48 protein-coding genes and 1 riboswitch (1 of these 49 running past the window's edge) are annotated in these 57,671 nt (G+C 39.5%); of the genes, 22 read left to right on the top strand and 26 right to left on the bottom strand.

The features are described 5' to 3' along the window. The 3 genes from CBE70_RS00260 to cpxR all read right to left on the bottom strand — a co-directional run. A protein-coding gene (locus CBE70_RS00260; RefSeq protein WP_100157738.1) for a glycosyltransferase family 2 protein crosses the window boundary here: on the bottom strand, positions 1-30 show its beginning. 921 nt of this gene lie to the left of the window's left edge; 30 of the gene's 951 nt are visible here — the first part of the coding sequence; it begins with the start codon at positions 28-30; its stop codon lies off the left edge, out of view. 343 nt (positions 31-373) lie between these two features. After that, positions 374-1,765 carry an envelope stress sensor histidine kinase CpxA gene (cpxA, locus tag CBE70_RS00255; protein ID WP_100157737.1) on the bottom strand — a complete coding sequence of 464 codons (1,392 nt, stop codon included), beginning with the start codon at positions 1,763-1,765 and terminating at the stop codon, positions 374-376. Between the two features lie 12 nt (positions 1,766-1,777). Further along, positions 1,778-2,476 (bottom strand): envelope stress response regulator transcription factor CpxR, encoded by a 699-nt coding sequence (cpxR, locus tag CBE70_RS00250; protein ID WP_023583423.1) that lies wholly within the window; start codon positions 2,474-2,476, stop codon positions 1,778-1,780. 198 nt (positions 2,477-2,674) lie between these two features. Between cpxR and cpxP the strand changes: the two genes are divergently transcribed. Beyond that, positions 2,675-3,241: a cell-envelope stress modulator CpxP gene (gene cpxP / locus CBE70_RS00245; protein WP_100157736.1), complete on the top strand. Its 567-nt coding sequence runs from the start codon at positions 2,675-2,677 to the stop codon at positions 3,239-3,241. A gap of 230 nt (positions 3,242-3,471) precedes the next feature. On the opposite strand, the gene CBE70_RS00240 is transcribed toward cpxP, so the two are convergent. Further along, on the bottom strand, positions 3,472-4,596 hold the full coding sequence (locus tag CBE70_RS00240) for a glycosyltransferase family 9 protein (protein ID WP_157925982.1): 1,125 nt from the start codon (positions 4,594-4,596) through the stop codon (positions 3,472-3,474). A gap of 217 nt (positions 4,597-4,813) precedes the next feature. Next, complete coding sequence (fabG, locus tag CBE70_RS00235) at positions 4,814-5,569, bottom strand: 3-oxoacyl-ACP reductase FabG (protein ID WP_100157734.1); 756 nt, start codon at positions 5,567-5,569, stop codon at positions 4,814-4,816. Positions 5,570-6,100: 531 nt separating this feature from the next. Here fabG and pfkA point away from each other — a divergent pair. Both pfkA and CBE70_RS00225 read left to right on the top strand, forming a co-directional pair. Further along, positions 6,101-7,078 carry a 6-phosphofructokinase gene (gene pfkA, locus CBE70_RS00230; RefSeq protein WP_100157733.1) on the top strand — a complete coding sequence of 326 codons (978 nt, stop codon included), beginning with the start codon at positions 6,101-6,103 and terminating at the stop codon, positions 7,076-7,078. A 261-nt stretch (positions 7,079-7,339) separates the two neighbouring features. Beyond that, positions 7,340-8,341 carry a sulfate ABC transporter substrate-binding protein gene (locus CBE70_RS00225; RefSeq protein ID WP_100157732.1) on the top strand — a complete coding sequence of 334 codons (1,002 nt, stop codon included), beginning with the start codon at positions 7,340-7,342 and terminating at the stop codon, positions 8,339-8,341. Between the two features lie 106 nt (positions 8,342-8,447). On the opposite strand, the gene tpiA is transcribed toward CBE70_RS00225, so the two are convergent. Next, complete coding sequence (tpiA, locus tag CBE70_RS00220) at positions 8,448-9,218, bottom strand: triose-phosphate isomerase (RefSeq protein ID WP_069366847.1); 771 nt, start codon at positions 9,216-9,218, stop codon at positions 8,448-8,450. A 106-nt stretch (positions 9,219-9,324) separates the two neighbouring features. Next, the gene (locus CBE70_RS00215; RefSeq protein ID WP_100157731.1) at positions 9,325-9,960 is read right to left on the bottom strand and encodes a DUF1454 family protein; all 636 of its coding nucleotides are present in this window, start codon (positions 9,958-9,960) and stop codon (positions 9,325-9,327) included. Between the two features lie 97 nt (positions 9,961-10,057). Between CBE70_RS00215 and CBE70_RS00210 the strand changes: the two genes are divergently transcribed. Then, a complete protein-coding gene (locus CBE70_RS00210; protein ID WP_100157730.1) occupies positions 10,058-10,489 on the top strand; it encodes a DUF805 domain-containing protein in 432 nt (143 codons plus the stop codon). A 64-nt stretch (positions 10,490-10,553) separates the two neighbouring features. Here the strand turns inward: CBE70_RS00210 and fpr are convergent, their stop codons facing one another. After that, the gene (gene fpr / locus CBE70_RS00205) at positions 10,554-11,300 is read right to left on the bottom strand and encodes a ferredoxin--NADP(+) reductase (RefSeq protein ID WP_100157729.1); all 747 of its coding nucleotides are present in this window, start codon (positions 11,298-11,300) and stop codon (positions 10,554-10,556) included. 337 nt (positions 11,301-11,637) lie between these two features. Between fpr and emrD the strand changes: the two genes are divergently transcribed. Beyond that, entirely contained in the window at positions 11,638-12,822 is a 1,185-nt protein-coding gene (gene emrD, locus CBE70_RS00200) for a multidrug efflux MFS transporter EmrD (RefSeq protein ID WP_100157728.1), read from the top strand. A gap of 115 nt (positions 12,823-12,937) precedes the next feature. Here the strand turns inward: emrD and glpK are convergent, their stop codons facing one another. Together glpK and CBE70_RS00190 are read right to left on the bottom strand one after the other, a co-directional pair. Continuing rightward, a complete protein-coding gene (glpK, locus tag CBE70_RS00195) occupies positions 12,938-14,470 on the bottom strand; it encodes a glycerol kinase GlpK (protein WP_100157727.1) in 1,533 nt (510 codons plus the stop codon). A 42-nt stretch (positions 14,471-14,512) separates the two neighbouring features. Continuing rightward, positions 14,513-15,328, bottom strand: coding sequence for an MIP/aquaporin family protein (locus CBE70_RS00190; RefSeq protein WP_100157726.1), 816 nt, complete (start codon positions 15,326-15,328; stop codon positions 14,513-14,515). Between the two features lie 294 nt (positions 15,329-15,622). Between CBE70_RS00190 and zapB the strand changes: the two genes are divergently transcribed. Then, complete coding sequence (gene zapB, locus CBE70_RS00185; protein WP_036933299.1) at positions 15,623-15,865, top strand: cell division protein ZapB; 243 nt, start codon at positions 15,623-15,625, stop codon at positions 15,863-15,865. 93 nt (positions 15,866-15,958) lie between these two features. On the opposite strand, the gene rraA is transcribed toward zapB, so the two are convergent. The 7 genes from rraA to priA all read right to left on the bottom strand — a co-directional run bounded on the left by rraA (position 15,959) and on the right by priA (position 23,988). Continuing rightward, a complete protein-coding gene (gene rraA, locus CBE70_RS00180; RefSeq protein ID WP_100157725.1) occupies positions 15,959-16,462 on the bottom strand; it encodes a ribonuclease E activity regulator RraA in 504 nt (167 codons plus the stop codon). A 109-nt stretch (positions 16,463-16,571) separates the two neighbouring features. Beyond that, positions 16,572-17,489: a 1,4-dihydroxy-2-naphthoate polyprenyltransferase gene (locus CBE70_RS00175; protein WP_100157724.1), complete on the bottom strand. Its 918-nt coding sequence runs from the start codon at positions 17,487-17,489 to the stop codon at positions 16,572-16,574. Between the two features lie 97 nt (positions 17,490-17,586). Beyond that, a complete protein-coding gene (gene hslU, locus CBE70_RS00170) occupies positions 17,587-18,921 on the bottom strand; it encodes an HslU--HslV peptidase ATPase subunit (protein WP_100157723.1) in 1,335 nt (444 codons plus the stop codon). A gap of 12 nt (positions 18,922-18,933) precedes the next feature. After that, positions 18,934-19,464 carry an ATP-dependent protease subunit HslV gene (hslV, locus tag CBE70_RS00165; protein WP_006534149.1) on the bottom strand — a complete coding sequence of 177 codons (531 nt, stop codon included), beginning with the start codon at positions 19,462-19,464 and terminating at the stop codon, positions 18,934-18,936. A 114-nt stretch (positions 19,465-19,578) separates the two neighbouring features. Beyond that, a complete protein-coding gene (gene ftsN / locus CBE70_RS00160; protein WP_100157722.1) occupies positions 19,579-20,379 on the bottom strand; it encodes a cell division protein FtsN in 801 nt (266 codons plus the stop codon). A 70-nt stretch (positions 20,380-20,449) separates the two neighbouring features. Next, positions 20,450-21,481, bottom strand: a complete 1,032-nt coding sequence (gene cytR, locus CBE70_RS00155; protein WP_100157721.1) for a DNA-binding transcriptional regulator CytR — start codon at positions 21,479-21,481, stop codon at positions 20,450-20,452. Between the two features lie 305 nt (positions 21,482-21,786). Continuing rightward, complete coding sequence (gene priA / locus CBE70_RS00150; RefSeq protein WP_100157720.1) at positions 21,787-23,988, bottom strand: primosomal protein N'; 2,202 nt, start codon at positions 23,986-23,988, stop codon at positions 21,787-21,789. 203 nt (positions 23,989-24,191) lie between these two features. On the opposite strand from priA, the gene rpmE reads away from it, so the two are divergent. After that, positions 24,192-24,404 (top strand): 50S ribosomal protein L31, encoded by a 213-nt coding sequence (rpmE, locus tag CBE70_RS00145; protein WP_006534140.1) that lies wholly within the window; start codon positions 24,192-24,194, stop codon positions 24,402-24,404. Between the two features lie 214 nt (positions 24,405-24,618). Beyond that, positions 24,619-25,923 (top strand): type II toxin-antitoxin system HipA family toxin YjjJ, encoded by a 1,305-nt coding sequence (gene yjjJ / locus CBE70_RS00140; protein ID WP_100157719.1) that lies wholly within the window; start codon positions 24,619-24,621, stop codon positions 25,921-25,923. Between the two features lie 227 nt (positions 25,924-26,150). On the opposite strand, the gene metJ is transcribed toward yjjJ, so the two are convergent. Further along, positions 26,151-26,468, bottom strand: coding sequence for a met regulon transcriptional regulator MetJ (gene metJ / locus CBE70_RS00135; RefSeq protein WP_006534139.1), 318 nt, complete (start codon positions 26,466-26,468; stop codon positions 26,151-26,153). Positions 26,469-26,750: 282 nt separating this feature from the next. On the opposite strand from metJ, the gene metB reads away from it, so the two are divergent. From metB to ppc, 3 genes are all read left to right on the top strand, one after another. Next, entirely contained in the window at positions 26,751-27,911 is a 1,161-nt protein-coding gene (gene metB / locus CBE70_RS00130; RefSeq protein WP_100157718.1) for a cystathionine gamma-synthase, read from the top strand. Between the two features lie 9 nt (positions 27,912-27,920). Further along, complete coding sequence (locus CBE70_RS00125) at positions 27,921-30,359, top strand: bifunctional aspartate kinase/homoserine dehydrogenase II (protein ID WP_100157717.1); 2,439 nt, start codon at positions 27,921-27,923, stop codon at positions 30,357-30,359. Between the two features lie 919 nt (positions 30,360-31,278). Then, complete coding sequence (ppc, locus tag CBE70_RS00120; protein WP_100157716.1) at positions 31,279-33,915, top strand: phosphoenolpyruvate carboxylase; 2,637 nt, start codon at positions 31,279-31,281, stop codon at positions 33,913-33,915. Positions 33,916-33,998: 83 nt separating this feature from the next. On the opposite strand, the gene phrB is transcribed toward ppc, so the two are convergent. Then, entirely contained in the window at positions 33,999-35,426 is a 1,428-nt protein-coding gene (phrB, locus tag CBE70_RS00115) for a deoxyribodipyrimidine photo-lyase (RefSeq protein ID WP_100157715.1), read from the bottom strand. Between the two features lie 10 nt (positions 35,427-35,436). Then, positions 35,437-36,939: a glycine betaine/L-proline transporter ProP gene (proP, locus tag CBE70_RS00110; RefSeq protein WP_100157714.1), complete on the bottom strand. Its 1,503-nt coding sequence runs from the start codon at positions 36,937-36,939 to the stop codon at positions 35,437-35,439. Positions 36,940-37,646: 707 nt separating this feature from the next. Here proP and CBE70_RS00105 point away from each other — a divergent pair. Then, complete coding sequence (locus tag CBE70_RS00105; RefSeq protein WP_100157713.1) at positions 37,647-38,660, top strand: LysR substrate-binding domain-containing protein; 1,014 nt, start codon at positions 37,647-37,649, stop codon at positions 38,658-38,660. 66 nt (positions 38,661-38,726) lie between these two features. Here CBE70_RS00105 and CBE70_RS00100 read toward each other — a convergent pair whose 3' ends face one another. The 3 genes from CBE70_RS00100 to CBE70_RS00090 are packed head-to-tail and all read right to left on the bottom strand — an operon-like array spanning position 38,727 to position 41,172. After that, positions 38,727-39,905: a M20 metallopeptidase family protein gene (locus CBE70_RS00100; protein WP_100157712.1), complete on the bottom strand. Its 1,179-nt coding sequence runs from the start codon at positions 39,903-39,905 to the stop codon at positions 38,727-38,729. Next, entirely contained in the window at positions 39,905-40,354 is a 450-nt protein-coding gene (locus CBE70_RS00095) for a hypothetical protein (RefSeq protein WP_006534124.1), read from the bottom strand. Before CBE70_RS00095 ends, CBE70_RS00100 begins: the two co-directional genes overlap by 1 nt. Beyond that, positions 40,351-41,172, bottom strand: coding sequence for a DUF3100 domain-containing protein (locus CBE70_RS00090; RefSeq protein WP_023583450.1), 822 nt, complete (start codon positions 41,170-41,172; stop codon positions 40,351-40,353). Before CBE70_RS00090 ends, CBE70_RS00095 begins: the two co-directional genes overlap by 4 nt. A gap of 567 nt (positions 41,173-41,739) precedes the next feature. On the opposite strand from CBE70_RS00090, the gene poxB reads away from it, so the two are divergent. Further along, entirely contained in the window at positions 41,740-43,464 is a 1,725-nt protein-coding gene (poxB, locus tag CBE70_RS00085; protein WP_100157711.1) for a ubiquinone-dependent pyruvate dehydrogenase, read from the top strand. Positions 43,465-43,526: 62 nt separating this feature from the next. On the opposite strand, the gene argE is transcribed toward poxB, so the two are convergent. Then, positions 43,527-44,690: an acetylornithine deacetylase gene (gene argE / locus CBE70_RS00080; RefSeq protein ID WP_100157710.1), complete on the bottom strand. Its 1,164-nt coding sequence runs from the start codon at positions 44,688-44,690 to the stop codon at positions 43,527-43,529. A 100-nt stretch (positions 44,691-44,790) separates the two neighbouring features. Between argE and argC the strand changes: the two genes are divergently transcribed. The 5 genes from argC (at position 44,791) to oxyR (ending at position 50,513) form a co-directional block, all read left to right on the top strand. Then, positions 44,791-45,795, top strand: coding sequence for an N-acetyl-gamma-glutamyl-phosphate reductase (argC, locus tag CBE70_RS00075; RefSeq protein WP_075672976.1), 1,005 nt, complete (start codon positions 44,791-44,793; stop codon positions 45,793-45,795). A 20-nt stretch (positions 45,796-45,815) separates the two neighbouring features. Further along, complete coding sequence (gene argB, locus CBE70_RS00070; protein ID WP_100157709.1) at positions 45,816-46,589, top strand: acetylglutamate kinase; 774 nt, start codon at positions 45,816-45,818, stop codon at positions 46,587-46,589. Positions 46,590-46,664: 75 nt separating this feature from the next. Further along, on the top strand, positions 46,665-47,873 hold the full coding sequence (locus CBE70_RS00065; protein WP_100157708.1) for an argininosuccinate synthase: 1,209 nt from the start codon (positions 46,665-46,667) through the stop codon (positions 47,871-47,873). An 81-nt stretch (positions 47,874-47,954) separates the two neighbouring features. After that, a complete protein-coding gene (argH, locus tag CBE70_RS00060) occupies positions 47,955-49,337 on the top strand; it encodes an argininosuccinate lyase (protein WP_100157707.1) in 1,383 nt (460 codons plus the stop codon). A gap of 258 nt (positions 49,338-49,595) precedes the next feature. Next, the gene (gene oxyR, locus CBE70_RS00055; RefSeq protein ID WP_100157706.1) at positions 49,596-50,513 is read left to right on the top strand and encodes a DNA-binding transcriptional regulator OxyR; all 918 of its coding nucleotides are present in this window, start codon (positions 49,596-49,598) and stop codon (positions 50,511-50,513) included. Here oxyR and sthA read toward each other — a convergent pair. Continuing rightward, positions 50,505-51,902, bottom strand: a complete 1,398-nt coding sequence (gene sthA, locus CBE70_RS00050; RefSeq protein ID WP_100157705.1) for a Si-specific NAD(P)(+) transhydrogenase — start codon at positions 51,900-51,902, stop codon at positions 50,505-50,507. The two genes, oxyR and sthA, sit on opposite strands and share 9 nt — an antisense overlap. Positions 51,903-52,101: 199 nt before the next feature. Here sthA and fabR point away from each other — a divergent pair, with 199 nt between their 5' ends. Both fabR and CBE70_RS00040 read left to right on the top strand, forming a co-directional pair. Further along, positions 52,102-52,788: an HTH-type transcriptional repressor FabR gene (gene fabR, locus CBE70_RS00045; RefSeq protein WP_100157704.1), complete on the top strand. Its 687-nt coding sequence runs from the start codon at positions 52,102-52,104 to the stop codon at positions 52,786-52,788. Further along, positions 52,788-53,189, top strand: a complete 402-nt coding sequence (locus CBE70_RS00040) for a YijD family membrane protein (RefSeq protein ID WP_036914589.1) — start codon at positions 52,788-52,790, stop codon at positions 53,187-53,189. Before fabR ends, CBE70_RS00040 begins: the two co-directional genes overlap by 1 nt. Positions 53,190-53,312: 123 nt before the next feature. Here the strand turns inward: CBE70_RS00040 and trmA are convergent, their stop codons facing one another. Further along, positions 53,313-54,410 carry a tRNA (uridine(54)-C5)-methyltransferase TrmA gene (trmA, locus tag CBE70_RS00035; RefSeq protein WP_100157703.1) on the bottom strand — a complete coding sequence of 366 codons (1,098 nt, stop codon included), beginning with the start codon at positions 54,408-54,410 and terminating at the stop codon, positions 53,313-53,315. Between the two features lie 112 nt (positions 54,411-54,522). Beyond that, a riboswitch (cobalamin riboswitch) is annotated at positions 54,523-54,730 on the top strand. A gap of 70 nt (positions 54,731-54,800) precedes the next feature. On the opposite strand from trmA, the gene btuB reads away from it, so the two are divergent. Together btuB and murI are read left to right on the top strand one after the other, a co-directional pair. Beyond that, entirely contained in the window at positions 54,801-56,657 is a 1,857-nt protein-coding gene (gene btuB, locus CBE70_RS00030; RefSeq protein WP_100157702.1) for a TonB-dependent vitamin B12 receptor BtuB, read from the top strand. Further along, complete coding sequence (gene murI / locus CBE70_RS00025; protein ID WP_100157701.1) at positions 56,602-57,468, top strand: glutamate racemase; 867 nt, start codon at positions 56,602-56,604, stop codon at positions 57,466-57,468. Before btuB ends, murI begins: the two co-directional genes overlap by 56 nt. Positions 57,469-57,671: the final 203 nt, after the last annotated feature.

Here is a 57,671-nt window from a genome sequence, read left to right as displayed (position 1 = left end):
TATTATGGATACTGAAGTTTGATTTTTCACTTCGGATTCTCGTAATTAAACAAAGCTACCGCACTGGGTTTACGGCCCCCAGAGCGCCAAAATTTATCTCGAAAAGCTCCTATCTGATTGTAATATAAGAGCTTTATTATATAAGCATATTTTAACAATATGCAAAAAACCGCCCTGAGAGTAGACTCTTCAAACCAGACGGTCAAGTAATAGCTGGGTATTTTAGCATTGATTGAGGATATATAAATACTGGAATAGCCGTCGATTCAGCCAGATCATTCTGAATTGCATCAACAAACGTTAATGAAAAGAATATGCCACCTATTCTTCAATAGGTGGCAGGATATTTTGATACAACAATTTAATTACTCTATTAAGCGGTTGGTGATTTATTACCCGCACCCGCTCTCGGCAACCAAATCTCAACCCTTAATCCACCTAATGGGCTGTCATCGGCTTTAACATGACCTCTATGTTGGCTTACAGCAGTTTCAACAATTGCTAATCCCAAGCCAGTACCACCTGATTCGCGATCTCTTGCTTCATCTGTTCGGTAGAAAGGTCGGAAGATATGCTCTCTGTCTTCTGGGCTAACACCTGGGCCATCATCATCAACAATAATCGTGATACCTTGGTTCTGTTCAGTAAAGGCAACTTCAATACGAGAATTTGAATAACGCAGAGCATTACGAACTATATTTTCAAATGCACTAGCCAGAGAATATGGATTGCAGTAAATAGGCCATGATCCCGGAGGTGTTGTCACTTGTAGTGTTTTATTACTTTGTTCGGCCTCAAATTTAGCGTTATCTAAAATATCATCCCACAATTCATTGGCTTTTACTGTCTCGCGTAATAACTCGTTTTTATGTTGATTACGAGAAAGAACCAGTAAGTCATTAATCATGCCATCAAGGCGCTGAGTTTCAGTTTCAATACGCTCTAGCTCCTTACTTTCCCCACTACGACGACGTAATAATGCGCTTGCTAATTGTAAGCGTGTTAATGGGGTACGTAGTTCATGAGAAATATCAGAGATCAGACGTTGTTGTGCTTCAACCATACGTTCAAGAGCACTTATCATCTGATTAAAACTCGTACCCGCTGCTAAAAACTCTTGAGGCCCAGTCTCTAGCTCGGGGTGAGGGCGTAGGTTACCTTTAGCTACATCGTCAGCTGCATTTTTAAGCTGTCTTGCGGGTTTAGCCAAACTCCAAGAAAGCCATACTAATAACGGTGTACTGATAAGCATGGTGAATATGAGTAGCAATAAAGGTTTATCAAATAATAAGTTTATAAAGTCAGATTGGGGGCTACTTGATGGGCGCACAAGATAAAGCTGGTAGTGATCTTCACCATCTCTTACAGAAAAGGGCCCTAACATCTCAGAACGACCATACTTTTTCTTTTTAGGGTGATCGGCGTTATCAGATTGGCCAATAAAGTTTCTGACAACCTGCATCTCATTGCGTTGAGCGCCAATAATACGCCCCTCACTGGTGACGATAATTAAACGTTGACCAGGAGGCGCCCATTTATCAATAGCACGAATTAATCGACGCCACCAAAGGAGATCGTTGGCGGGATCTTGCGCTAATTCCGCTTCGATATGTTGTTCTAGCATAACGCCTTGACGGTATTCACTCTCCAAAAGAGGGGTAAGCTGGCGCGAGTCCAGCTTTGGAACCATCATAACTAGCACGAGAACTAAGGCTAGCGTCAGCCAGAAAATTGCGAAAATGCGCGCTGACAGACTATTTATCATAAAGAATATTTATCAAGTTATTGAAACCATCAGATAACCGCGGCCACGTAAAGTTTTAAACCAAGGTTGTCCATCTGTTCTTTCTGGTAATTTACGGCGTAAATTAGAAATATGCATATCAATCGCTCTGTCAAACGGTGTTAAGCGCTTGCCAAGTACTTCTTGGCTTAGATGTTCACGAGATACGACTTGTCCTAAATGCTGAGCAAGTAAATAAAGCAAAGTAAACTCAGTTCCTGTTAACTCTAGCGGCTCATTATCAAAACTTGCTTCTTGTCGGCCAGGATTAAGTTGTAATTTATCAACCTGTAATGTTGGAGATGTATTGCTATCAGTCTGTTTTTGTTCGCTCCAGTTAGAACGACGTAAAATAGCTCTGATACGAGCAACTAGCTCTCTATCATTAAATGGTTTTGGTAAATAATCATCAGCACCTAGCTCTAGGCCAAGTACTCGGTCAAGATCACTGCCTCTTGCCGTTAACATAATGACAGGGGTCTGGAAATTTTGGCGTAACTCTTTGAGTGTCTCAATCCCGTTTTTACGTGGCATCATAATATCCAGTAATAACAAGTCGATAGAAGCATCCAAAAGTTTAAGTGCTTGTTCGCCATCAGAGGCGATTACAACATTAAAGCCTTCCATTTCAAGCAGTTCTTTCAATAGCGATGTTAATTCGCGATCGTCATCCACTAATAAGATTTTATGCATTCGTCAATTCCTCCAAGAGAAAAATACGATAATAAATAGCGCGAATCTATGACTTTACGTTCTTTTACACGCTCTGACGCTAGTTTGCAGCCGCAACGGTATAGTAATCCACATAGCAAAGAATTACACATATGAATTATACACATTGAAGTCATATTAATTAGGTCGGTATTAATTTACCGAATTAGGAGTGAAGCAATGCGTAAAGTAGCAGTAGTTGCACTAGCATCAATGTTTTTAGCAGCTCCGACGATGGTATTAGCTGAAACCACAAATACCAATCCGCCTACTGAGCAACAGTATTCCAATGGTAATTATCACTGTGATTATGGCTATGGTATGCATGGTGACCGTGATTATCGAGGCCACCGCGGACAACGTGGTCACATGATGAATAACGGTGGACATATGATGGATCGTGGTTATGCCGAATCACGTATGTTTAACGGTATCACATTAACAGAGCAACAACGTACACAAATGCGCGATTTAATGCGCCAGCATCATCAAGACAGATATAACGGAGATTTCCGTCAGCGTCATGAGAATATGCATAAATTAGTCACAGCTGAGAAATTTGATGAAGCAGCTGTAAGAGCACAAATGCAAGATATGGATAAACAAGCAATTGAGCGCCACGTTGAAATGGCGAAAGTCCATAATCAAATGTATCAGCTGTTAACCCCTGAACAGAAAGCGCAGTTGGAAAAGAATTACCAACAGCAAATGTCATCTTTTGACCAACAAGGTCAACAGAATCAGTAATGAAGTAAGAGTGTAGTAAAGTAGTACCTAGTTAGAGAGTAAGTAGCAACAACGAAGTTTTTTCCTTGCCATAGACACCATCCCTGTCTTTTGCAGCCCCTCTGGAGAGGGGCTTTTTTTTATTGAGTAACTCTATTTAAAATTACAAGATAAGAAATTTCAAAAGTGCCTTATATTTTATCTGAGTATTTTTCATTATTTTAGTAGTTCTTTTATAAAGAGAGTTACTGCTATTTGGGGGCTAAATATTTCTCTGATGCAGCTATTATTTGTTCAACAATATTATTGTCTTCATATGTTTTCGCATTAGAAACGAAAATCTGTTGAGAATTTTCATAGCCGGGTCCCCACAATTTATTGTTGTGGATAGCATCTTTATATATTGCTACTAGAGGGCGTCGGAATGTTGCAGAAATATGCACAATAGAGGTATCGGGTGATATAACAAGATCTGCTTTTGAGATCAATGCAATAGTGTGTTGTAGTGATTTTGGTATATATATTTTTGCATGGTTAAAAGCATTATCTGGTATTACTTTTTTATGATCTAAAATAATAATATTAATCTCATTATAGAGGGAATTTAATTTTTCATCTATTTCTTTTGCCTGAGCTAAAGATAAACAACGGTCATCACTACCAGCAAATATGTTTACTATAATATTTTTGGCATTTTTAGGTAGTGTAAATAAATAACTCTCTATTTCTTCATCTACATTATTGGGATAGCAAATATCATAGTCTATGCTTTCCTCATTAATATTGAATTCTGATAATAATAATTCATATGATTTTTTTATATGATCTAAATTATAATCAAAATAAATTGATTTACTATAATGTTTTAACCAACTTTTCTTATTAAAACTAATAACATTTTTTGCTGAAATTTCTTTTAAAAGCCGAGGTCTATGTATAGGAACATTAAACATAGATGGATCTATGATTAGATCATAATTATTTTCATTTAGTTTTCTCACAACATCTTTACTAACATTGTGATTATGTTTCTTCATAAAATCATTCAGAGTTATATTATTGGCAATATATATTTTTCTTATATTCTTATTGTAATTTAATATTGAGTCATTTGTTGATGTAACTAAAATATCAATTATATAGCCGTATTGAGATAGTATCTTTATTATTGCAGTATCTACAATAACATCACCTATTTTTCCTTCATTACGCAAAATTAGTATTGTTTTTACTGACTTGAAATCAATAGTTGTTTTTTTAGGTTTATCCCAAAGGATTTTTTCTATGAACAGGTTGAAATAATAGCGAATATCTTTCATCACATAATTTCGTTTTCTATTCCAAGCTCTTAATGTTGCAAATTTTTTTTTCTTCATAAAAATACAGCTAATAATAGATATTGTTAATGTATATAGACATGGTTGCATGCAACGGTAACACATAACAATAAATGATTGTATAGTATTTTAATATGTAGCTTTAATTCTCATTTAATATATTGATTTAATTGAATTAAATTGGTTGCGTTAGTTGGGGGATAATTAGGATAGTATAGAGATATCATAAAAATAATATTTCTATACTATATGTAAGCTACAACAATGCCTCTGGGGATTCAGGTAAAATCTGTCCACCATCAACGATAATTGTCTGGCCTGTAATATATTTTGCTTCATTCGATGCAAAAAATGCGGCGGCGTAGCCGATATCTTCTGGCTCACCTAAAGTATGCGTTGGGATAGACGCTTTCATTTGATTTAAATATGCTTCACCTTGCGCCTGTAAGCCTTCAGTGAGGATATTTCCCGGCATTACGGCGTTAATTGTAATACCGTGACGTGCATATTCTAGTGCTGCACTACGCATAAAGCCCAATTGTCCTGCTTTACTTGCACCATAATGGCTCCAGCCTGGGTAACCTGTAATAGCGCCCGTAATGGATGACGTAATAATCACGCGACCTTGTTTTTGTTTTTCCATCACACGAAGTGCAGCTTTCACTAAGAAAAACATGCCTTTGAGATTAACGGTGTGCATTTTATCCCAGTCAGCTTCTGTCATCTCTTTAATTGTCGCTTGAGGGAAAATACCAGTATTGGAACAAAGAATATCGAGTTTGCCATACTCTTTTACAACATCATCAATCACTTTTTCACAGGCGGATTGATGAGTGACATCAAGGTGCATAAACTCAACATCTAATTCTTGCTTTGTTTTATTACCTGCAACATCATCAATATCCGCAATGATAACCTTAGCACCACTATTTTTCAGGGCAATGACAATACCTTTACCAATGCCTTTTGCGCCACCTGAAACCAAAGCGATTTTACCCGTTAAGTCGAACATAAAACCTCCTATTAAGTGTGAGTTCCACTGTATCAGCCTAGATTGAAAAGCGGTAAATCAACCAGAGAACTTTGTTGTTGGTCACAAATGTACCCTAGATCATTTTTTTTGTTGAAAGAATGACATCACAAAATAGAGAGATAAACGGTAGATAGAATATCACACCAGAGAAAACTGAATATTTATCAAAATATGCCGATGCTATTTTTAGCATAAATAGCGTTTTTTTGAGATGAATGCAAAAAGGCAGTAAAGTGTCTGTATAAAAAGTGTTAACTTATTAGTGAAACATATTTGAGATAGGCTAGTCTAAACTTTATACAAGCTATCTGATTAGTTTAATGCGCATCAAGTTTATGAAAAAAAATGTACGATAATGATGAACTGGTAAAAAATATGCGTACAATGGTATTGTTGAATCAATTCAGCATTTGCAATGTCGGAAAATTACACCAGATAAGCCGGTATTGAAATAAAAAGTTATTCCAACAATTTTGCAATAATTACATCGAATAAGAATCAGAGGTAATCATGGTCAATAGGATCAAAAGAATTGGGGTTTTAACAAGTGGTGGTGATGCACCAGGTATGAATGCCGCGATCCGTGGTGTTGTTCGTGCCGCACTAAGCGAAGGTTTAGAGGTTTATGGGATTATGGATGGCTATATGGGGCTATACGAAAATCGCATGAAAAAACTCGACCGTTTTAGCGTGTCAGACATGATCAACCGTGGTGGTACATTCCTTGGTTCTGCTCGTTTCCCTGAATTCCGTGAAGACAATGTGCGTGCTGTTGCCATCGAAAACATGAAACAAAATGAGCTTGATGCCTTAGTCGTTATTGGTGGTGATGGTTCTTATCTAGGTGCAAAAAAATTAACGGAAGCAGGTTTTCCATGTATCGGTTTACCGGGCACAATCGATAATGATGTTGCTGGTACTGACTACACCATTGGTTATTTCACTGCATTAGAAACGGCTGTTGAAGCAATTGACCGATTACGTGATACCTCAACTTCTCACAAACGTATCTCTATCGTAGAAGTGATGGGGCGTTACTGTGGTGACTTAACACTGTCTGCGGCAATCGCTGGGGGCTGTGAATTTGTTGTTCTGCCTGAAGCTGAATTACCATTTAACCGTGATGAACTACTGGCAGAAATCAAAGCAGGTATTGAACGTGGTAAACGCCATGCAATCGTCGCAATTACAGAACACGTTTGTGATGTACATGAATTAGCTCGTTTTATTGAAGCTGAAACTAAACATGAAACGCGCGCAACGGTATTAGGTCATATTCAACGTGGTGGTTCTCCAGTCGCTTACGACCGTATTCTTGCTTCTCGCATGGGTGCTTATTCTGTACAACTGCTATTAGAAGGTTATGGCGGTCGTTGTGTCGGTATTCAAAACGAAAAACTGGTTCACCATGATATTATTGATGCGGTTATGAATATGAAACGTGTCTTTAAAGCTGACTGGTATGAAACAGCGAAAAAACTGTATTAATTAATAGATTTCCGTAATACCAGAGCCTTTCTGAGTTCTATCCTTATTCGTGAACTGCTCTGATACATTTTCCTTGTGTCAGAGTAGCTTCTCGAGTGAAAACATTTCATTTAGCGATTTCTATCCTCCTTTATTTCTTCTTATCCCCTTTATATTGATAGCTATATTCCTGTTGTGTATATCCATCGGCTTTTTGTTATTTCATCGTTATAAAACTTTCTGTCAGCCTAGTTAAATACTTAACGATAGGGGTGGATAGATATGTTTAAACAATGGGGCTTATTATCAACGGCTTTAGCGACATTACTTTTTTCCAATATTTTATGGGCTAAAGATATTCAATTATTGAATGTCTCTTATGATCCAACGAGAGAACTTTATCAACAGTATAATCAAGCATTTAGTCAATATTGGGAGCGGAAAACGGGAGATAAAGTCACCATTCGCCAATCACATGGTGGTTCAGGAAAGCAAGCGACATCAGTTATCAATGGTATTGAGGCAGATGTTGTCACATTGGCACTTGCCTATGATATTGATGCAATCGCACAGCGTGGAAGTATCAATAAGCAATGGATAACACGATTACCTGATAACTCAGCCCCTTATACTTCAACAATTGTTTTTCTGGTGAGAAAAGGAAATCCTAAGCAAATAGACGATTGGGATTCATTAATCAAACCTGGTGTTTCAATTATTACACCTAATCCCAAAACTTCTGGAGGTGCAAGATGGAACTATCTTGCGGCATGGGGCTATGGATTAAAAGCTAATCATCAAGATAGTGAAAAAGCTAAAGCCTTCGTTAAAGCACTTTATCAGCAAGTTGAAGTATTAGATTCAGGTGCGAGAGGTGCAACAAATACATTTGTTGAGCGAGGTATTGGCGATGTGTTGATTGCATGGGAAAACGAAGCTTTACTAGCGATTAATGAATTAGGAACAGATAAATTTGAGATAGTCACACCATCAGTATCTATTCTTGCAGAGCCTACTGTGTCGGTAGTCGATAAGGTTGTCGATAAACGAGGAACCCGAGAAATTGCCACAGCATACTTAGACTATCTTTACTCGCCTGAGGGACAAGAGATCGCTGCAAAAAATTATTATCGCCCCAGAGATAAAGCAATAGCAGAAAAATACCAAAGCAGTTTTCCAAAACTAGAACTATTTACACTTAATGATGTTTTTGGTGATTGGCAATCTGCTCAGAAAATACATTTTGCGACAGGGGGGATATTTGATGAAATTAGTCGTCGTTAATTAAGTAAAGGTGAGAAAAACAAAAAAATCACCTTCTGCTTTATATTCAGTAAGGTGATTTTCTCTATTTTTTATCGATTAACGGCATAGGCCAGAAAGATAAAAATTATTTTTTCGCTTTAGCTTGTGCTGCTGCTTTAACGATAACGGCAAATGCGTCAGCTTTCAGTGAAGCGCCACCCACTAATGCACCATCGATGTCTGGTTGGCCAAACAGTTCTGCTGCATTTTTATCGTTAACAGAGCCACCGTATTGAATAATAACTTGTTCAGCGATAGCCGCATCTTTCTTCGCAATATGATCACGAATAAATTTATGAACAGCTTGAGCTTGTGCTGGAGTTGCAGATTTACCTGTACCGATAGCCCAGATTGGTTCATAAGCGATAACAGCATCTTTAAATGCAGCTGCACCGTGTGCATTTAACACAGCATCGATTTGGCGAGCACATACTTCTTGTGTTTTGCCAGCTTCGTTTTCTGCTTCAGTTTCACCAATACATAATACTGGTGTTAAACCTAACTCTTTTAACACGCCGAATTTTTGAGCGATAAACTCGTCAGATTCTTTATGATAAGTACGACGTTCAGAGTGACCAATGATAACGTATTTAACATCAACGTTTTTCAGCATTTCTGCTGAAGTTTCACCAGTGAAAGCACCTGATAAGTTAACACCTGTATCTTGAGCACCTAATGCAATACGGCTTCCACCAATTTCATGGCGTGCTTGGCATAGGTAAACTGCTGGTGGTGCGATAGCAACATCACAACCCGCAACACCGCTAACTTCTTTACGTAATGCAGCAATTAATTCATGAACCATATGAATGCTGCCGTTGAGTTTCCAGTTACCCATGACTAATGGATGGCGCATAACTTTTCCTCCAACCGAGTGGTTTAAATTTAGTTTGCTAATAAACATGAATTCTGTTGATACACAACAGTATAGAGAACTCTGAATAGAATAGCTTTGTTTTTTATCACGGAATAGCTGAAACGATCTTGCTGTTTAAAGAAAGCTTAATCGGTTCAATAGCAAAGGTCGTTAATTGTTCACCTTCATGGGCAATAATATAGCGAATAGCACCCACATCGTGGCTAATATAATCAGAAGTTTGATTTTTAAATGCGAATAAGTTGAGAGCCTCTTGAATTTGCTCTTGGGTTATTGATGAGTCAAATTGAGCGACCAAAGTGATAATGTATTGCGTTGTGATCTCGCGATTTATCTTTTCTAATTCAGGTGAATCAGGGGAGTGGATCAGCGTAAGTTGCAAACTTTTTATTTTTTCGCTACCACGTTCTAATATTGCAGATGAATAGAGATAAGGCGTGATACGCGTTGCGGCTCTGACAAGAGGGATCGCAATATCGTGATTAGTGATAATTTTATATTCATTAAGCGATAATAACGGATTTTGTTGATTGAATTTCGCTCTTAGCTGCGGAATAGTTATCTCAAAAACAGGGGCATCTTGTTTAAGATAGGCAATTTCATCTTTAACGGGCTGTTTTTGTGCGACAGACATCTCTGTTGCAAAAACAGAAGTTGGCAAACAAAGAGCAATACTTATGATTATCAGGTATAACGTAGAAAGTGTGTTTGCTTTTATCATCTGTCCTCCGTTTGTCTGTGCTGTTATTGGCTAGTCTGTATTATTTGATACCAAATGGACAGTGTAATTCACAAATTAAGTAAATTATTGAGAATTTATGACCTTACAACATTGGGCATTTTCATTCAAAGGGCGAATTGGACGTCGTGATTTCTGGGCTGGTTTAGGTGCTTGTTTTGCTCTTTTTTTAGGCCTGTTTATTATCAATGATATAATTTATCCATTACCCGCCATTGTGACGTGGATATTGATTTTCTTTATTTTTTATCCATTGTGCGCAGTTTTTACCAAAAGACTTCATGACAGAAATAAAAGAGGAATATGGCTTTTATTACTCTTACTCGCCGTGATGTTAGGATTAGCCGATACCAGTAGTTTAGAACCCTTTTGGCAATGGGCGATAGGTCGTTTTCTTCCTTCTTTTATTGGAATGATTATGTTGCTTGATTGCGGCGTATTTGTCGGTAATGACGGTGAAAACTATTTTGGTAAACAGACTGAGCAAGTGGACTATCGTCGCTGGCGTTAATTCATATTATTAAAATCAAATAAATAAGGGTGAGATAAATAAGCTCACCCTTATTTTTGCCTGATTACCAATATTGCTCACTGGTGATATGTCCGGGTTTTCGTCGTAAGTGCTTACGCATTTCCCGTTGTTCTTTTAAGAGTTGTTGAGTGTCTCTGACCATTTGAGGATTACCACACAACATAATATGACTCTCTTCTGGGCCGATGGTTAAGCCAACCGTTTTTTCTAAAGCACCACTTTCAATGAGTGCAGGAATACGTCCTGTTAATGAGCCAATATGATTTTCACGGCTGACAACGGTTTGAATGCGTAATTTCCCTTGATAACGTTCAACGAGTTTTTCCATTAAAGGTAAATAGCTTAAGTCATTAGCATATCGAACAGCGTGGACAAGAACGATATTTTCAAATCGAGAAAGATCTTCACCTAATTGTAAAATAGAGAGGAAAGGGCCAATTGCAGTGCCTGTCGAAAGCATCCAAAGTGTATTCGCGGTGGGTACTTCTTCTAATACAAAAAAGCCACTGGCTTGCTCAGTGACTAGTACTTCATCACCGACTTCTAGTGCGCTTAATTTAGAGCTTAATTTTCCATCGGGCACCGTCACCAAATAGAACTCTAAATTGGGATCATCTGGTGCGTTTACATAAGAGTAGGCTCGTTGTACTCGCTCGCCATCAATATCTAGCGCTAATTTTGCAAATTGCCCGGCTGTAAACTTATCAATAGGAGCATTGACGACGAGACTCATTAACGCATCAGTCCAGTGATGAACTTGAGTAACTTTTCCATTCACCCAATTAGCCATAGAGATTATCTCCTTTTGATAAATATGCTTATGTTGCTTATTTATTCTAAATAGGAAGCGGTTTTTTATTTATCAAGATGGTGTGGTGATGTGATTCATCTAAGATTTTGTCAATAAATGACACAATATGTACATTTATATTGACAGCTATGGTGTATTTCTCTGACATTAATCTTTATACAAAAATTGCTGGCTATCTCGCAAATTTCTCCAAATTTGTTAACTTAGTCTCATTCTGAAAAGGCATGCATTTTGCGGAGTTTATTTTTATAAATTCTCTGTAGTGTGCGCCTGTCCGTTAATTTATTTATCTGAAATTCTTGAGCAAAGAAAAGAAATGAGAAAGTTAGAGCATGCAAATCTATTATTATTGATAATTGCACTGGTTGCTGTGGGTCAAATGACTCAAACGATTTATGTTCCTGTTATTGCTGATATGGCCGTTTATTTTGGTGAACCAACTGGGGCGGTACAGCAAGTAATGGGTGCTTATCTTTTTTCTTATGGTTTTTCACAGCTAATTTATGGACCCATTTCCGACAAAGTAGGGCGCCGTCCTGTTATTTTAGTCGGCATGACGATTTTTTGTTTATCAACACTGGTGGCGATTTTCTCGCAAAATTTAACCACACTGGTTATTGCAAGTACCTTACAGGGGATGGGAACGGGTGTTGCAGGTGTAATGACACGTACTCAACCTCGTGATTTATATACAGGAACGGCATTACGTTACGCCAATAGTTTGTTAAATATGGGGGTTTTAGTTAGCCCATTATTAGCGCCGATGATTGGTGGTGTTGTCGCTCACTTCTTTGGCTGGCATGCGTGTTATATCTTCTTATTATTATTGGGAAGTAGCGTTCTTTTTTGTATGTATCGTTGGATGCCAGAAACGCGACCCGTACAAGTTGAAAAACGTAAAATGTTGTCATCATTTTATTTATTGCTTTCAAATAGTACCTTCAGTGCATTTCTGATTATGCTGATTTGTGCATTATCCGGTATTGCTGTTTTTGAAGCATCAAGCGGTGTGTTAATGGGTGGAGTATTAGGATTAAATAGTATTACCATCAGTATATTATTTATTTTACCAATCCCTGCTGCATTCTTTGGGGCTTGGTATGCTGGCCGTGAAGGTAAAACCTTTGTACAACTGATGTGGCACTCTGTTTTTTGTTGTTTATCTGCGGGTATCTTAATGTGGCTTCCCGGTTGGCTAAATATTATTAATATCTGGACATTACTGGTACCGGCGGCACTGTTTTTCTTTGGTGCGGGTATGCTATTTCCGTTGGCAACGACAGGTGCAATGGAACCATTCCCTTATTTAGCCGGCTCAGCAGGTGCGCTGGTGGGTGGTTTACAAAATGTAGGATCTGGTGTGGCAACATGGTTTTCTGCTTTACTGCCACAGCATAACCAATTTAGTTTAGGTATGATTATGTTTGCTATGTCAGTAGTAATTATGCTTTGTTGGCTTCCTTTGGCGCATCGTTTTAGTCATGAAGAACATACTATTTAGTTGACTGATGCAGTGACTGAAACAGCAGTGACTGAAATAAAAAATGCCGAGATAAAAATCTCGGCATTTGGTTTTGTAGCCTAGGCTACTTCTCTCTCAAACTGTTTTACTGTAATTAACCGCGATCTTCCCACTCTTGAGCACGAGCGACAGCTTTTTTCCAGCCATTGTAGCGATAGTTACGCTCAGTGGTTTCGATGCCAGGGCGGAATTCCTTATCAATAGCGGCTTTGTTTTTCACTTCTTCTAAATCATTCCAGAAACCGATAGCAAGACCTGCAAGGAATGCTGCACCTAATGCGGTACTTTCACGAACAACAGGGCGTTCTACGCGAGTACCCAAAATATCGGATTGGAACTGCATTAAGAAGTTGTTGGCAACAGCACCACCATCAACACGCAGTGATTGTAAACGCGCACCTGAATCGGCTTGCATTGCATCTAGCACATCGCGTGTTTGATAAGCGATAGATTCTAAGGTTGCACGAATAATGTGATTACGGTTAGCACCTCGGGTTAAGCCAAAAATAGCACCACGGGCATACGGATCCCAATATGGCGCGCCTAAACCTGTAAATGCAGGAACAACATAGACGCCATTAGTATCATTAACTTTAGTTGCGAAGTATTCAGAGTCAGTAGCTTCATCAATGAGTTTTAGCTCATCACGTAGCCATTGAATGGAAGCACCACCAACGAATACCGCTCCTTCTAGGGCGTAGTTTACTTCACCACGAGGGCCACAACAGATTGTTGTTAACAAACCATGATTAGAACGAACCGCTTCTTCACCTGTGTTCATCAGTAAGAAGCAACCAGTACCATAGGTATTTTTCGCCATACCGCTTTGTACACAAAGTTGACCATAAAGTGCAGCTTGTTGGTCACCCGCCATACCTGCGATAGGAATACGTGTACCCCCTTTACCACCAATGTTTGTTTGGCCATAAACTTCTGAAGATGGCACCACTTTTGGTAGCATATTGCGAGGAATATCCAGCAGATCGAGGATTTTTTGATCCCAATCTAAAGAGTGGATATTAAATAACATGGTACGCGAGGCGTTAGTGAAGTCGGTAACGTGAACGCGACCTTGTGTCATTTTCCAAACTAACCAAGTATCAACAGTACCGAATAATAATTCGCCTTTTTCTGCTTTTTCACGAGCACCTTCGACGTTGTCGAGGATCCATTTTAATTTTGTACCAGAGAAATAAGGGTCAACCATTAAACCCGTGTTTTGACGGATATATTCTTCAACACCTTCTTTATCTTTTAAGCGAGTACAGAAATCCGCAGTACGACGGCATTGCCATACAATTGCGTTATAAACAGGTTTACCCGTTTCTTTATCCCATACAATGGTGGTTTCACGTTGGTTTGTGATACCAATACCTGCAACGTGGTCAGATGGAATATCTGCTTTTGCTAATACTTCAACTAAGGTTGCACTTTGTGTTGCCCAAATTTCCATTGGATCGTGCTCAACCCAGCCTGGCTTAGGATAGATTTGGGTGAATTCACGTTGTGAAATACTGACGATATTGGCATCGTGGTCAATGACTACGGCGCGTGAACTGGTTGTACCCTGATCCAGCGCAACAATGTATTTTTTCTCGGTATTCGATGTATTTGTTTCTGTTGTCATGTTAGTAACCTGTTCTGATAATCAACAATATTGCTCTTAATTTTACTTATCATCTTCAATTTTGCAGGTATCGCAAGGTAAGTGACGGCCAATTAATTTACGGTAAGCCAATGCACCTAAGATACCACCGATAAATGGAGCAATCATTGGAACTAAGAAATAAGGGATATCACGTCCACCAGTCAGTGCAATATCACCCCAGCCAGCAAAGTACGCAACCAGTTTTGGACCAAAGTCACGAGCTGGGTTTAAGGCGAATCCGGTTAATGGGCCAAATGCACCACCGATTACGGCAATTAAGATACCAATTAATAAAGGTGCTAATGGGCCTTTAGGTACACCGTTACCATCATCAGTTAAGGCTAAGATTAAGCCAACAAGAATAACGGCAATGATAACTTCGACAACAAAGGCATGTGCAACGGAAATTTGAGCTGCGGGATAAGTAGAAAATACACCGGCAGTGAAGAGACTTTCTTGTGAGCCTCTGACAATGCCATTAACTTGTTCGTAATCGATAAAAACACTGTAGTACATAAAGTACACAATGGCCGCGGCAAAGAAGCCACCTAACATTTGTGCAATAATATAAGGAACGACTTTTCTGCGTTCAAAGCAAGCAAATAGCCAAAACGCAACGGTAACAGCAGGGTTCAGGTGAGCACCAGAGGTGCCAGCGGTAAGATAAACGGCTAAGGCAACACCCAGCCCCCAGATAATACTTATCTCCCACAATCCTAGCTCTGCACCTGCAATACGTACCGCAGCAACACAACCAAGACCAAAGAAGACTAGCAACGCAGTTCCGATAAATTCAGAAATGCATTGACCCATAAGAGAGGTTTTCGTCTGGCTCATATATTCTATCCTGAAAGAGGGTTATTTATTGTTAGTATTCTTTTCGAATTGAAAAGATAACTGTAAATTTATCGTTAATGAGCGTAAACGAGAATAAGCGAAATTGAAATTTGTGTGTCTCATCAAGAAAATGAGTGAAAACGCTCTTAATTAGTGACTTGATCGACATTTGTAATGTGATCTGACCAGTGTTTTTGATAAATTGAAAAAAGAATGTAATTCCTCGGAAGATGCTAGACAGTTGTTGATAGGCTACTTACAATCGGAAGTATCGATTATATGGGGGATTACAGTATGTCATTTGAAGTTTTCGAGAAGTTAGAATCAAAAGTACAACAAGCAATTGATACCATCACGTTATTACAGATGGAAATCGAAGAGCTAAAAGAAAAAAATGATGCGCTGAACCAAGAAGTTCAAGAAGCGAAAGGATCACGCGAAGCTCTTGTTCGTGAAAATGAAGAATTGAAACAAGAGCAATCAAGCTGGCAAGAGCGTTTACGCGCGCTGTTAGGCAAAATGGAAGACGTTCAATAATTGTCTTTTTTTGCTTAAAGCCTAAAAAACAAAAGCCACCGTTAGGTGGCTTTTAAGTATTGAAATAGTAAGAACGCAGATAAAAAGTAACAATTACTCTTCAATCAAATCTTCATCTAAGCCTAATGGCTCTTCAGATAAAATGATCCCAGTGTTATCAGCATAAAGATAATCACCAGAGAAGAAGGTAACACCACCGAAGTTAACACGGATATCACTCTCACCAATGCCTTCACTTTGGCAACCCGCAGGAATAGCAGCCATTGCTTGAATACCTAAATCAAGCTCTGATAATGCATCAACTTGACGTACGGCGCCGTAAACGACAATGCCTTCCCATTCATTAGAAACAGCAAGTCGTGCTAGTTCAGCATCAACTAAGGCTTTTCGTACAGAGCCACCGCCATCGACCAAAAGAATACGGCCTTTGCCATTTTCTTCGAGTAAGTCATAAAGCAGGCCATTATCTTCAAAACATTTAACGGTGATGATTTGCCCGTTAAAGGCACTTTGACCACCAAAGTTTGAGAAAAGCGGTTCTACGACATTGATATCTTCTTGATAGATATCACAGAGTTCAGAAGTATCATATTTCATAGGAGATTACGTCAGGTTGCCACAGGAAAGTCCAGTATATCCCTTAACAGGGGCGGTTGGCAAAAGACTCACTGAAAATTCAGTGAGTCAAATCAACAATCGAGTGAAATTATTCTAAAACTAAACCTAAAGAGAAAAGAACGTTAGTTAACAATGCTGCTTTTACCATGTGCTCGAGTAGTGGACGCATCGCCTCACCTGAGTGATCGGCATTCACACGTTTGATATGCAGTAAAAGCATAGGGGTGGCGAGTAAAAATAACCACGCTGTCCAGCGATGCATATAAAGTAGAGTGAAGATAATGAAGCAGGCAATAGAAAGAAAAATAACACATGTATGGTAAGTTCGTGAGCCAGCAGGGCCTAAGCGAACAGCTAATGTATTTTTACCTGCCTGAATATCACTTTCTAAATCGCGCATATTATTAATGTTTAGAACAGCGACAGAAAGTAAACCACAGGCTGTGGCAGGAAGGAGGGTAACAATATCAAAAGTGTTGGATTGTAAGTAATAAGTTCCGATGACACTTAACCAGCCAAAGAAAATTAAAACAGAGATATCGCCCAGTCCCATATAACCATAAGGGCGCTTACCCACGGTATAAGTAATCGCGGCAACAATAGCGAGTAAACCCATCACTAAGAAGCCAATAGCGTCTTCTGGCTTTTTACAGGCGACAATAATCAGTGCAATACCACAGATACAGGAAATAATAACATTTAGGATCAGCGCTTTTTTCATTTGAGCGGCTGTTATTATGCCTTTTTGCATTCCACGAAGTGGCCCTAAACGCTCTTCAGTATCTGTTCCTTTTACGGCATCACCATAGTCATTGGCAAGGTTTGATAGGATCTGTAATGTTCCCGCTGTCAATATAGCAAGCAGTGCAATAGGTAGCTCAAAATGCCCCATCCAATACGCTAATGCGGAACCAGTCACAATGGCAATTAACCCTAAAGGCAGTGTTTTGGGTCGTAAACTTTCAAGCCAGGCTTGAGTCCGGCTAGTGGAATTTAGAGAGCTCATGCTGAAATTCGATACTCATGTTCGTTGTTATTATAAAAATAAGAATGGGAGGCAAGCCTCCCACGTAAATATTGCTGATAAGGATCGCACAAGTTGATTATAAAATAAATCGACTCAGATCTTCATCTGCGACAAGCTCATCCAGATGCTGTTTCACATATTCTGCATCAATCAATACTGATTGACCTTGACGTTCACTTGCATCGTAGGAAATTTCTTCCATTAAACGCTCTAAAACAGTATGCAAACGACGTGCACCAATATTTTCAGTGGTTTCGTTTACGCGCCATGCTGATTCAGCAATTTTGCGAATACCGTCTTCGGTGAAGCTAATAGACACACCTTCGGTTGCCATTAATGCTTCATACTGTTTTGTTAACGATGCATTAGGTTCAGTTAGAATACGCTCAAAATCTTCTGCTGTCAGCGCTTGAAGTTCAACACGAATTGGCAGACGTCCTTGTAATTCAGGAATTAAATCAGAAGGACTTGAAACTTGGAAAGCACCTGATGCAATAAACAGAATATGGTCTGTTTTTACCATACCGTGTTTTGTTGAAACTGTACAACCTTCAACCAGTGGTAGGAGGTCACGTTGTACACCTTCGCGAGAAACGTCAGGACCAGAACTTTGTCCACCACGTTTACAGATTTTATCTACTTCATCAATAAAGACGATACCGTGTTGTTCTACCGCATCAATAGCTTGCTGTTTAAGCTCTTCAGGATTAACTAATTTAGCGGCTTCTTCTTCAACAATAAGTTTAAACGCATCTTTGATTTTCATCTTGCGTGCTTTTTGTTTCTGACCCGCTAAATTTTGGAACATAGATTGTAATTGATTAGTCATCTCTTCCATTCCTGGAGGAGCCATAATTTCAACACCCATTGGTGTTGCAGATAACTCAATTTCAATCTCTTTATCGTCTAATTGACCTTCACGTAATTTTTTACGGAAAGATTGACGTGCTGCTGAAGGTTCTGCTGCTTGCTCTGTTACGCCCCAGTTATTTTTTGCTGGTGGAATAAGTACATCAAGGATACGTTCTTCAGCCATTTCCTCAGCACGGAAACGATTTTTATCGATAGCTTGGCTACGTACCATTTTGACCGCAGAGTCGGTTAAGTCACGGATAATAGAATCGACTTCTTTACCCACATAACCCACTTCGGTGAATTTAGTTGCTTCAACTTTGATGAAAGGTGCATTTGCCAATTTTGCTAAACGGCGTGCAATTTCAGTTTTACCGACACCTGTCGGTCCAATCATCAGAATATTTTTAGGTGTTACTTCATGACGCAGCGCTTCATCAAGCTGCATACGACGCCAGCGGTTACGTAGGGCAATCGCCACAGCACGTTTCGCTTTATCTTGACCAATAATAAATCTATCGAGTTCGCTGGCAATTTCGCGAGGAGTCATTTCAGACATGCTCTCTAATCCTTACTCTTTTGAAGAGAGTTCTTCAAAGTTGACATTATGGTTAGTGTAAATACAGATATCTCCAGCGATGCTAAGTGCTTTTTCAGCAATTTCTCGTGCAGAAAGTTCAGTATTTTCTAGCATAGCTCTAGCCGCTGCTTGTGCATAAGGGCCACCAGAACCGATAGCAATTAAATCGTTTTCTGGTTGAACCACATCGCCATTACCTGTGATGATAAGAGATGTATTTTCATCTGCAACAGCAAGCAACGCTTCTAATTTGCGTAGCATTCTGTCTGTGCGCCAATCTTTAGCAAGTTCTACCGCAGCTTTAGTTAAATGCCCTTGGTGAAGTTCTAATTTGCGTTCAAACAGTTCAAAAAGAGTAAAAGCATCAGCAGTGCCGCCAGCAAATCCCGCAATGACTTTGTCGTTATAAAGACGGCGTACTTTGCGAACATTGCCTTTCATGACGGTATTACCCATCGTCGCCTGTCCATCACCACCGATTACAACTTGGCCCTTACGGCGAACACTTACGATTGTAGTCATGAGTCAGCCCCTGGTTTAATCAATAAAAAAATGAGACGGGAAGTGCCTTTATTTAAGATAAAGCACGGCCCGTTGTGTGAATTAGAATTATAGGTGGGGGAGAAAATTTATTTTTCAACCCCCAGAAGAGCGAAGAATACAACCTGATACGCCAGCTCCAGCCGCTTGTCTACTCACGGAGTTAGCTTGTTCTTTACTGTAAGGACCTGATAAGACGCGGATCCAACCATCATTCCCTTTCGTTACTCGGCTTTCAACACCAGAAAAAGCTAGTGTTGCTCTTACTGATTCAGCTTGTTCGGTATTTTTAAATGAGCCGCATTGCACTAAAAAGTTTGCTTCAGTAACAGCAGGTTTAGGCGGTGTAACAATTGCAGGTGTAGGTGCTTGCGGTTGCTGAGTTTGTATAGGCTGTTGTACAACAGAAGGCGTTGTTGTTGCAGGCGGTGGTGTTACAACCACTTGTGAGCGCGGTACTTCACCATTGTAAGGCACTTCTGGCAGTTGAACGGCAGGCTGACGCTTATCCGCTTCAATTTGTTGTAAAAAACGTAACTGCTCAGGCGAAAGTGTTGCTTTCGGATTAATCTGGCTACCCGATGAAGGATATTCAGGCTGTAAAGGTGTACCTACCTGACGATTTTCCAATTCTTTAATATATTGCCAACGCTCTTGCGGTTTTGGCGGTAGGCTATTCGCTGGATGTTGCCCAGTGACGGTTGGCGTTGTTTCTACGGCTTCTTTTTTATTATGTGTAATAAAATAGAGGCCGCCGATAAACAGCGCCACAATAGCGATTGCCGCGATAAGCGTCGTTAAAGGCAGCCCTTTAGCAGCCTTTTTGCTTTTACTTTTCGTTGTCTTTTTACGACGAGCAGATGTCTGCCCTCGTCCCACATAGTCTCGTTGTGCCACAGTTCGATTCGCTGATAATTAAAGGAATAGGTATCACAAACGATATGTTACTTAACATAGTGTGTTTTGCCTAGCTTTTAAGCCGACATACACTCTCTCTTATAATTAGCTCACAATCTAATAAGCGAGAGCCGGGTGCAACAGGTCTACCTTGTAGTTGGTCAAGTAATAACAACATAGATTCACGACCAATTTGATAACGAGGTTGTTCCATTGTTGTCAGAGCAGGTTCGCTATAACGTGTGATATCAAGATTATCAAAACCAATCACAGAGAGATCTTTAGGTAGCTCTAATCCTAATTTTTTCGCCTGCCACATAACGCCGATTGCCATAATATCACTATGACAGAACACGGCTGTCGGTGGCTCAGGTAAAGAAATCAGCTTTTTCAGACTTTCTGCACCGCTTTCATGGGTAAAATCACCACGAATAATATAATCTTCACGCAAAGGTACGCCTGTTCTACGCATAGCTTGAATATAACCTTGTAAGCGATAACGACATAAAGGCATATCTTCAGGGCCTGTAATACACGCAATCCGCTTATGACCCATTTGCTGTAAATAGTGTGTTGCTCTAAAAGATGCTGTGAGATTATCAATATGCACGGTAGGTAATTCGAGTTCAGGCGCAAACTCATTTGCCATGATCATCGGCGGTAAATTTTTCTGTTCTTCTTTGGAAACATCAAAAGGGATGTGTGAGCCAAGAAGTAACATACCGTCAATTTGTTTGGTGATAATGAGATTAATAAAGGCATTTTCATGTTTTTGCTGATGCTTACAATCACCAATTAACACGAGATAACCATGTTGTGCAGCGGTTTCTTCGATGCCACACACAACATCAGTAAAAAACGGATCGCTGATGTTAGGTACGATCACAAGGATCGTTTTTGACTCGTTACGCTTAAGGTTTTTTGACAGGTTATGTGGGTAATAGCCCACATCAAGAACAGCCTGTTCAACTTTCTGACGGGTTTGTGAGGATACTTTTTCCGGATTCATTAAAGTACGTGACACAGTCGCTGTGGACACGCCGGCTGCAAGGGCAACATCTTTCATTGTTGCTTGCGTATTATCTTTATTATTCTGTTGCAAACCCCATACCTCCCTTTTGGATGGTTTAGTTAAACGATTGCTTTTTTATTGCAAAAAAACCGCCAATATTCAAAAAAGGATTTTATCGACGGTTTTTAATTCAAGAAATATTCTAAATTGTTATTCTACCCGCTTTTTAAATAGATACTGTTACCTAGTTTGCATAAAAAGTGTGATACCAATCGTTTTTATGAGGTAGTTCGCAAATTTGATAAATAGTCTTGGGTTGTAACGAGTCTCTGTACGATATTGTATCTTCAACAGAAGGCTGACCAAAATATATTCAATTGAGGTAGAAAAGATCCTTAACAATCTGTTGGGTCAACATCAATATTCCATTTCACCTTTTTACTCTCAGGCAAAGCGATAATCTGAGGATAAGTGATAGACATTAATTTTTGTAAATAACCCCGCGAAGGATGTTGGAGCAATAATTGCCAGCGATAATTTCCACCCCGTTTAGCTTGAATAGCAGGAACTGGCCCCATTACCCATAAGTTAGCATCTCGCATTGGGTGTTGTTCAAAAAACTGTTTGAGCTGTCGTAAGAACTGAGGCGCACGCTGATTATTGTGATCTTCAGAGCGGACCATAATATGGCTAGAATAAGGCGGTAAAAAAGTCGCTTGTCGCTCCTGCAAAGCTTCTTTAGTGAAAGCGTCATAACCTTTTTCTAATAGTGTCAGCAACAGAGGGTGATCAGGCTGGTGAGTTTGTAAATACACTGCGCCTTGTTTACCCGCACGACCCGCACGACCTGATACTTGTATATAAAGCTGAGCAAAGCGTTCGGCTGCACGAAAGTCGCTGGAGAACAGAGCGCCATCCACATCAAGTAAAGCCACTAAGGTGACATCAGGAAAGTGATGCCCTTTGGCTAACATCTGTGTACCGATGAGAATACGTGAGCCACCTTGATAAATATCTTCCAGTTGTTGCTCTAAAGCCCCTTTGCGACTTGTTGTATCTTTATCAATTCGCGTCACTGGTGTATCAGGAAATAATTCACCAATACCTTGCTCAAGTTGTTCGGTTCCTAATCCTACGGGCATTAAATTCGTTGAGCCACATTGTGGGCATTGTGCTGGAATTCGTCGCTGACTATCACATTGATGGCAACGTAACATGCCATGTTTTTGGTGGATCGTATAATAGTGATCACAGCGAGGGCATTCTGCTATCCAACCACATTCATGACATAACAATGCCGGCGAAAATCCTCGGCGATTTAAAAAGAGCATCACTTGGTTACCCGCATTAAGGTGCTCTTTTATTGCTTTAATCAGAATTGGAGACAGCCCTGTTGTCAGCGGTTGTCCTTTTAAATCAATTAAATGTTCTGTTGCGGGTTTTGCATTACCCGCACGTTGAGTCAGGGTGAGTTGCTGATATTTCTTTTGCTCAACATTAAAACTGGTTTCAATTGATGGGGTTGCGGTTCCCATCACGATAGGAATATTTTCTTGTTTTGCACGGAAAACGGCGAGATCACGAGCATGATAACGCCAACCATCTTGCTGTTTATAAGAGCCATCATGCTCTTCATCAATAATGATAATACCAAGATGCTGAAAAGGGGTTAGAAGTGCCGATCGTGTACCGATAATAATGGCATTATCACCTCGTTTTGCTCGTAACCAAACGGCTAAGCGTTCAGTATCATTTAATCCTGAATGAAGTACATCTACAGGAGCATTAAAGCGAGCTTTAAAACGACGAATTGTTTGAGGTGTTAAGCCAATTTCAGGCACCAGTACGAGTGCTTGTTTACCTTGTGCGAGAATTTTTTCTAAAACACTCAAATAAACTTCAGTTTTACCTGAACCTGTAATGCCCAATAATAACCAAGGTGAGAATTGATCGGCCTGTGCTGTGATTGCACCGACTGCAATAGCCTGTTCTGTGTTTAATTTAAAACGTTCGCCTTGAACCGCAAGATCATTATGCCAGTGTATAGGAGCTGGTTGAATAGGGCGAAGATCTGCAAACTCTTTCTTTTTTAAGTTATTGAGTGTCGCAGTCGTTATCTCAAATTCATCAAGTTGATGGCGATATAAAGGTGTACGGCGAAGGGCTGCTAATGCTTGTTGCTGTTTTTTCGCACCTTTTAAACTATTGAGGTCGAGATTAACCCCCTCTTTAGTGGCATACCATTGCCATAATGGTGTGAATTCTGCGGGTTTTCCTTGTCGTAATAAAATCGGCATAGCATGAAATAGCACTTCTCCTAAAGGATAGTGATAATAAGCCGATGCCCAATTTAACATATCCCACAAAACGCCCGGAAAGAGTGTTTCGCTATCAAGGATCTCATCAATTGGCTTTAGCTTTTCGATAGGAAACTCACTGTGTGTACTGAGCCCTTTGACAATACCAAGAGAACGGCGTTTATTACCAAAAGGCACGATCACCCGGCTACCGATAACAGGCGCATTGATCCCTTCTGGTAACAGATAATCAAAAGAGGAGAATAGTGGTACAGGTAAAATCACCTGAACTATGGTCATATCAGGGTTTCCGAGATTTTTAGCGAAAAGATGACGTTAAGAATATCACAAAAAGTGTGCAGATTTCATTGCGCGTTTAGTGGATATTCTGTATGATCCGCCCCCTTTGGTAGATAAATTACCAAACACTTAATTTCAATCAACACGACGTGTGGTGTTCGGCTGTGGGCTGAATGGCGACACGGCCTTAGTAGAGGTTTTCCATGCAAAAAGATATCCATCCTAAATACGAAGAAATTACTGCATCTTGTTCTTGCGGTAACGTTATGAAAATCAACTCCACTGCAGGTCATAACCTGAATCTGGACGTTTGTGACAAATGCCACCCATTCTATACTGGTAAACAACGTGATGTTGCTACTGGTGGTCGTGTTGATCTGTTCAACAAACGCTTCAAAATTCCAGGCAGCAAATAAGATATTTGTTGTCACAAGATGTCAGCCTAGTCTGGCATCTTGCAGACAGTTCGGAATTGAAAAAAAGCCCAAAGTTTTTTGCTTTGGGCTTTTTTTATGGGCAACGTTTTCTCTTTTTAGATAATAGCTGTTGATAGTGACAAGCCAAATCACAACTGTTAGATTATCTATTCATCTGTCTATTCATCTATCTATTCATAAAGTAATTAAGGTCATGACAATGCGCTCTGAAGTGATACGAAAAATACTACGCCATGGCCCTGAGTCTGCAAGGCAACTTACTGATATTATGAATATTAGCCAGCCAACTTTGTCACGGGCATTACATGCATTGGGTGATGATATTGTTCGAATTGGCTCAGGCTCTTCTATTCAATATGCTTTACGTGATGGTTTCCGTGGGTTTAATTCTGTACCCATTTATCGCATAAATGAAGAAGGTAAAGTTAAGCCACTAGGTAAATTGACTCCAGTTTATCCTGAAGGCTTTGTTATGGAGCGAATAGATAATGCAAGTCTGTATAGTGAAGGTTTGCCGTGGTGGTTATTGGATATGCGCCCCCAAGGATATCTAGGGAGAGCTTATGCTTGCGCTTATTCGGCTGAACTTGGTTTACCCGACAATCCAGAGCATTGGTCTGATACCGATATAATTAGAGCCCTACTTGCTCATGGGCATGATGCAGTGGGAAATCTTCTAATAGGGGAACAAGCAAGAAACCAATTTTTGAGTATGCAGACACCGAAACCAGTTGATCGCGCTAAAACTTATCCCACACTAGCACGAGCCGTGAGTTCGGGAGAGGATCCTGGTTCATCCGCTGGTGGGGAGCAACCCAAATTCTGCACCTATACAGAGAAAGGTCATGTTATCGTAAAATTTACGGCACCTGACGATAACACTGTTAGTGAGCGTTGGCGTGATCTGCTTCAAGCTGAGCATCTGGCATTAAAAGTACTTGGAGTTGAAACAGAGGTATTTGATTTTGAAGGGCAACGCTTCCTCGAAATCCCACGATTTGATCGTGTAGGCCCACTAGGCCGTATAGGGCTTTTCTCTTTACAAGCACTAGATGCTGAGTTTATAGGACGGGCAAGAGAGCCTTGGCCCGTGTTAGTTAATGAGCTAATTAAGCAAAAACATGTTCATCCTGATACTGCGATTAGCACAGCACGCCGCTGGGCATTTGGTATGTTAATTGGAAATACTGACATGCATCATGGCAACTTATCGTTTATCAGTAGCCATGGTCGTCCATATGCGCTTTCACCTGCCTACGATATTTTACCAATGGGGTTTGCACCTAAGTCTGGGGGGGAAATAGTCAATACGCTGCGCCCAGTAATATTACTTGATGGGATCAGTGGTGAAATTTGGCGGGAATGCTTAGAGTTAGCTGAACAGTTTTATACTTTAGTTGATAGCTGTAATTATTTTTCCGATAATTTTTCTCCATGCCTTAAAGCGTTACGTAGTCATCTTGATGAAGCAAGTTCGCGTATATCTCGCCTAGAGTAATGGTAAATAGACTTAATTTAGACGTGACAGACTCAAATGAATTTAATCTAAGAGGATGTATTGCTGAGTTTTATGCCTGTAGTTGATGGGAAAATCTTTGATATATATTTAAAGAACCCCCCTCTCGTTAAAATCAAGGGGGTTGTCATTAATCTGAAGCCCAAAGTTTTTGCTTTGGGCTTTTTTTGTTCGTGTTAATCAAGCAATAAGTCAAAAACTGACGCTGATTAATACTCCCAAGTATCGGGATCAACCCCGCGCTGGCGCATTATTTCTTTTGCCTCTTCAGGGATTTCATCGTTACGTTCTTTACGTAAGTCTTCATCATTTGGGAGAGGCTGTCCGGTAAATGCGTGCAAAAATGCTTCACACAATAATTCACTATTGGTTGCATGTTTTAGGTTATTAACCTGACGGCGAGTGCGTTCATCAGTCAAAATTTTTAGCACTTTCAATGGAATTGAAACTGTAATTTTTTTAACTTGCTCACTCTTTTTGCCATGCTCAGCGTAAGGGCTGATATATTCACCGTTCCATTCAGCCATGGATTACCTTAATTAATATCATTTAGTTGAAGTCAGAATAGGGTTAACCCACATTCTGATGGGCAATACCAGTTTATCATGACTTTTCTAAAACCACCGACTCTTCTGGCTGAAGGTGAGAGAAAAAGTAACAGTCACTGGCGATATTCTCAATTTGGGTATTATTCCATTACTTAATCTATCCGTAAAGGAGTTTAGATGTCTAGATGTGTTGACGTCTTGGTGTCTAATTGGATATGCTGTTGTAAACTTCTCCACTTATCGCTGTGACAAGGTGCCTGTATGACGAAGAAAACAGCAACAATTGCTATCCATAATGGGCTAAATGAAGACACTCAATTTGGTTGTGTCGTACCGCCTATCTATCTTTCTAGTACCTATAATTTTTTAGAATTTAATCAGCCCCGTGATCATGATTATTCTCGTCGAGGCAATCCAACACGCGATATGGTGCAAAAGGCATTAGCCGAGCTAGAAGGTGGAGTGGGGGCAGTTGTCACTAGCAGCGGAATGTCAGCCATTCATTTAATTTGTACGGTTTTTCTAAAACCTGGCGATGTGATTGTTGCGCCTCATGATTGCTATGGGGGAAGCTATCGTCTTTTTAACAGCCAACAAGAGCGTGGTGCTTACAGTGTGATTTTTGTTGATCAAAATGATGATATTGCACTTCAGCAGGCTTTGGCGCATCAGCCTAAAATTGTTTTTATCGAAACACCAAGTAATCCTCTTTTAAGAATAACGGATATTCAAAAAATCAGTGAACTTGCTCATCAACAAGGTGCTTTAGTGGTTGCTGATAACACCTTTATGAGCCCTGTCTTGCAAAAGCCGTTAGCATTAGGCGCTGATATTGTTGTGCATTCATGCACAAAATATCTCAATGGACATTCAGATATTGTTGCTGGTGTTGTTATCTGTCAGTGTCAGAAACAACTTGAGGAGCTAAGCTGGTGGGCGAATAATATTGGCGTCACATCTGGCGCATTTGATAGCTATTTATTATTACGAGGTATAAGAACATTAGTACCTCGAATTCGACTTCAGCAAGAAAATGCACAGGCATTAGTGGCGTTTTTACAAGCACAGCCATTAGTCGAAAAACTGTATTACCCCGCACTGGAAAATCATGTTGGTCATAAAATAGCCAAAAAACAGCAACAAGGTTTCGGTGCAATGTTAAGTTTTGAGTTAAAAGGAGGATTGGATGTGATTAAACTCTTTTTATCTCAATTAACACTCTTTACACTGGCAGAATCTTTAGGTGGAGTAGAAACCTTAATCTGTCATCCTGCCACCATGACACATGCAGGTATGTCAGAAGAAGCGAAAAAAACAGCAGGGATCAGCCCCTCATTACTTCGTATCTCAGTGGGTATTGAAGATAGCCAGGATTTAATCAATGATTTGCAAAGTGCGTTTGATGCAGCAACTAAAAGGTAACCATGGATCATGAGCGTAGTGGCGATTAAACAACAGGCGGAGCCGATTTGCCGGCAGTTACATAAATTCGGTGGTAGCAGTCTTGCGGACATAAAATGTTATCAACGTGTCGTGAATATCATGACGAACTATAGCCAACCTAATGACCTAATGGTGGTTTCTGCGGCAGGCTCTACAACGAATCAGTTGATTAGTTGGCTAAAACTTAGCCAAAGTGATCGTATTTCGGCCCATCAAGTTCAGCAAACTTTGCGCCGCTACCAGTTATCTTTAATAGAAGGGCTGCTTTCAAAAGAGAATGCAGAATTACTTTCTCAAGCTTTTATTGCTGATCTTGAACGCTTAAGTTATTTGTTGGATAAACCAATTACAGACGCAACTTATGCAGAAGTTGTCGGCCACGGTGAAATTTGGTCTGCAAGGTTAATGGCGAATTTGCTTACAGAGCAAGGTTTACCAAGTGTGTGGTTAGATGCGCGTGAGTTCTTGTGTGCTGAAAGAGCGGCTCAGCCACAAGTAAACGAAACGTTATCTCGCCCATTACTACAATCACTATTAGCAAAACATCCTGAAAGCCGTTTTGTTGTCACTGGTTTTATTAGTCGCAATCAACAAGGTGAAACGGTTTTATTAGGTCGTAACGGTAGTGACTACTCTGCAACACAAGTGGGTGCTTTAGCTGATGTCGGAAAAGTCACAATTTGGAGTGATGTTGCGGGTGTTTATAGTGCAGATCCTCGTAAAGTAAAAGATGCTTGTTTATTACCCTTATTGCGTTTAGATGAAGCGAGTGAATTGGCTCGATTAGCTGCCCCAGTTTTACATACGCGTACACTTCAACCCGTTTCAGGCAGTAATATTGATTTACAACTTCGTTGTAGCTATCAACCCGAACAGGGTTCAACTCGTATAGAACGTGTTTTGGCATCAGGAACGGGTGCTAAAATCGTTACTAGTCATGATGATGTTTGTTTGATTGAGCTCCAACTCTCATCTCATCAAAATTTTGAACAAGTAGCGAAAGAAGTTGATGAGTTACTTAAACGTGCTCAAATACGTCCTTTAGCAACAGGTGTAGACAGTGATAGTCAACTTTTACAACTTTGCTATACCAGTGAAGTAGCTAACAGTGCATTAGATGTATTACAAGATGCAGTTTTACCGGGTAAATTACATTTACGAGAAGGCTTCTCATTAGTGGCTTTAGTGGGAGCAGGTGTCTGTAAAAATCCATTACATTGTCATCGTTTTTATCAACAACTTAAAGACCAACCAGTTGAATTTATTTGGCATGCTGAAGATAACATCAGTTTAGTTGCGGTGTTACGTAATTATACTGAGCACTTACTGCAAGGTTTGCATCAAACATTATTTAGAGCTGAAAAACAGATTGGCTTAGTGCTGTTTGGTAAAGGGAATATTGGTTCACGTTGGTTAGAATTGTTTGCTCGTGAACAAGAGCCTTTATCAGCGCGTAGTGATTTTGAGTTTATTTTAGCGGGTGTTGTTGATAGCCGTCGTAGTTTACTTGATTATCAAGGTATTAATCCAAGTCGTGCATTGGCTTTCTTTGATGAAGAAGCCACAGAACATAATGAAGAGTCTCTTTATCTTTGGATGAGAGCTCATCCTTATGATGATTTAGTGGTTGTTGATATTACTGCCAATGAGTCTCTTGCTGCTTCTTATGAAGATTTTGCAAGCTACGGTTTTCATGTTATCAGTGCAAATAAAATTGCTGGTTCGGCTTCAAGTTTACGCTATCGTGCCACAAGAGATGCTTTTTCTAAAACAGGTCGCCATTGGTTATATAACGCCACTGTGGGTGCGGGTTTACCAATTAATCATACGGTGCGTGATCTGCGTGAAAGTGGTGACACTATTTTATCAATTAGCGGTATTTTCTCTGGCACGCTTTCTTGGTTATTCTTGCAATTTGATGGCACAGTTCCTTTCAGTGAGTTGGTGGAACAAGCTTGGCAACAAGGATTAACAGAGCCTGATCCGCGAATTGATTTATCAGGGCAAGATGTGATGCGTAAACTGGTTATTCTTGCTCGTGAAGCAGGTTATGACATTGAGCCGGAGCAGGTTCGCGTTGAATCTTTAGTGCCAGTGCAAGCTGAAACGGGATCCTTAGAAGAATTTTTTGATAACAGTGCGCTGATTAATGAACAAATGGCACAGCGATTAGCCGCCGCAAATGAGATGGACATGGTATTACGTTATATCGCTCGTTTTGATGCTAATGGTAAAGCAAAAGTTGGGGTTGAAGCAGTGAGAAAAGAACATCCTCTTGCTTCACTGTTACCGGGGGATAATTTATTTGCGATTGAAAGCCGTTGGTATCGTGATAATCCGCTTGTGATCAGAGGGCCGGGCGCTGGCAGAGATGTGACCGCAGGCGCAATTCAGTCAGATTTAAACCGCCTTTCTCAGTTACTGTAATTTAATTTTTTCTCTTTTATAAAGATTATCAGCAGGTTATTTTTTGCTGATAATCTTTTGTCATATTTGTGTCATATCACCCAATTTTTTTAATTTCTTTGGCTATACTTAACTTATCTCTAGTCACAAAGGAGCGATTGATGTCAAAAGTAGTAAGACAGATTGTCCCACTAAGAAATGAAATGACGGAGGTGAACCATCAAGCTAAAGAGAACTTTTGTCAGTAGCTCATGATGTGAAATTTAAGCGTCTTGAGTGGAAGTTGAAGTACAGTTACAACGTGTTTAAACGTTATTAAGAGTACAATTCGATTTACCACCTGTTTTATAACAGACAACTTAACTTACTGAAAAAACAATTCGTTATTCTTAATTTAAAGCGCTGATATTCAGCGCTTTATTCGTTTTTATCTTATGAAAATTTTAATCGGAAATTTTAATCTAGTAAAAATGTAAAAAAGAAGAAAAATAAGGAGTGAAATAGAAACGGAAGTTATAGCCCATCGATAAAATAAGTTAAAAATCAAAAAACAGACCAGACAATTTATCAATATTAAAAAAATCATCTAAATTTCTCGCCAGATAAATTTTCACGTATCCCTCCCTTTTTAGTAAAAAACTCTTCACTGTAGATAAGAAACGAAAAAATGTCCTTATTCTCGATAAAATTGAGCTAGAACAGCATGAATATTAGCCATTCTAATAAGACTAAAGCCGTAATTAAATTTCAGAAAAATCCCCCAAACCGATTATTTTCTGATATGAATAGTAGGCTAAGTAAAAAAAGCAGTGTGGCTTATCACAAAAATCAAAATAAAGTCACATCAGAAATGAAAGTTAATTACACAACTGGGAGGACATGACTTTTCTAATAGGAAGAAGCATGTTGTTACCGCCACAAAGACAAGGTCAGGAGTCTTATGAATCAACAATATTCTGCTATGCGTAGCAATGTCAGTATGCTTGGCAAGCTACTTGGAGAAACGATAAAAGAAGCACTCGGTGAAGAAATTTTAGATAAGGTTGAATCTATTCGAAAATTATCTAAATCGTCACGAGCGGGTAATGAAGTTCAGCGGCAAAAACTGTTGTTGACGTTACAAAATCTCTCTAATGATGAATTATTGCCTGTTGCTAGAGCATTCAATCAATTCTTAAACCTGACGAACGTGGCAGAACAATACCATAGCATTTCGCCTCACGGTGAAGCGGCTAGTAATCCTGTGGCATTGGCAAAACTGATCACCCGACTAAAAGATAAGAATTTTACCGACCAGCAATTAAAAGAAGCAGTAGAGCAAATCTCTATTGAGCTGGTATTAACAGCACACCCAACCGAAATTGCACGTCGCACACTTATTCATAAGCTGGTTGAAGTAAATACCTGTTTATCTCAACTTGACCACGATGATTTAGCGGATTACGAGCGTACTAATATTATGCGCCGTCTGCGCCAATTAGTAGCCCAATCATGGCACACTGATGAAATTAGAAAAATTCGCCCAACACCTATTGATGAAGCGAAATGGGGTTTTGCGGTTGTTGAAAATAGCTTATGGGAAGGTGTTCCTGCTTTTTTACGTGAATTTAATGAGCAGCTTAAAGAATCCATTGATTACAACTTACCAGTAGAAGCTTCTCCTATTCGTTTTACCTCATGGATGGGGGGAGATCGTGATGGCAACCCAAATGTGACGGCTGAAATCACACGCCATGCGTTACTATTAAGCCGTTGGAAAGCCGCTGATTTATTCTTAAATGATATTCAAGTCCTTGTTTCAGAACTTTCAATGACAGAAAGTACACCTGAACTGCGTGAATTAGCGGGAGGTGCTGAAGTTGCAGAGCCTTATCGTGAAATAGCTAAACAATTGCGTACACGTTTACAAGTGACTCGCGATTATTTAGAGCAACGCATTAAAGGATTACAGTCGTTACCACCAGAAGGCTTATTGATTGATAATGAAGAACTTTGGGAGCCGTTATACGCATGTTATCAATCGCTGACTCAATGTGGTATGCGTATTATTGCCAATGGACAACTGTTAGATACATTACGCCGTATTCGTTGTTTTGGCTTACAACTGGTGAAACTGGATATTCGCCAAGAAAGTACCAATCACACTGAAGCACTCTCTGAATTGACTCAATATTTAGAGCTTGGTGATTATGCCAATTGGTCTGAAGAGCAAAAACAAACGTTCTTACTTGAAGAGTTAAATTCTAAACGCCCACTGATCCCGACAAATTGGCAACCAAGTGCAGCAACTCAAGAAGTATTTGAGACTTGTCGTGTCATTGCACAATCACCTAAAGATTCTATCGCCTCTTATGTGATATCAATGGCAAAAGTGCCTTCTGATGTATTAGCTGTAAAACTATTACTGAAAGAAGCTGGTGCAAATATTCGATTACCTGTTGCTCCTTTATTTGAAACGCTTGAAGATTTAAATAATGCTGAAAGCGTAATGACCCGTTTGTTTGATATTCCTTGGTATCGCGATTTAATCGATGACAAACAAATGGTGATGATTGGTTATTCAGACTCTGCAAAAGATGCGGGTGTGATGGCGGCATCATGGGCGCAATATCGTGCTCAAGATGCATTAATCAAACTTTGTGAAAAATCAGGTGTGACATTAACACTATTCCATGGACGTGGCGGTACGATTGGTCGTGGTGGTGCGCCAGCACATGCAGCATTACTTTCTCAACCACCAGGAAGTTTAAAAGGGGGTCTGCGTGTGACGGAACAAGGCGAAATGATCCGCTTTAAGTTCGGATTACCACAAGTCACAATCAGTAGCCTTGCTCATTATGCCGGTGCAATCTTAGAAGCAAATTTATTGCCACCGCCAGAGCCAAAAGCGCCTTGGATTGAGGTAATGGATTCCTTATCTGACGTTTCTTGCGCAATGTATCGTGACTATGTGCGAGGGCAAGAAGACTTTGTTCCTTACTTTAGAGCAGCAACGCCAGAAGGAGAGTTGGGTAAATTACCATTAGGTTCGCGTCCTGCAAAACGTCGTCCTACAGGTGGTGTTGAAACCTTGCGTGCTATTCCGTGGATCTTCGCATGGACTCAAAACCGCTTAATGTTACCTGCTTGGTTGGGGGCTGGTGCCGCTTTACAACATGAAATTGATGCTGGAAAACAAGTAGTATTAGACGATATGTGTGAGAACTGGCCGTTCTTTAATACACGTATTGCGATGTTGGAAATGGTGTACGCCAAAGCGGATTTATGGTTAGCGGAATATTACGATCAACGTTTAGTTGAAGAGCGTTTATGGCCACTTGGGTCTAAATTACGTCAGCAACTTTCTGATGATATTAAGAGTGTCTTGGCAATATCAAAAGATGAACACTTAATGGCGGATTTACCATGGGTTGCTGAATCTATTGCACTACGTAATGTGTATACCGATCCATTAAACGTACTTCAGGCTGAGTTGTTACAGCGTTCTCGCACACATAGTGAGTCGGATCCTCGAATTGAACAGGCACTAATGGTCACTATTGCAGGTATTGCTGCGGGTATGCGTAATACAGGCTAGAGTCATCAGTATTTAGAAATAAAAACAGCGCTTAATAACAGCGCTGTTTTTTTGTTTTTAATCTCTTATCTCTGATATTGGTTTTATTTTTTTGCTTCTTCATAAGCCTCAATGGCTCTTATTCGTGCTTTAGCGTGATCCACAATCGGTAAAGGGTAATCGAGAGAATTATTGGTTTTTGCTGCCCATTCGTGAGGTGTATGAATATATCTGCTCGGCACATTGGCGAGTTCAGGAAGCCAATGGCGGATAAATTCACCATCAGGATCGAATTTACGACCTTGGGTGGTAGGATTAAAAATTCGAAAATAAGGTACGGCATCAGTTCCTGTTGATGCAGCCCACTGCCAACCCCCATTATTTGATGCGAAATCACCATCAATGAGTTGTGACATAAAATAACGCTCACCCCAACGCCAATCAATTAATAAATCTTTGATAAGAAAGCTTGCCGTAAGCATACGTAAGCGGTTATGCATCCAACCTGTTTGGTTAAGCTGTCGCATCGCAGCATCAATAATAGGGAAACCCGTTGAGCCTTGAGTCCAAGCATTAAATTCATCTTGGTTGTTACGCCAATTAATTTTCTCTGTCCAAAGTTGAAAGGCAGTGTGTTTGCATAAATTGGGATTTGCCACAATTAAGTGTTGGTAAAATTCTCGCCAAATAAGTTCATTAAACCAAACAAATGCGCCTGATGTACTGTTTTCTAAAAAATCAGGTTCAGTTTGGTAAAGGCGATTAAAGCATTGGCGAATAGACAGTAATCCCATTGAAAGATAAGGAGACAATCGGCTTGTGCCATCAACGGCAGGAATATCTCGCCATTTTGCATAATGTGGCACGCTTTCATAACAGAACTGTTTTAAGCGTTTAAGCGCCTCTTCTTCTGTAGAGACAAAAGAGAGCGAGCTTGTATTTTCAAGTGAAAATAGCGGTGCTTTTAAAGGTGATACTGCTTTTTGATGTGTTCTGATCTCTGGGATAGGTAACGAAGCGTTATTTTGTGAAAAAAAGAGTCGCAAAAATGCATTTCTAAAGGGAGTAAAAACTTTATACATTTCCCCTTGTTGGGTGACTACATTACCCGGTGGAATAAATACATTGTCATGATAAGCATAAACGGTTGTCTTATTCTTCAGTAATTCAGTGATTTTTTTATCACGGCGTTGTTCATTAAGGGCATATTGGTGATTGAAAAAAAACGCAGTGACGTGATGTTGTTGGCAATACTCAGCCACTTTATCGGCCGCATTTGAATAAGTATCGCTTATCACAACGGTCAGTGGAATATTGAGTTTTGCTAGTGAGATTGAAAGATCCAGCAACGCATTATGAATGAACGCCTGACATGACAAAGCCATATTGTGAGCTTTCCATTGTTCAGGCGTTACGGTGAAAATAGCATGCACCTGTGCTTGTTTATCTTGGCAAGCGTGAAAGAGTGCCTTGTGATCTGTCACTCTTAAATCATTACGAAACCAAACTAAATGAACAGGGGACGGGTGCATGTAACCTCTCTTAATCTAATTTAGGATGTTGATCGATAAGTGCTTGGCGTTTTTTCTGTAATGCCTCAATTTCAGCTTCAATATCTTCAACACGTTGCTCGATATTATCATAATGCTCAGACAGAATTTCTTTTGCCTCTGATTTATCTGATGCCGCAGGTGTTGCACCTCGTAAAGGTTTATTGGCGGTTTCAATCATTTTAATTCCTGTGATCAAACCAACAACGGCGACAATCATCAGATAATAAGCAGGCATATATAAGTCACCAGTTGCTTCAACTAACCATGCTGCTGCTGTTGGTGTTGCACCTGCCACTAATACAGAAATATTAAATGCGATAGCTAATGCACTATAACGAATATGCGTTGGGAATATGGCAGGTAAAATAGACGCCATTACCCCAGTAAAACAGTTAAGTAGAACCGCAAGAATTAATAATCCTAAGAAAATTAAACCGATTTCATCACTGTTAATCATCATAAACGCAGGGTAAGCAAGAATAAACAACCCAATACTACCGCCGATAACAAATGGTTTACGGCCAATTTTATCGCTCAATAATCCAATGACGGGTTGTACAAACAACATCCCTATCATAATCGCGATGATGATCAGTACACCGTGATCTGCCGAATAATTTAAGTTATGAGATAAATAACTCGGCATATACGTTAATAACATATAGTAGGTCACGTTAGTGGCAATCACTAAACCGACACATACCGTTAAGCTTTTCCAATATTTTGATGCGATTTCACGTAATGAAACACGCGGTGGATTTTCGATAGATTTACGGTCATCGCTGTTCATTTCATCAACATGCTGTTGGAATGCAGGCGTTTCTTCTAAAGCATGACGTAAATATAAGCCTATAAGACCTAATGGTAATGCTAAGAAGAACGGGATACGCCATCCCCACTCATGAAATGCTGTTTCTCCTAGGATAGTAGAAATAAGTACAACAACACCTGCCCCCATAACAAAACCAGCAATAGAACCAAAGTCTAACCAGCTTCCCATAAATCCACGTTTACGGTCTGGTGAGTATTCAGCAACGAAAATCGCCGCTCCTGAATATTCACCACCGATAGAGAAACCTTGTGCTAATTTAGCGAGTAATAGTAAAACGGGTGCCCAAATACCAATGGTTTCATACGCAGGGATAAGACCGATGGCAAACGTACTGAGTGCCATAATAATGATAGTGACAGATAACACTTTCTGACGACCAAATTTATCCCCTAGCATCCCAAATACAATGCCACCTAATGGTCTAACAAGGAAAGGCACTGAGAATGTGGCAAGAGCTGCAATCATCTGCACACCGGGTGATGCACCAGGGAAGAACACTTGACCTAAGACATATGCAAGGAAGCCGTAGACACCAAAGTCAAACCATTCCATGGCATTACCTAACGCCGCCGCAGTAATAGCTTTCTTAAGTTTACTATCATCAATAATAGTTATATCATTGATTTGTAGTGGTTTATTTCTTTTTTTCTTCATTTTCATATTAAGTAACCTTTATTAAGGTATTTGTGATTTTTTGTTTATCAATTAATTAAAAGAAATGAAGTGACTATTTGTTAGCGAGAAGAGTGAGTGATAAAAATTCACTAAAAAACAGCTTACTTCTACCAAGTTTAAATAGTGGTATTAAGCTAATAGATAAGAGAATATTTATTAAGTATAGATGAGATTGAATAAGATATTAGAAAGTTTTCTTTGTCGTTTTGATATAACAAAACAGAGCCTCTATGTATTAAAATGTGATCAATATCATAACGTAATTCTGCTTTTGTGTAAAATTGTAGGCATTACTAATGGTTAATTTGCGTTAGGTCAATTGAAAATCTCACGTGGGAAAATAAAAAAACAAACTTATTTTTTATTTTAATAACAATATGTTATGTCTATTGCCTATTTCTTTTTGATATAGGCTAACGTATTTGTATGAGCATTGTGCATAATGCAAGGTCTGATAGATAAATAACAAATAATAACGCCTTATTTTACTTAATTATTCGAGAGAATAATCAAGATGAAAATGTGGATAATAGAATAGATCTCGCTATTCTTATTATAAGATTATATCAAGGTAGTTATGGGATATGACTACCGAGATATTAAAGGTCGCCAAGCGTTACCTATATTTAGAATAACAATTTATAAATTTAATAATTAACCGCGCATTTGTGCAGATTAACCCAGGTACCTCTATGAACATTAATCAACTGAAAAGCTTTGTTGAAGTCGTGAAAAATAATTTCAACATTACTAATGCGGCTGAAAAACTTTATACCTCACAACCGACAATCAGTAAGCAACTAAAAATATTAGAAGATGAATTAAGTGTGTCGCTGTTTGTGCGTAAAAATAATAATTTATTAGCATTAAGTCCGATGGGTAAAGAGGTCCATAAAATTGCTTGTGATATTCTTGGGCAAGTTGACCGAATTAAAAGCATTGTGGCTGAAGAAGATCGTAATAAAAAAGTCGATTTACATATTGCGACAACGCATACGCAAATTCGTTATTCATTGCCGAATGTGATTGACCACTTTCGTCGCTATTACCCCAATATTTCTCTACACTTTCATCAAGGCGCACCGGCTCAATTAGCAGAGATGGTTAAAAATGGCGATGTCGATTTTGCGATTGCCACAGAATCTATGCACCTTTATGAAGATCTCATTACCTTACCTTGTTATCGCTGGACTCGTAGTTTATTAGTCCCTTATGACCATCCTCTTGCTTTATTGAAAGACGATGAGCAGGTTACTATTGAGCAGATGGCAGAGTATCCGTTGATTACTTATGTTTTTGGTTTTACAAGAGGATCTAAATTAGACAAGGTATTTTATAAAAATAATCTTAAGCCAAAAGTGGCTTTAACCGCGACGGATACAGAGATTATTAAATACTATGTTAAGCGACATTTAGGCATCGGTGTTATTGCGGCAGCTTCTTATGATGAGACTGAAGATGGTGGCGCATTAAAATGTCTTAATATCGATCATTTAGTGCAACCGAGTTATACCCATATCTGTGTCAGTAAACATACTCATATGAAAGATTATATGCATGAGTTTATTTCTCTTTATGCGCCACATATTGATAGAAATATTATTCAGATGCCAGAGCAGTGGGAAACTCAATGGCACAGTAAAGAGATATACCAAGGATTACCTGATTTACGCTCAGTAAATGTGAATAATAGCGTTGCAGAATAGACATCAGAATAAAAAAGCCCGTTCTTGCGGGGGCAATGAACGGGCTTAGGCAGAACAAGAGAAAGATTAGCGAGTCAGAATATTTACAAAAATCTGAGCACCCACTAATAAACAATCATCATCAACAAAATAAGGATTAGCGTGTAGGTAGTTATTAATCCCTTTCGCTTGATTACCACTTCCTAAGAAGAACATGGCACCGACTTTACCTTTTGTGGCGTTAACCATATAGCTAAAGTCTTCACTGCCTGTCATTGGTTTACCATTCGATTCAATATTCTCTTCTGGTAAGAATTTACGCATCGCATCTAATAAACGCTGATGTGCAGTTGGGTGATTCACAACCGCTGGGTATCCGCTATAGCTTAATGTAGTTTTAAATCCACCAGCTGTACTGCGTGCAACGATTTCATCAAAACTTGCTTTTAGTACTTGGTCGGTATTTTCATCCATAGAACGGATAGTACCGCGAGCTTGTACGTGATCAGCTAATGCATTAGGGATTGTTCCCCCATTGATCATGCCACAACCAAATACCGCAGGGCTAAATGGATCTGTTTTTTTCGCAACCACATAATCCATATAATCAATTAAGCGAGTCGCTTCACGAATGGCATCTAAACCTTTGTGCGGTGTTGAACCATGTGCAGAAACACCATAAACATCTAATGTCCATGCAGAGCCATAAGATGACATCACGCCATCATTAAAGCGAACACAACCTGTTTCGATAGCGGCATCATTATGAAGTGCGTATGTTTCATCAACGCCTTCCATACAACCCATTTCCACCATTTTTTCAGCGCCAGGTACACGCATATCTTCTTCCGCCATTTGGAAAATAAAGCGGACGTTTGACGTCATTTCTTCTTTATTTTCGGCAAGATATTTAGCACTGGTTAATGCCATGGTCATATGGGTATCGTGACCACAGTTATGCGCACAACCTTGGTGAATTGAGCTGTGTTCGTTATTGGTTAAGTCTGGCATTTCTAATCCGTCCATATCAGCACGGATAGCAATTAATGGAAATTCAGAATTAACAATTAAGTCTGCTGTGAAACCAGTATATCCATCAAAAGTTTTAATTTGATAACCAAAACTTTCCATTAATTCACGACAGTATTTAGATGTTTTATATTCTTCACCTGATAGCTCAGGTATTTTGTGCAGGTCTTGTCGTGTTTTTTTACTAAAGTCATTTAATTGAAAGAGTTTTTCACTGACATTATAAATATTATTCATTAGATAACTCCCTGGATAGTAAATCCAATTTGCGCGACGATTGATGCTCCAAAGAAACAACAAGTTGAAACAATCATGAAAATAAGAATAACCTTCCATGACATTTTCTTAAGTTCTTCTAATTGACCACCAACAGATAAACCCGCAAATGCTAATAAAGGAACACAACAAGATAAGAAAGAAACTTTACCAATAGAACTAATAAAGAAATCTCTTACCGGAGTTTCGGGTAAACAAATAAGTATCCCGATAATTGTTGCATAAGCAAATGTGGGTAAAGATGAAGGTAAATAATGTTTTGCAACGAGTGAAATAAATACCACTAATGACATAGCAATAAAGCTATCCCACATTGCATAAAGAGCGATCCCTGATGTTAACGTCTGAGTAAACATTGCCAGTAAAATAGCAACGAATACAAATTTCATATCAATAATTATATTTTTCATGCAGTTTTGCCTCTGGTGAAAATTTTATAAATTTTTTCTGAAAGAGGTAAACCTAAATAGGTTAATGACAGTGCGCCTAGTGCTGAAGATAATAAGTTAGATGCAGCGGCAACACTTAATACTTGCTGTGCTAAAGCTTCATCAAGACCATTAATTAATGCACCTGATGCAGCACTTAACATTGAACCTGAACCTACGCCAGAGCCTGCTGCAAGAGCAAGTGGATGTAATCCAGTTAATGGTGCAATACTACCTAATACGCTAAACCATAAAGTACCGATAACAGAACCACATAAATAAATGGCTAATACACCAATATATTCTTGAGAGCCTGTACCAAATTTACCTTGAATAACAGCGATAGACGGTTCACGGCTAATAGATGAACAAGCACCAATTGCACGACGACCAAATCCAAATTTAATGGCTAATGGAACCGCAATTAATACTGGTAATAAGTTACCGAGTTCCTGAACAAATAAAGGAATACCGACACTTAAAATCATTTTAATATTAGGAACAATCATTCCTGCATATTGCGTACCTAAAATAAGCAGGCTGAAACCTACCATTTTACCGCAGAAGCCTTCTTCTTTTTCTGTGAATAATTTACCCCATACTTTAATTTTTTTACGGGTAAATCCAGCAGATATACACATACCAATAATTACAGCAAATAGCATTGGTAAAATAGGTATTACCGCAATGCCAATCTTAATTTCTTTTTTACCAATGACATATTGTGAAATAAAAATTAAGAAAAGGACTGCCAGAATACTAATAAAGAAAACCTTTATCGGACTTCTACTTTTGTCCATCCGTTAATCTCCGTTGAAAAATAATCAGGCTTTATTCTAGAGGACAAAAAGCAAAAGGTAGCGTGACCAATGTCATGTTTATTTCATACCTCTTTTTCATGGTGCATGAAATAATACAATGGTGATAAATTTATTAACAAATGGGGGGAAGTTAAATTTTTTAATAAAGACAGTGAGTAAGGCTGAAATGAGTCAGCTTAATTGTTAATAAAAATGTGAAGAGAAAAATCATTATTAAAAATAATTTTAATTATTAAAATAATCCTATAAGAAGGCGTTGTCTATAATTTAATAAATAATAATACGTTATTAATGAGATATATTCTTATTTGGTGCGGTTATTATAAATTTAATGAATGTATTTGGAAGTGATATTTTATTTTTTGTATTTTTGGTGGCTGATTTTATCTCCACCGTGACATTATAGTGATTGGTGTTATTCTTTATATTTGAGTTAGTAAGATAATTTTCTCTGCAAGCTGATGAGGAAGAGAAACAGAATATGAGAAGGAGATAAGTGTCGCTCGCAGAGGCGTAATTCACCCAAAACAGAGGAAAAACATCACCATGAGTAAGCAAACAGTTGCAACCTATATTGCTAAAGTACTCCATAATGCAGGTGTAAAACGTATTTGGGGCGTAACAGGCGATTCTCTCAATGGATTAAGTGATAGCTTGCGAAAGATGGGAACGATTGAGTGGATGGGAACCCGCCATGAAGAAGTCGCGGCGTTTGCCGCAGGAGCAGAAGCGGCAGTTAATGGTCAATTAGCGGTTTGCGCTGGCTCTTGTGGGCCAGGAAATTTACATCTTATCAATGGGCTTTTTGATTGCCATCGTAATCATGTTCCTGTGTTAGCTATTGCTGCGCATATTCCTTCCGCTGAAATTGGTAGCAATTATTTTCAAGAAACACATCCTCAAGAACTTTTCCGCGAATGCAGCCATTACTGTGAATTAGTCTCAAACCCAGAGCAGATCCCTCAAGTGCTTGCTATTGCAATGCGAACCGCTATTTTGAAAAAAGGGGTTGCAGTAGTTGTTTTACCAGGAGATGTTGCACTAAAACCAGCCCCAGAAGATGCCTCAGAGAATTGGTATCCTTTACAACAACCGCTTATCATGCCAAACCGTTTTGAAATTGAAAAACTGTCTGATGCACTCAATAATGCAAAAAATATCACCTTAATGTGTGGTGCTGGTTGTGCGCTTGCGCATGATGAAGTGATTAAACTTGCTCAAACCTTAAAAGCGCCGATTGTTCATGCATTGCGTGGTAAAGAGTATATTGAGTGGGATAATCCCTACAGTGTAGGAATGACCGGATTAATCGGGTTTTCATCGGGTTATCATGCGATGGAAAATGCCGATACAGTTGTTTTATTAGGAACACAATTCCCTTATCGTGCATTTTATCCATCAAAAGCCAATATTATTCAAATCGATATTAATCCTAGTAGTCTCGGTTCGCATTGTCATGTTGATATGGCGATGATTGGCGATATTAAAGCTACACTAAATGCGATACAGCCTCGTTTAAAAGAGAAAACAGACACGACTCATCTTGATGCTTCATTAAAACATTATGCGAAAGCACGACAAGATCTGGATGCACTTGCACAACCTAGTGAGCGTGAACTTATTCATCCACAATATTTAGCGCGTCGATTAAGTGAACTTGCAAATGATGATGCTATTTTTACCTGTGATGTAGGAACGCCAACAGTGTGGGCAGCGCGTTATGTTGGAATGAATGGAAAACGTCGTTTGCTGGGATCGTTTAATCATGGCTCTATGGCAAATGCGATGGCTCAAGCCATTGGTGCACAGGCGTTAGATAGAAAGCGCCAAGTTGTGGCAATGTGTGGTGATGGTGGATTTACCATGTTAATGGGTGATTTTATCTCATTAGCTCAAATGAATTTACCCGTCAAAGTGATTATTTTTAATAACAGTGTATTAGGCTTTGTCGCGATGGAGATGAAAGCGGGTGGTTATTTAACTGATGGTACGGATTTACATAATCCAGATTTTGCCGCTATTGCGAATGCATCTGGTATCAAGGGTATTCGAGTAGAAAAAGGTGAAGATCTCGATAATGCGCTAAAAGAGGCTTTTGAACATGATGGTCCTGTGATTGTGGATGTGGTAACCGCAAAACAAGAGCTTTCAATGCCTCCTGAAGTGAAGTTTGAACAAGCAAAAGGGTTTAGCCTGTATATGATGAAAGCGATTATTAATGGTCGAGGCGATGAAATTGTTCAACTCGCCAAAACAAATTGGTTACGCTAGCTATTAAGTCAGACTGAAGATAAATAACCCTATCAACATCAATCGATAGGGTTATTTTTTTATTATAGGGTTTTCTCTGTTAAACAGAAGTTTTCAATTAATTGCCCCATTAATTCACGAGTCGGCTCAATAAATGCCATATCAATAAATTCATCAGGTTGATGTGCTTGTTCAATAGAACCTGGGCCTAAAACTAAAGTAGGGCAGAGATCTTGAATAAACGGCGCTTCAGTACAGTAATTCACGGTTTGCGCTTTCTCACCTAATAGTTTTTCGATCACGGCAACCATTTTATGATCGGTTGGGCACTCATAACCCGGAATAGGATCGTGTAACGCTTCAACGCTTAAACGACCCGGCCAACGTGCTTTGACTGGCGCTAATGTTTCGTGAAGTAAATCATCCAAGTCTTGCAGCGTTAATCCCGGTAATGGGCGAATATCCATATGCAATTCACAGCAAGCACAAATTCTATTTGCTGCATCACCGCCATTAATATAACCAAAGTTCATTGTTGGATAAGGGATAACAAACGCGGGGTTGTTATAGCGAGTTTTTAACGTATCGCGCAGTGTACTCAGGTGAGTAATCGATTCATGCATCAGTTCTATTGCATTCACCCCTTTTTCTGGATCACTAGAATGCCCTGATTGCCCTGTAATACGTATTGCATTCGATAAATGTCCTTTATGAGCACGAATAGGTTTTAGCGATGTAGGTTCGCCAATAATGGCAAAATCAGGGCGAATTGCTGTATGAGCGGCAAAATAACGTGCCCCTACCATAGAGGTTTCTTCATCTGCGGTGGCAAGAATATAGAGAGGGTGAGCTAGCGTCTTAGTATTTACATCCCGCAATGCATCGAGAATAAAGGCAAAAAAGCCTTTCATATCGGCAGTACCTAAGCCGTATAACTTATTTTCTTTCTCTGTCAGTGTAAAAGGATCTTGCGTCCAACGGCCTTCATCAAACGGTACTGTGTCAGTGTGACCACAGAGTAATAACCCACCTTTACCTGATCCTAATGTTGCCAAAAGGTTAAATTTACCGCGCGTTTCGGGCACGGGTTGGATCTCAATTGAAAAACCTAATGTTTCCAGCCAATTAGCAAGTAAATTAATCAGTGCTTCGTTGCTTTGGTCGTTTTTAGCATCTGTTGCACTGATCGAAGGTGTTGCAATTAATTGACGATAAATCTCAATAAATGTAGGTAATTTAATATTCACTGTTGACAGCCTTTCTTCATAATAGTATCAATATTCATGCACTTTTTTTGAATAAAAATACATTAATCGGTTTGTGTTCATAGTACAAGGTAAGAATGACATGTTAAATACTCTGATTGTAGGAGCAAGTGGTTACACTGGCGCTGAATTAGCCGCCTATCTTCAGCAGCATCCTCATGTGAATTTGAGCAGACTGATGGTATCAGCTCAAAGTGCAGATGCAGGAAAGTGCTTTTCTGAACTTCATCCACAATATCGTGGTTTAGTGGATCTCCCACTCGAACCAATGGTTGATGTTGCTAAAGCTGCTGAAAATATTGATATCGTTTTTCTAGCAACAGCTCATGAAGTTAGCCATGACATCGCCCCTGTCTTTTTAGAGCAAGGTTGTGTGGTATTCGACTTGTCTGGTGCTTATCGAGTACAAAACAAGCATTTTTATCAACAATACTATGGATTTGAGCATAAGAATACTGATTGGTTATCACAGGCAGTTTATGGGCTGGCTGAATGGAATGCTGACATTATTAGTCAGGCGCAATTAATTGCGGTGCCAGGTTGTTATCCAACAGTCTCTCAGTTGTCACTAAAACCGTTAGTGGAAGCGGGACTTTTAGATACAGCACAGTGGCCTGTGATTAATGCGACTAGCGGTGTGAGTGGTGCAGGTAGAAAAGCCTCTTTAACCAGCAGCTTTTGTGAAGTGAGTTTGCAACCTTATGGTGTGTTTACGCATCGTCATCAACCTGAAATTGCAACACATCTGGGTATTGATGTGATTTTTACACCTCATTTAGGCAATTTTGCCAGAGGGATCTTAGCCACTATCACCTGTAAGTTAAAAGCAGGTGTGACACAAGAAGATGTAAGACAAGTCTTTGAAGATGCTTATCAAGATAAACCATTAGTGCGTGTTTATGAAAAAGGATTACCTGCATTAAAAGCCGTTGTAGGAACCGCATTTTGTGATATCGGATTTGCTCAACAAGGTGAACATCTGATTGTGGTCGGTGTTGAAGATAACTTGTTGAAAGGGGCTGCTGCACAAGCGGTGCAATGTATGAACATTCGGTTTGGTTTCGCTGAAACCGAATCACTTATTTAAATAATGAGTAGGGAAGTTTCATGGAACCATTAATTATCAAACTGGGTGGTGTGCTCCTTGATAATGAAGAAGCGTTAACGCGGTTTTTCACTGCATTACAACAGTATCGTTCAACGCATTTTCGTCCGTTAGTCATCGTACATGGTGGTGGCTGTTTAGTGGATGAGTTGATGGGTAAATTGCAATTACCTGTGGTGAAAAAGCAGGGGCTTCGTGTCACACCCGCTGATCAGATAGACATCATCACAGGGGCACTTGCCGGAAGCGCCAATAAAACCTTGTTATCGTGGGCAACTAAGTTTGGGCTTAATGGTGTGGGGCTTTCTTTGGGTGATGGACAATTATCTAAAGTTACTCAAATCAATGAAGAGTTAGGCCATGTAGGAAATGCAAACCCCGGCTCTCCTGATTTACTCAATTTATTATTGGGGGCTGGCTATCTACCTATTATCAGTTCTATTGGTATGACTGAAAAAGGTGAGCTGATGAATGTGAATGCTGACCAAGCGGCAACGGCTATTGCTGAAACATTAGGCGCTGATTTAGTTCTACTTTCCGATGTTAGTGGCATTTTAGATGGTAAAGGCCAGAAGATTGCCGAGATGTCAGCAGAAAAAGCACAGGTATTAATCGACCAAGGCATTATCACTGACGGCATGATAGTGAAAGTTAACGCGGCATTAGAAGCGGCTAAAACACTAGGCCGGCCTGTTGAAATTGCAAGTTGGCGTCATGCCGAAAAACTGACAGCACTATTTAATGGTGTTGCAGTTGGAACCCGGATTTTAGCTTAAAAATCACTCTAGAAATATTATCGCTGTTTACTCGTTGGCAGAATTTAAACAAATTGGGAATTGAAGGTTATCACTATGACTAAAGGCATAAAAAAAATCGTACTGGCATACTCTGGTGGATTGGATACTTCGGCAATCATTCCGTGGCTAAAAGAACATTATGATAATTGTGAAGTTGTTGCATTTGTCGCTGATGTGGGACAAAGCCGTGATGATTTAGTGGGTGTTGAGCAAAAGGCGTTAGCATCAGGCGCTTCTGAATGTCATATCATCGATTTACGCGAAGAATTTATCAAAGACTACGTTTACCCAGTATTAAAAACAGGTGCGTTATATGAAGGCAGCTACTTATTAGGTACTTCAATGGCACGTCCTGTTATTGCTAAAGCACAGGTCGAACTAGCCTTAAAATTAGGCGCTGATGCTGTTGCTCATGGCGCAACGGGTAAAGGTAACGATCAGGTTCGTTTTGAAAGTACTTATGCGGCACTTGCTCCGCAACTTAAAGTGGTCGCGCCTTGGAGAGAGTGGGATTTGCGTTCTCGTGAAGCGTTACTGGATTATCTGAAAGTTCGTAATATTCCAACCACAGCAACGCTTGAGAAAATTTATAGCCGTGACGAAAACGCATGGCATATCTCAACAGAAGGTGGCGTATTAGAAAGCCCGTGGAATGCTTCAAACGAAGATTGTTGGGCATGGACGGTTGATCCGAAGAAAGCACCAGAAACACCAGAACTCGTTACTGTCACTGTAAAAGCAGGTGAAGTTGTTGCCGTCAACGGTAAAACACAATCACCTTTTGAATGTTTAGACACCCTAAATGCACTGGGCGTTAAACATGGTATCGGACGTATTGATATTGTTGAAAACCGTTTAGTGGGAATGAAATCTCGTGGCTGCTATGAAACTCCGGGGGGCACGATCATGATGGCGGCTCTGCGTGGTGTTGAGCAACTTGTGCTTGATAGAGATGCTTTTAAATGGCGTCAGCAATTAGGTTTAGAGATGTCTTATGTGGCGTATGACGGTCGTTGGTTCACGCCAATTCGTGCTTCACTGCAAGCCGCTGCAGAATCACTGGCAAATGATGTTAATGGTGAAGTGGTTTTAGAGCTTTATAAAGGTCATGTTAATGCTATCCAGAAGAAATCAGATAACAGTCTGTATTCTGAAGAATTTGCGACCTTTGGTGAAGATGAAGTTTACGATCACAGCCATGCTGAAGGGTTTATTCGTTTATATTCTTTACCATCACGTATTCGTGCATTGAGCAAGAAATAAGGTTAGACAATAGAGTGATGCTATATATAGAAGGCATCACTCTCACTCTTTTATTACACAGAATAAATACAGGAAGCGATTATGGCACTCTGGGGTGGACGTTTTAGTCAGGAAGCTGATCAACGGTTTAAACAATTCAATGATTCACTGCGGTTTGATTTTCGACTGGCACAACAGGATATCTTTGGCTCAGTTGCTTGGTCTAAAGCGTTAGTCACAGTTGGCGTATTGTCGCAAGATGAACAAGCTCAACTTGAGCAAGCTTTAAATGAATTATCCGAAGAAGTAACAGCAAACCCGCAGTCTATTTTGCAAAGTGATGCAGAAGACATTCATAGCTGGGTTGAAAGTAAACTTATTGCCAAAGTGGGTGATTTAGGTAAAAAATTACATACGGGTCGTAGCCGTAATGATCAGGTCGCAACAGACTTAAAATTATGGTGTAAAGAAGAAGTTATTCATCTTCGCCAAGCCATTGTTGAGCTACAAAAAGCCTTAGTTATCACCGCAGAACAAAATCAAAATGCGGTGATGCCAGGTTATACCCATTTACAGCGTGCTCAGCCAGTCACTTTTGCACATTGGTGTTTAGCATACAATGAAATGCTAGCCAGAGACGAAAGTCGCCTAGCAGATGCGTTAAAACGTTTGGATGTTAGTCCATTGGGATGTGGTGCGCTAGCAGGTACGGCTTATGATATCGATCGTGAACAATTAGCAGGATGGCTGGGATTTGCGAGTGCAACCAATAATAGTTTAGATAGTGTATCCGATCGTGATCATGTCTTAGAGCTATTATCCTCTGCGGCTATTGGTATGGTGCATTTATCGCGTTTTGCAGAAGATCTTATTTTCTTTAATAGTGGTGAAGCGGGTTTTATTGAATTATCAGACAAAGTGACTTCTGGTTCATCATTAATGCCACAAAAGAAAAACCCAGATGCACTTGAGCTTATCCGCGGGAAATGTGGACGAGTGCAAGGTGCATTAACTGGCATGATGATGACCTTAAAAGGTCTGCCTCTCGCTTACAATAAAGATATGCAAGAAGATAAAGAAGGGCTGTTTGACGCTATCGATACATGGTCTGATTGTTTGCACATGGCAACGCTTGTTCTTGATGGGCTTCAAATCCGTCGCTCTCGTTGTGAAGAAGCCGCGAAACAAGGTTATGCTAACGCCACTGAACTTGCTGATTATCTTGTTGCTAAAGGTGTGCCATTTCGTGAAGCTCACCATATTGTGGGTGAAGTGGTGGTTTGCGCCATTGAGCAAGGTAAAGCGATTGAAGAACTCTCTCTTTCTGAATTACAGATGTTTAATAGTAAAATTATGATTGATGTGTACGATATTTTATCGCTTCAATCTTGTTTAGATAAACGTCTTGCAAAAGGTGGTGTTTCTCAAAAACAGGTCGCTTATGCGATAGTAAAAGCCAAATCAGTTTTAAATATGGATAAATAAGCAAAGAGCTTATTTAAGACAACTTACTGTTATTCAAAAAGAACAGGGTGAATTTCACTCTGTTCTTTTATTTTAAATTGCCGATAATATCTATATTCATTTTGAATTCTTTATAGTATGAAGTAATTCGTTTTTTGAGTTGTTTATTTAGAAAATATCGAAAAAGAGAGACAGAATAACATTCGACTGATAGAAAAATTTATCAGTTACTATATTATCTATAGACATTAACTATCAGCAATAAATGTAGGATCTGCAATGAATATCCGTGACTTGGAATATCTGGTGGCTCTAGCTGAGCATAAACATTTTCGTCGTGCGGCAGATTCTTGCCATGTGAGTCAGCCAACATTAAGTGGTCAAATTCGTAAACTTGAAGATGAACTCGGTGTAATGTTACTTGAAAGAACGAGCCGTAAGGTTTTGTTTACTCAACAAGGCTTATTGCTGGTGGATCAAGCGAAAACCGTTTTACGTGAAGTCAAAGTGCTACAAGAAATGGCTTCATTGCAAGGCGAAAGTATGGCAGGACCTTTACATATTGGGCTTATCCCTACTGTTGGCCCTTATTTATTGCCTCATATCATTCCTGAATTACATAAAAACTATCCTAAGTTAGAGATGTATCTTCATGAAGCACAAACTCATAGCTTATTAGCTCAATTAGATAGCGGAAAACTCGATTGTGCCATTTTGGCAATGGTAAAAGAGAGTGCACCGTTTATTGAAGTACCTCTATTTGAAGAGCCAATGAAATTAGCAATTTATGAAGGACACCCATGGCATGAACGTGGATCTGTGCCAATGGGCGACTTAGCGGGTCAGCGTTTATTAATGTTAGAAGATGGGCACTGTTTACGTGATCAAGCGTTAGGGTTCTGCTTCCAAGCAGGTGCAAAAGAAGACACTCACTTTAGAGCAACGAGCTTAGAAACATTGCGTAATATGGTCGCTGCCGGTAGTGGAATAACCTTATTACCTGATTTATCGGTACCTCAAGAACAAAAACGTGATGGGGTTTGTTATCTAGAATGTACTGATCCCAATCCATCACGTTCTATTATTTTGGTTTATCGTCCCGGATCGCCTTTGCGTAATCGTTATGAACAGTTAGCAGAGACAATCCGTGAACATATGACCGTATTTTATGCAGAAAAACAAAACGCATTAAAATAAGCGGTTTAAACCATTAAGTGCGGCAACACGATAGGCTTCTGCCATTGTTGGATAGTTGAAGGTAGTATTAACGAAATACTCGATAGTATTGCCTTCACCTTTTTGCTCCATAATCGCTTGACCGATATGAATAATTTCAGCGGCACGCTCACCGAAGCAGTGAATACCTAAAATTTGTTTGGTTTCACGGTGAAAGAGAATTTTCAAACTCCCTACATTCATACCTGCAATTTGTGCTCTTGCCAGATGTTTAAATTGAGAACGTCCCACTTCATAAGGAATTTTCATTGCAGTGAGTTGTTGCTCTGTTTTACCAACAGAACTAATTTCAGGAATGGTGTAGATCCCGGTTGGAATATCTTCAATTAAATGTGTTTCTGATTTTCCAGTTGTAATTGCTAAAGCTGCAATTCGGCCTTGATCATAAGCAGCTGAAGCTAAACTTGGATAACCAATGACATCACCAACTGCATAAATGTGCTCACAACTGGTTTGGTAATGTGCATTAACAGAAACTTGCCCACGACTGTCTGTTTTAATACCAACGTTTTCTAAGCCCAGAGTGTCAGTATTTCCTGTTCGACCATTCGCATAAAGTAGACAATCTGCTTTGACTTTTTTACCTGATTTTAGATGTACAATAACACCATCATCGACACCCTCAATGCTTTCATATTCTTCATTATGACGAATAACAATGCCGTTATTCCAGAAGTGATAAGAAAGGGCATCAGACATCTCTTGATCAAGGAAAGACAATAGATGATCACGAGTATTAATTAAATCTACTTTTACTCTTAATCCTCTAAATATAGAGGCATATTCACAACCAATGACACCAGCACCATAAATAATGACATGGTGAGGCTCATGCTCTAAATCGAGAATAGTGTCACTGTTATAAATGCGAGAATGAGAGAAATTGACATCTGGCGGGCAATATGGGCGTGAGCCTGTTGCAATAATAAAACTATCAGCTGAAAGAATATCGCAAGTACCATCAGGATAACGTACGCTGATCCGGTGCTCATCAATAAATGCAGCTTCACCCGAATACATCGTACAATTATTACGCTCGTAAAAACCTTGACGCATTTTAGTCTGCTGATTAATTACGGTACTGGCTTGGCGAAGTATTTGAGAGAAAGAAGAGTTAATAAGACGAGATTGGTCGCTGTAAAGCGGGTTTTGATTAAATTCGATAATACGACTTACTGCATGACGTAGGGCTTTTGAAGGAATAGTTCCCCAGTGAGTACAGCCCCCACCGACTTTGTTATAACGTTCTATAACAGCGACGCGCTTTCCTTGTTTAACAAGCCCCATGGCCGCGCCTTCACCACCAGGACCTGAACCGATCACAATTGCATCGAAATGAGAATGTTGCATAGGAAGAGACCTGTTTTATACAAACCGACAACGCTATATTAACATTACAATGAATAATAGCCCAACGGACATTAAGGGCATTAGTCACACTTTGTTGAGTTTTTATGAGAATGTGTCTTGATAGATGATTGTACGCACTGCTTTTTTAACAAAGTTTGATATATTGAGTATAAACCAAATTAGGATTATCAGGATTTCTGTGAGTAATAATATTGGCATTAGAGCTAAACAAAAAGAAAAAACCCGTCGCTCTTTAATTGAAGCTGCTTTTAGCCAACTCAGTGCCGAGCGTAGCTTTACAAGTCTAAGTTTACGAGAAGTGGCTAGAGAAGCTGGCATTGCACCCACCTCATTTTATCGTCATTTTAAAGATGTTGATGAACTTGGGCTTACCATGGTTGATGAAAGTGGATTGATGTTACGTCAATTGATGCGCCAAGCTCGTCAACGCATTGCAAAAGGTGGCAGTGTTATCAGAACATCAGTAGCAACTTTTATGGAATTCATTGGTAATAATCCTAATGCGTTTCGATTATTACTTCGTGAACGTTCAGGGACTTCAGCTGAGTTTCGTGCGGCTGTCGCACGAGAGATCCAACATTTTATTGCAGAACTGGCAGACTATCTTGAGCAAGAGAGCCATATGCCACGTTATTTTACAGAAATGCAATCTGAAGCAATGGTCACTATTGTATTTAGTGCAGGCGCAGAAGCACTGGATATCGATATTGAAAAGCGTCAACAATTAGAAGAAAGATTAGTTATACAACTGCGAATGATTGCTAAAGGTGCCTATTATTGGTATCGACGTGAGCAAGAAACGCACATACCTCTACAAGATAACCCAGAGATAAAGAAAAAAACGCATCAGAAAGGAGACAAATGATGGAACAAAATCGCTGTGAAAAAAGCACGCTATTACTTGCCACAGTCATTGGTGTCGCTTTACATGGTACTTATTCAAGTCTTTTTAACCCGTTTATTGAGTCGTGGTCAGTTTTCCCACTCATCAGTTTAATCTTGGCAGTTTACTGTTTATATCAGCGCTATTTAAATCAACCCATGACTGATGGTATGCCTAAGCTGATTTTTTCATTCTTTTTATTAGGCTTATTTGGTTATAACGCTTACACCAGAACCGTTAACCCTGAATGGGGTTCAAATTTCTTCTCTTCAGTTTGTATCGTTATCGTTGCGTTGTGGATTTATCGCCAGTTCAAACAGCGTCAACGCCTACGTATACAGGCAGAAGAAGCTGAAAAAGCATCACAAGCAGAACAGTACTAGTCTGTACTTATCTCTTTGTTGTAAACACAGCGAAATTTTGACACCAGCAAGTTATCTTGCTGGTGTTTTTGTTTTTATGCGGGTTATTGAAGCATTTTTAACTATAACAAACAAAATAAGAGGTTATCTTTTTTCTAATAACACACCACATTCCATATGATGGGTATAAGGGAATTGATCAAACAATGCTAATTTGCTGATTTTATGTGTTTTAATTAGAGTTTCTAGATTTTCGCATAGTGTTTCTGGATTACAAGAAATGTATAAAATGCTAGGGTAAGTTTTAACCAACTCTACAGTTTTCTCATCTAAACCACTACGAGGTGGGTCAACAAAAATGGTTTCACACTGGTAATCTTTTAAATTAATCCCTTCTAAACGTTTAAATTCTCTTACACCATTCATAGCTTGCGTAAAATCTTCCGCTGACATACGAATAATTTTTACATTATCAATGTGATTCATTGCAATATTGTATTGCGCTGCATGCACAGACGGCTTTGCAATTTCTGTTGCGAGTACTCGTTCAAAATTACGTGCAAGCGCTAATGAAAAGTTACCGTTACCGCAATACAGTTCAAGAAGATCGCCTTTTGCATTCTCCGTTGCCATTAATGCCCATTCCAACATCTTAATATTGACCTGTGCATTAGGTTGCGTGAAGCTATTTTCAACTTGGCGATAAATCATCTCTTTACCCGCGACAGGTAGTACTTCATCAATAAAATCGTTATCAAGCATAATTTTCGTTTTATATGCACGACCAATTAATTGAACATCAAAACCTTGAGCAATTAATGATTGGCGTAATGCCATTGCTTCTTGTTGCCAGATTTCATCAATTTTCTTGTGATAAAGCAGGGAGACAATAATTTTATTACTCAACGTAGAAAGATAATCAATTTGAAACAGTTTCTTTCTGAGTGTCGGTTTGTCTTTTATTTCTGCCAACAAGGCAACCATCATTTTATTAATAAGTTGGCTGGCAACCGGAAATTGGTCAACACGAATGCGCTGCTTAGTCTCTTGGTCAAACATAATATGATAGAGAGAATCTTCTTCATGCCAGATACGGAATTCCGCACGCATACGATAATGCTGTTCTGGTGATGAAAAAACCTCTGCTTCAGGCGCATTAAAAGGAGCCATCATTGTTTGTAGACGTTGTGTTTTTTCATTCAGTTGAGACTGATATGTTTGCGTTGGTAATGAATTCTGCATGGTATCTCGCCTTTTTTTGGCAGTAATAAAGTTAAGCGAGCGAAATTGTAGAGATCCTCATGAAGATGTCCAGTATTCTTCATGTTCAATTTCTGGACTCAGTGGATTTGAAATCGTAGCATAGTTATTCGGTCTCCTAATAGGAGTGAAAAGGGAATCTGGTGCAAAGCCAGAACTGACGCGCAGCGGTAATAGGCTCAAGGATAATAAAAGACACTGCAAAGCACTTATATAAGTGCAGTGGGAAGTCATTATCTTAAAGATATAAATTTGTTTCTTTAACCTAAAGTCCGAAGACCTGCCGAAGACCTGTCGCATCTTAAATTAAATACGCGCTTTATTTAATTTTGGCGGCATCCTGCTACTTATTTTGTTGGATGCAGATTATTCATGAATAATAAAAATGTTTTTTTCATTTCGAGTGTGGCTTTGAGTGTTATGGCGGGCAGTTTTAATGTATTTGCAAATAACAGCGATACGTTAAGCGTGACAGCAAATCGTTTTCAAGAACCCTCATCTTCTATTTTAGCGCCAATTACGGTTGTTGAACGTGAACAAATTGATCGTTGGCAGAGTAATAGTGTTATTGATGTATTACGCAGAATGCCGGGTATTGATGTGGGGCAAAACGGAGGAATAGGACAGATGAGCTCTATTTATGTTCGTGGAGCTGAATCTCGTCATGTTCTTATTTTAGTGGATGGTGTGCGTTTAAATCAGGCTAATGTGTCTGGTAGCTCTGATATTAGCCAAATTCCCCTTTCTCTTGTTCAACGTATTGAATATATAAGAGGGCCTCGTTCTTCTATTTATGGTTCAGATGCGATTGGTGGCGTGATTAATATCCTCACAGAAAGAAAAACGGAAGGAGGAACACTTAACGCCACAATGGGTTCTCATGGCTATCAAGAATATGATGGCTCTGTAAAACAGAAAGTCGGGGATAGAACGACATTAACCGCAGCAGGCAGTTATCTCTATACCAAAGGTTATGATGTAGAAGCGAATGGAAATACTGCTGGACATCCACAACCTGATCGCGATGGCTTTATGAATAAGTCACTATGGTTAGGGGTTAATCACGATATTAACGATGATGTTTCTTTATATGCACGTGCTTATGGTTTTGATAATCGCACGGCTTATGATGCTTATTATGACAGTTATAACGATATCTTAACGGATACAAGAGCACTATTTAGTCGCACCTATGATGGCGGCGTGAAGTTCCACCGTGATAACTACTCTTCTTCTTTAAATACTAGCTATAACTACACCAAAGATTATGACTATGATCCTCGTTATGGTCGCTATGGTAAAGGAAGCCGTTTTACCAATTCTGAACAATATAATGTGCAGTGGGGAAATCACCTTTTGTTAGGGAATGGCAGTATTGGTGGTGGTGTTGATTGGCAACGTCAATCTATTAAAGCCGGCTCTAATGGATTTCCTAATAAAGAACACTTCGACAATACGGGCTTATATCTAACAGGACAACAAAAGCTAGGTGAGATTATCGCTGAAGCTTCAGTGCGTTCTGATAAACACTCGGAATATGGCTGGCACACGACTTGGCAAACTAACCTAGGTTGGGAATTTGTTGAGGGTTATCGTGTGATTGGTGGTTATGGTACGGCATTTAAAGCACCCACATTGACGCAACTTTATAGTGAGTGGGGAAGTAATCCAGACTTACAACCTGAAAAGAGTAAGCAGTGGGAAGGGGGTCTTGAAGGATTAACAGGGCCTTTAGAGTGGCGATTAACTGCGTATCGTAATGATGTGAATTCTTTGATCCAAGGTGAATCGAGTTACCCATACCGTAATTACAATGTTGGTAAGGCCTTAATTAAAGGTGTGGAATTTACGGGTGAAATGGATACGTGGATTTTTCATCACACCTTTAACCTTCAATATATAGATGCAAGAAATAAAGAAACGCATCAACGTCTTGATCGTCGTGCTCGTCAACAACTGAAATATCAACTTGATTGGCAAGTCGAGAAACTCGATATGGGGGTAACTTACCAATATATCGGTCAACGGACAGATAAAGATTATGGGACTTATGAGAATGTTTCTTTAGGTGGTGTGAGTATTTGGGATTTAACTGCTTCATATCCTATTACATCACATCTCTCAATTCGTGGTAGAATAGCCAACCTGTTTGATAAAGATTATGAGACAGCTTATGGCTATCGCACGCCAGGACGTGAATACTTCCTTACAGGAAGCTACAACTTCTGATGCACAACTTACCGCTAACCCTACTGTATTGGTTTTCGATTCAGGGGTTGGCGGTTTATCTGTTTATCGTGAGATCCGTGAAAAACTACCGGATGCTCACTATATCTATGTTTTCGATAATGAAGCTTTCCCCTATGGTGAGAAATCACAAGACTTTATTATTGACCGTGTTGTTCAAATAGTTAGCGCGGTTGCTGAAAAACATGATCTCGCCACCATTGTTATTGCGTGTAATACAGCAAGCACAGTGAGCCTCCCTGCTTTACGTGCCAAATTTACTGATATTCCTATTGTAGGCGTTGTGCCAGCTATTAAACCGGCAGCTAAATTAACGTGTAATGGCGTGGTTGGATTATTAGCAACAAGAGCAACAGTTAAACGTCCTTATACCCATGAACTTATTGAACGCTTTGCGACTGATTGCAAGGTTCACTCTTTAGGTTCTGCTGAGCTGGTGGAATTAGCTGAGAGAAAACTTCATGGTGAAGCCGTTTCTTTGGATGAGCTTCGTAAAATCCTTACACCTTGGCTAAAAATGAAAGAGCCACCTGATACTGTGGTATTAGGTTGTACTCATTTCCCTTTATTAGCTGATGAACTTCTTTCTGTTTTACCTGATGGCACACGAATTATCGATTCTGGTGCTGCAATTGCACGAAGAACTGCGTGGTTGGTCGTAAATCAAGCGAAAATAAAAGGTTCAAATGAGATTAGCTTCGCTTATTGTTTAAAAGAAGATGAGAATAGCGAATTATTAAAACCTGTTTTAGCGGGTTTTGGCTTTGAATCGCTCAGAAAACTGGCGCTTTAAGTGCAATTTGATTGAAAATTCAACGGTCAGTAAAAAAACTCAAAAAAAGTGTTGCCAGCTTCACAAAACTCCCTATAATGCGCCCTCGTTGTCACGGCAAACCACGCTAAGTGAGTTAGCCAAGAGAACGAAGAAAAAAAGTGAAAAGCCTTGAAAATAAACGCTTGACACTGAATGAGGAAGATGTAGAATGCACCTCCTCG

The sequence above is a fragment of the Proteus columbae genome (assembly GCF_002777965.1).
In the GTDB taxonomy this organism is placed as follows: Bacteria; Pseudomonadota; Gammaproteobacteria; order Enterobacterales; family Enterobacteriaceae; genus Proteus; species Proteus columbae.
The sequence above is the reverse complement of the archived record's forward strand: the minus strand, read 5'-3'. Positions and strand labels throughout refer to the sequence as shown.

Coding starts and splice junctions, on each gene's coding strand:
- cpxA (WP_100157737.1), bottom strand. CDS start 1,765: ATGATAAATAGTCTGTCAGCGCGCATTTTCGCAATTTTCTGGCTGACG.
- cpxR (WP_023583423.1), bottom strand. CDS start 2,476: ATGCATAAAATCTTATTAGTGGATGACGATCGCGAATTAACATCGCTA.
- cpxP (WP_100157736.1), top strand. CDS start 2,675: ATGCGTAAAGTAGCAGTAGTTGCACTAGCATCAATGTTTTTAGCAGCT.
- CBE70_RS00240 (WP_157925982.1), bottom strand. CDS start 4,596: ATGAAGAAAAAAAAATTTGCAACATTAAGAGCTTGGAATAGAAAACGA.
- fabG (WP_100157734.1), bottom strand. CDS start 5,569: ATGTTCGACTTAACGGGTAAAATCGCTTTGGTTTCAGGTGGCGCAAAA.
- pfkA (WP_100157733.1), top strand. CDS start 6,101: ATGGTCAATAGGATCAAAAGAATTGGGGTTTTAACAAGTGGTGGTGAT.
- CBE70_RS00225 (WP_100157732.1), top strand. CDS start 7,340: ATGTTTAAACAATGGGGCTTATTATCAACGGCTTTAGCGACATTACTT.
- tpiA (WP_069366847.1), bottom strand. CDS start 9,218: ATGCGCCATCCATTAGTCATGGGTAACTGGAAACTCAACGGCAGCATT.
- CBE70_RS00215 (WP_100157731.1), bottom strand. CDS start 9,960: ATGATAAAAGCAAACACACTTTCTACGTTATACCTGATAATCATAAGT.
- CBE70_RS00210 (WP_100157730.1), top strand. CDS start 10,058: ATGACCTTACAACATTGGGCATTTTCATTCAAAGGGCGAATTGGACGT.
- fpr (WP_100157729.1), bottom strand. CDS start 11,300: ATGGCTAATTGGGTGAATGGAAAAGTTACTCAAGTTCATCACTGGACT.
- emrD (WP_100157728.1), top strand. CDS start 11,638: ATGAGAAAGTTAGAGCATGCAAATCTATTATTATTGATAATTGCACTG.
- glpK (WP_100157727.1), bottom strand. CDS start 14,470: ATGACAACAGAAACAAATACATCGAATACCGAGAAAAAATACATTGTT.
- CBE70_RS00190 (WP_100157726.1), bottom strand. CDS start 15,328: ATGAGCCAGACGAAAACCTCTCTTATGGGTCAATGCATTTCTGAATTT.
- zapB (WP_036933299.1), top strand. CDS start 15,623: ATGTCATTTGAAGTTTTCGAGAAGTTAGAATCAAAAGTACAACAAGCA.
- rraA (WP_100157725.1), bottom strand. CDS start 16,462: ATGAAATATGATACTTCTGAACTCTGTGATATCTATCAAGAAGATATC.
- CBE70_RS00175 (WP_100157724.1), bottom strand. CDS start 17,489: ATGAGCTCTCTAAATTCCACTAGCCGGACTCAAGCCTGGCTTGAAAGT.
- hslU (WP_100157723.1), bottom strand. CDS start 18,921: ATGTCTGAAATGACTCCTCGCGAAATTGCCAGCGAACTCGATAGATTT.
- hslV (WP_006534149.1), bottom strand. CDS start 19,464: ATGACTACAATCGTAAGTGTTCGCCGTAAGGGCCAAGTTGTAATCGGT.
- priA (WP_100157720.1), bottom strand. CDS start 23,988: ATGACCATAGTTCAGGTGATTTTACCTGTACCACTATTCTCCTCTTTT.
- rpmE (WP_006534140.1), top strand. CDS start 24,192: ATGCAAAAAGATATCCATCCTAAATACGAAGAAATTACTGCATCTTGT.
- yjjJ (WP_100157719.1), top strand. CDS start 24,619: ATGACAATGCGCTCTGAAGTGATACGAAAAATACTACGCCATGGCCCT.
- metJ (WP_006534139.1), bottom strand. CDS start 26,468: ATGGCTGAATGGAACGGTGAATATATCAGCCCTTACGCTGAGCATGGC.
- metB (WP_100157718.1), top strand. CDS start 26,751: ATGACGAAGAAAACAGCAACAATTGCTATCCATAATGGGCTAAATGAA.
- CBE70_RS00125 (WP_100157717.1), top strand. CDS start 27,921: ATGAGCGTAGTGGCGATTAAACAACAGGCGGAGCCGATTTGCCGGCAG.
- ppc (WP_100157716.1), top strand. CDS start 31,279: ATGAATCAACAATATTCTGCTATGCGTAGCAATGTCAGTATGCTTGGC.
- phrB (WP_100157715.1), bottom strand. CDS start 35,426: ATGCACCCGTCCCCTGTTCATTTAGTTTGGTTTCGTAATGATTTAAGA.
- proP (WP_100157714.1), bottom strand. CDS start 36,939: ATGAAAATGAAGAAAAAAAGAAATAAACCACTACAAATCAATGATATA.
- CBE70_RS00105 (WP_100157713.1), top strand. CDS start 37,647: ATGAACATTAATCAACTGAAAAGCTTTGTTGAAGTCGTGAAAAATAAT.
- CBE70_RS00100 (WP_100157712.1), bottom strand. CDS start 39,905: ATGAATAATATTTATAATGTCAGTGAAAAACTCTTTCAATTAAATGAC.
- CBE70_RS00095 (WP_006534124.1), bottom strand. CDS start 40,354: ATGAAAAATATAATTATTGATATGAAATTTGTATTCGTTGCTATTTTA.
- CBE70_RS00090 (WP_023583450.1), bottom strand. CDS start 41,172: ATGGACAAAAGTAGAAGTCCGATAAAGGTTTTCTTTATTAGTATTCTG.
- poxB (WP_100157711.1), top strand. CDS start 41,740: ATGAGTAAGCAAACAGTTGCAACCTATATTGCTAAAGTACTCCATAAT.
- argC (WP_075672976.1), top strand. CDS start 44,791: ATGTTAAATACTCTGATTGTAGGAGCAAGTGGTTACACTGGCGCTGAA.
- argB (WP_100157709.1), top strand. CDS start 45,816: ATGGAACCATTAATTATCAAACTGGGTGGTGTGCTCCTTGATAATGAA.
- CBE70_RS00065 (WP_100157708.1), top strand. CDS start 46,665: ATGACTAAAGGCATAAAAAAAATCGTACTGGCATACTCTGGTGGATTG.
- argH (WP_100157707.1), top strand. CDS start 47,955: ATGGCACTCTGGGGTGGACGTTTTAGTCAGGAAGCTGATCAACGGTTT.
- oxyR (WP_100157706.1), top strand. CDS start 49,596: ATGAATATCCGTGACTTGGAATATCTGGTGGCTCTAGCTGAGCATAAA.
- sthA (WP_100157705.1), bottom strand. CDS start 51,902: ATGCAACATTCTCATTTCGATGCAATTGTGATCGGTTCAGGTCCTGGT.
- CBE70_RS00040 (WP_036914589.1), top strand. CDS start 52,788: ATGGAACAAAATCGCTGTGAAAAAAGCACGCTATTACTTGCCACAGTC.
- trmA (WP_100157703.1), bottom strand. CDS start 54,410: ATGCAGAATTCATTACCAACGCAAACATATCAGTCTCAACTGAATGAA.
- btuB (WP_100157702.1), top strand. CDS start 54,801: ATGAATAATAAAAATGTTTTTTTCATTTCGAGTGTGGCTTTGAGTGTT.
- murI (WP_100157701.1), top strand. CDS start 56,602: ATGGCTATCGCACGCCAGGACGTGAATACTTCCTTACAGGAAGCTACA.